At 58.5% G+C, this 49,028-nt stretch carries 54 protein-coding genes and 1 tRNA gene (1 of these 55 running past the window's edge); 48 read left to right on the top strand and 7 right to left on the bottom strand.

All coding sequences use genetic code 11. The annotated features are described in order from the left end of the window. Window positions 1-126 precede the first annotated feature (126 nt). The 4 genes from ACFVHU_RS04860 to ACFVHU_RS04845 all read right to left on the bottom strand — a co-directional run bounded on the left by ACFVHU_RS04860 (window position 127) and on the right by ACFVHU_RS04845 (window position 3,272). Window positions 127-1,155 (bottom strand): 6-phosphofructokinase, encoded by a 1,029-nt coding sequence (locus ACFVHU_RS04860; protein WP_105656872.1) that lies wholly within the window; start codon window positions 1,153-1,155, stop codon window positions 127-129. Between the two features lie 254 nt (window positions 1,156-1,409). Next, the gene (locus ACFVHU_RS04855) at window positions 1,410-1,652 is read right to left on the bottom strand and encodes a PspC domain-containing protein (protein WP_105656871.1); all 243 of its coding nucleotides are present in this window, start codon (window positions 1,650-1,652) and stop codon (window positions 1,410-1,412) included. 36 nt (window positions 1,653-1,688) lie between these two features. Next, the gene (locus tag ACFVHU_RS04850; RefSeq protein ID WP_133833616.1) at window positions 1,689-1,937 is read right to left on the bottom strand and encodes a hypothetical protein; all 249 of its coding nucleotides are present in this window, start codon (window positions 1,935-1,937) and stop codon (window positions 1,689-1,691) included. A gap of 12 nt (window positions 1,938-1,949) precedes the next feature. Beyond that, window positions 1,950-3,272: a PspC domain-containing protein gene (locus tag ACFVHU_RS04845; protein ID WP_388022755.1), complete on the bottom strand. Its 1,323-nt coding sequence runs from the start codon at window positions 3,270-3,272 to the stop codon at window positions 1,950-1,952. 126 nt (window positions 3,273-3,398) lie between these two features. On the opposite strand from ACFVHU_RS04845, the gene ACFVHU_RS04840 reads away from it, so the two are divergent. After that, complete coding sequence (locus tag ACFVHU_RS04840; protein WP_332487095.1) at window positions 3,399-4,652, top strand: PspC domain-containing protein; 1,254 nt, start codon at window positions 3,399-3,401, stop codon at window positions 4,650-4,652. 4 nt (window positions 4,653-4,656) lie between these two features. Further along, window positions 4,657-5,325 carry a response regulator transcription factor gene (locus ACFVHU_RS04835; protein WP_105656867.1) on the top strand — a complete coding sequence of 223 codons (669 nt, stop codon included), beginning with the start codon at window positions 4,657-4,659 and terminating at the stop codon, window positions 5,323-5,325. Between the two features lie 75 nt (window positions 5,326-5,400). Here the strand turns inward: ACFVHU_RS04835 and ACFVHU_RS04830 are convergent, their stop codons facing one another. After that, the gene (locus ACFVHU_RS04830; RefSeq protein WP_332728387.1) at window positions 5,401-6,600 is read right to left on the bottom strand and encodes a pyridoxal phosphate-dependent aminotransferase; all 1,200 of its coding nucleotides are present in this window, start codon (window positions 6,598-6,600) and stop codon (window positions 5,401-5,403) included. 268 nt (window positions 6,601-6,868) lie between these two features. Between ACFVHU_RS04830 and ACFVHU_RS04825 the strand changes: the two genes are divergently transcribed. The 8 genes from ACFVHU_RS04825 (at window position 6,869) to ACFVHU_RS04790 (ending at window position 12,450) form a co-directional block, all read left to right on the top strand. Further along, window positions 6,869-6,941 (top strand) — tRNA-Trp (locus ACFVHU_RS04825). Window positions 6,942-7,055: 114 nt separating this feature from the next. Next, entirely contained in the window at window positions 7,056-7,304 is a 249-nt protein-coding gene (secE, locus tag ACFVHU_RS04820; protein WP_038992215.1) for a preprotein translocase subunit SecE, read from the top strand. Window positions 7,305-7,376: 72 nt separating this feature from the next. After that, window positions 7,377-8,204, top strand: coding sequence for a transcription termination/antitermination protein NusG (nusG, locus tag ACFVHU_RS04815; RefSeq protein ID WP_181148851.1), 828 nt, complete (start codon window positions 7,377-7,379; stop codon window positions 8,202-8,204). A 130-nt stretch (window positions 8,205-8,334) separates the two neighbouring features. After that, a complete protein-coding gene (rplK, locus tag ACFVHU_RS04810; RefSeq protein WP_105657674.1) occupies window positions 8,335-8,766 on the top strand; it encodes a 50S ribosomal protein L11 in 432 nt (143 codons plus the stop codon). 135 nt (window positions 8,767-8,901) lie between these two features. Continuing rightward, window positions 8,902-9,606: a 50S ribosomal protein L1 gene (gene rplA, locus ACFVHU_RS04805; RefSeq protein WP_105661540.1), complete on the top strand. Its 705-nt coding sequence runs from the start codon at window positions 8,902-8,904 to the stop codon at window positions 9,604-9,606. Window positions 9,607-10,163: 557 nt separating this feature from the next. Continuing rightward, a complete protein-coding gene (rplJ, locus tag ACFVHU_RS04800; RefSeq protein WP_105657672.1) occupies window positions 10,164-10,685 on the top strand; it encodes a 50S ribosomal protein L10 in 522 nt (173 codons plus the stop codon). A gap of 73 nt (window positions 10,686-10,758) precedes the next feature. Further along, window positions 10,759-11,133 (top strand): 50S ribosomal protein L7/L12, encoded by a 375-nt coding sequence (gene rplL, locus ACFVHU_RS04795; RefSeq protein WP_105657671.1) that lies wholly within the window; start codon window positions 10,759-10,761, stop codon window positions 11,131-11,133. 147 nt (window positions 11,134-11,280) lie between these two features. Beyond that, window positions 11,281-12,450: an acyltransferase gene (locus tag ACFVHU_RS04790; protein ID WP_105657670.1), complete on the top strand. Its 1,170-nt coding sequence runs from the start codon at window positions 11,281-11,283 to the stop codon at window positions 12,448-12,450. Here ACFVHU_RS04790 and ACFVHU_RS04785 read toward each other — a convergent pair. Continuing rightward, window positions 12,404-12,901, bottom strand: coding sequence for an aminoacyl-tRNA deacylase (locus ACFVHU_RS04785; protein WP_105657669.1), 498 nt, complete (start codon window positions 12,899-12,901; stop codon window positions 12,404-12,406). The genes ACFVHU_RS04790 and ACFVHU_RS04785 overlap by 47 nt on opposite strands. A gap of 614 nt (window positions 12,902-13,515) precedes the next feature. Between ACFVHU_RS04785 and ACFVHU_RS04780 the strand changes: the two genes are divergently transcribed. The 19 genes from ACFVHU_RS04780 (at window position 13,516) to ACFVHU_RS04690 (ending at window position 36,111) form a co-directional block, all read left to right on the top strand. Continuing rightward, entirely contained in the window at window positions 13,516-17,022 is a 3,507-nt protein-coding gene (locus ACFVHU_RS04780) for a DNA-directed RNA polymerase subunit beta (protein ID WP_388022745.1), read from the top strand. 97 nt (window positions 17,023-17,119) lie between these two features. Continuing rightward, window positions 17,120-21,010 carry a DNA-directed RNA polymerase subunit beta' gene (locus ACFVHU_RS04775; protein WP_388022742.1) on the top strand — a complete coding sequence of 1,297 codons (3,891 nt, stop codon included), beginning with the start codon at window positions 17,120-17,122 and terminating at the stop codon, window positions 21,008-21,010. A 592-nt stretch (window positions 21,011-21,602) separates the two neighbouring features. After that, a complete protein-coding gene (gene rpsL / locus ACFVHU_RS04770; protein ID WP_013349694.1) occupies window positions 21,603-21,977 on the top strand; it encodes a 30S ribosomal protein S12 in 375 nt (124 codons plus the stop codon). Next, complete coding sequence (rpsG, locus tag ACFVHU_RS04765) at window positions 21,977-22,447, top strand: 30S ribosomal protein S7 (RefSeq protein ID WP_096256908.1); 471 nt, start codon at window positions 21,977-21,979, stop codon at window positions 22,445-22,447. The genes rpsL and rpsG overlap by 1 nt, the downstream gene beginning before the upstream one ends. Before the next feature lie 69 nt (window positions 22,448-22,516). Continuing rightward, window positions 22,517-24,631 carry an elongation factor G gene (gene fusA / locus ACFVHU_RS04760; RefSeq protein ID WP_105657667.1) on the top strand — a complete coding sequence of 705 codons (2,115 nt, stop codon included), beginning with the start codon at window positions 22,517-22,519 and terminating at the stop codon, window positions 24,629-24,631. A 242-nt stretch (window positions 24,632-24,873) separates the two neighbouring features. Continuing rightward, a complete protein-coding gene (gene tuf / locus ACFVHU_RS04755; RefSeq protein ID WP_105657666.1) occupies window positions 24,874-26,064 on the top strand; it encodes an elongation factor Tu in 1,191 nt (396 codons plus the stop codon). Between the two features lie 154 nt (window positions 26,065-26,218). Further along, on the top strand, window positions 26,219-29,965 hold the full coding sequence (locus tag ACFVHU_RS04750; RefSeq protein WP_388022738.1) for a hypothetical protein: 3,747 nt from the start codon (window positions 26,219-26,221) through the stop codon (window positions 29,963-29,965). Window positions 29,966-30,363: 398 nt separating this feature from the next. Beyond that, window positions 30,364-30,672: a 30S ribosomal protein S10 gene (gene rpsJ / locus ACFVHU_RS04745; RefSeq protein WP_013349689.1), complete on the top strand. Its 309-nt coding sequence runs from the start codon at window positions 30,364-30,366 to the stop codon at window positions 30,670-30,672. Between the two features lie 20 nt (window positions 30,673-30,692). Continuing rightward, window positions 30,693-31,343, top strand: a complete 651-nt coding sequence (gene rplC / locus ACFVHU_RS04740) for a 50S ribosomal protein L3 (RefSeq protein ID WP_013349688.1) — start codon at window positions 30,693-30,695, stop codon at window positions 31,341-31,343. 4 nt (window positions 31,344-31,347) lie between these two features. Then, complete coding sequence (gene rplD / locus ACFVHU_RS04735; protein WP_105657664.1) at window positions 31,348-31,950, top strand: 50S ribosomal protein L4; 603 nt, start codon at window positions 31,348-31,350, stop codon at window positions 31,948-31,950. Then, complete coding sequence (gene rplW, locus ACFVHU_RS04730; protein WP_013349686.1) at window positions 31,947-32,249, top strand: 50S ribosomal protein L23; 303 nt, start codon at window positions 31,947-31,949, stop codon at window positions 32,247-32,249. The genes rplD and rplW overlap by 4 nt, the downstream gene beginning before the upstream one ends. 31 nt (window positions 32,250-32,280) lie before the next feature. Beyond that, window positions 32,281-33,120: a 50S ribosomal protein L2 gene (gene rplB, locus ACFVHU_RS04725; RefSeq protein ID WP_105657663.1), complete on the top strand. Its 840-nt coding sequence runs from the start codon at window positions 32,281-32,283 to the stop codon at window positions 33,118-33,120. A gap of 12 nt (window positions 33,121-33,132) precedes the next feature. Continuing rightward, complete coding sequence (gene rpsS / locus ACFVHU_RS04720; protein WP_013349684.1) at window positions 33,133-33,414, top strand: 30S ribosomal protein S19; 282 nt, start codon at window positions 33,133-33,135, stop codon at window positions 33,412-33,414. A gap of 59 nt (window positions 33,415-33,473) precedes the next feature. Further along, a complete protein-coding gene (gene rplV, locus ACFVHU_RS04715; RefSeq protein ID WP_013349683.1) occupies window positions 33,474-33,839 on the top strand; it encodes a 50S ribosomal protein L22 in 366 nt (121 codons plus the stop codon). After that, window positions 33,840-34,622 (top strand): 30S ribosomal protein S3, encoded by a 783-nt coding sequence (gene rpsC / locus ACFVHU_RS04710; RefSeq protein ID WP_013349682.1) that lies wholly within the window; start codon window positions 33,840-33,842, stop codon window positions 34,620-34,622. Beyond that, window positions 34,623-35,039 carry a 50S ribosomal protein L16 gene (rplP, locus tag ACFVHU_RS04705; RefSeq protein WP_105657662.1) on the top strand — a complete coding sequence of 139 codons (417 nt, stop codon included), beginning with the start codon at window positions 34,623-34,625 and terminating at the stop codon, window positions 35,037-35,039. 2 nt (window positions 35,040-35,041) lie between these two features. Then, the gene (rpmC, locus tag ACFVHU_RS04700) at window positions 35,042-35,305 is read left to right on the top strand and encodes a 50S ribosomal protein L29 (protein ID WP_105657661.1); all 264 of its coding nucleotides are present in this window, start codon (window positions 35,042-35,044) and stop codon (window positions 35,303-35,305) included. Then, window positions 35,305-35,592 carry a 30S ribosomal protein S17 gene (rpsQ, locus tag ACFVHU_RS04695; RefSeq protein ID WP_105657660.1) on the top strand — a complete coding sequence of 96 codons (288 nt, stop codon included), beginning with the start codon at window positions 35,305-35,307 and terminating at the stop codon, window positions 35,590-35,592. The genes rpmC and rpsQ overlap by 1 nt, the downstream gene beginning before the upstream one ends. A 99-nt stretch (window positions 35,593-35,691) precedes the next feature. Next, window positions 35,692-36,111 (top strand): RidA family protein, encoded by a 420-nt coding sequence (locus ACFVHU_RS04690; RefSeq protein WP_388022731.1) that lies wholly within the window; start codon window positions 35,692-35,694, stop codon window positions 36,109-36,111. Here ACFVHU_RS04690 and ACFVHU_RS04685 read toward each other — a convergent pair. Then, window positions 36,108-36,896, bottom strand: coding sequence for a helix-turn-helix domain-containing protein (locus ACFVHU_RS04685; RefSeq protein ID WP_388022729.1), 789 nt, complete (start codon window positions 36,894-36,896; stop codon window positions 36,108-36,110). The two genes, ACFVHU_RS04690 and ACFVHU_RS04685, sit on opposite strands and share 4 nt — an antisense overlap. Before the next feature lie 72 nt (window positions 36,897-36,968). Between ACFVHU_RS04685 and ACFVHU_RS04680 the strand changes: the two genes are divergently transcribed. From ACFVHU_RS04680 to ACFVHU_RS04590, 19 genes are all read left to right on the top strand, one after another. After that, on the top strand, window positions 36,969-37,475 hold the full coding sequence (locus ACFVHU_RS04680; protein ID WP_332594961.1) for a VOC family protein: 507 nt from the start codon (window positions 36,969-36,971) through the stop codon (window positions 37,473-37,475). Window positions 37,476-37,617: 142 nt separating this feature from the next. Then, the gene (locus tag ACFVHU_RS04675; RefSeq protein WP_388022725.1) at window positions 37,618-38,535 is read left to right on the top strand and encodes an endonuclease/exonuclease/phosphatase family protein; all 918 of its coding nucleotides are present in this window, start codon (window positions 37,618-37,620) and stop codon (window positions 38,533-38,535) included. A gap of 512 nt (window positions 38,536-39,047) precedes the next feature. Then, the gene (rplN, locus tag ACFVHU_RS04670) at window positions 39,048-39,419 is read left to right on the top strand and encodes a 50S ribosomal protein L14 (protein ID WP_013349674.1); all 372 of its coding nucleotides are present in this window, start codon (window positions 39,048-39,050) and stop codon (window positions 39,417-39,419) included. 2 nt (window positions 39,420-39,421) lie between these two features. After that, the gene (gene rplX / locus ACFVHU_RS04665) at window positions 39,422-39,766 is read left to right on the top strand and encodes a 50S ribosomal protein L24 (RefSeq protein ID WP_013349673.1); all 345 of its coding nucleotides are present in this window, start codon (window positions 39,422-39,424) and stop codon (window positions 39,764-39,766) included. Continuing rightward, entirely contained in the window at window positions 39,766-40,335 is a 570-nt protein-coding gene (gene rplE / locus ACFVHU_RS04660) for a 50S ribosomal protein L5 (RefSeq protein WP_038992189.1), read from the top strand. Before rplX ends, rplE begins: the two co-directional genes overlap by 1 nt. Window positions 40,336-40,392: 57 nt before the next feature. Beyond that, window positions 40,393-40,791 carry a 30S ribosomal protein S8 gene (rpsH, locus tag ACFVHU_RS04655; protein ID WP_013349671.1) on the top strand — a complete coding sequence of 133 codons (399 nt, stop codon included), beginning with the start codon at window positions 40,393-40,395 and terminating at the stop codon, window positions 40,789-40,791. A 20-nt stretch (window positions 40,792-40,811) separates the two neighbouring features. Beyond that, entirely contained in the window at window positions 40,812-41,348 is a 537-nt protein-coding gene (rplF, locus tag ACFVHU_RS04650; RefSeq protein ID WP_105657655.1) for a 50S ribosomal protein L6, read from the top strand. A 2-nt stretch (window positions 41,349-41,350) separates the two neighbouring features. Then, window positions 41,351-41,722, top strand: a complete 372-nt coding sequence (rplR, locus tag ACFVHU_RS04645) for a 50S ribosomal protein L18 (protein WP_105657654.1) — start codon at window positions 41,351-41,353, stop codon at window positions 41,720-41,722. A gap of 29 nt (window positions 41,723-41,751) precedes the next feature. Beyond that, entirely contained in the window at window positions 41,752-42,429 is a 678-nt protein-coding gene (rpsE, locus tag ACFVHU_RS04640) for a 30S ribosomal protein S5 (protein ID WP_181148849.1), read from the top strand. 3 nt (window positions 42,430-42,432) lie between these two features. Next, a complete protein-coding gene (rpmD, locus tag ACFVHU_RS04635) occupies window positions 42,433-42,639 on the top strand; it encodes a 50S ribosomal protein L30 (RefSeq protein ID WP_073705901.1) in 207 nt (68 codons plus the stop codon). A gap of 2 nt (window positions 42,640-42,641) precedes the next feature. Continuing rightward, the gene (rplO, locus tag ACFVHU_RS04630) at window positions 42,642-43,094 is read left to right on the top strand and encodes a 50S ribosomal protein L15 (RefSeq protein ID WP_105657652.1); all 453 of its coding nucleotides are present in this window, start codon (window positions 42,642-42,644) and stop codon (window positions 43,092-43,094) included. Window positions 43,095-43,350: 256 nt separating this feature from the next. Then, window positions 43,351-44,655 (top strand): preprotein translocase subunit SecY, encoded by a 1,305-nt coding sequence (gene secY, locus ACFVHU_RS04625; RefSeq protein WP_105657651.1) that lies wholly within the window; start codon window positions 43,351-43,353, stop codon window positions 44,653-44,655. Beyond that, window positions 44,652-45,224 (top strand): adenylate kinase, encoded by a 573-nt coding sequence (locus tag ACFVHU_RS04620; RefSeq protein ID WP_105657650.1) that lies wholly within the window; start codon window positions 44,652-44,654, stop codon window positions 45,222-45,224. Before secY ends, ACFVHU_RS04620 begins: the two co-directional genes overlap by 4 nt. A gap of 145 nt (window positions 45,225-45,369) precedes the next feature. Beyond that, entirely contained in the window at window positions 45,370-46,203 is an 834-nt protein-coding gene (gene map / locus ACFVHU_RS04615) for a type I methionyl aminopeptidase (protein WP_133833629.1), read from the top strand. A gap of 230 nt (window positions 46,204-46,433) precedes the next feature. Further along, window positions 46,434-46,655 (top strand): translation initiation factor IF-1, encoded by a 222-nt coding sequence (gene infA / locus ACFVHU_RS04610; RefSeq protein WP_013349662.1) that lies wholly within the window; start codon window positions 46,434-46,436, stop codon window positions 46,653-46,655. A gap of 125 nt (window positions 46,656-46,780) precedes the next feature. Then, window positions 46,781-46,894 (top strand): 50S ribosomal protein L36, encoded by a 114-nt coding sequence (gene rpmJ / locus ACFVHU_RS04605; protein WP_013349661.1) that lies wholly within the window; start codon window positions 46,781-46,783, stop codon window positions 46,892-46,894. Between the two features lie 148 nt (window positions 46,895-47,042). Then, window positions 47,043-47,417: a 30S ribosomal protein S13 gene (gene rpsM, locus ACFVHU_RS04600; RefSeq protein WP_105657648.1), complete on the top strand. Its 375-nt coding sequence runs from the start codon at window positions 47,043-47,045 to the stop codon at window positions 47,415-47,417. A 43-nt stretch (window positions 47,418-47,460) separates the two neighbouring features. Next, window positions 47,461-47,862: a 30S ribosomal protein S11 gene (rpsK, locus tag ACFVHU_RS04595; RefSeq protein WP_388022717.1), complete on the top strand. Its 402-nt coding sequence runs from the start codon at window positions 47,461-47,463 to the stop codon at window positions 47,860-47,862. A 170-nt stretch (window positions 47,863-48,032) separates the two neighbouring features. Further along, window positions 48,033-49,028: the 5' portion of a DNA-directed RNA polymerase subunit alpha gene (locus ACFVHU_RS04590; protein ID WP_105657647.1), read on the top strand. The gene runs 6 nt beyond the window's last position; only the first 996 of its 1,002 coding nucleotides appear in the window; it begins with the start codon at window positions 48,033-48,035; its stop codon lies off the right edge, out of view.

Raw genomic sequence — 49,028 nt, 5'->3', positions numbered from 1 at the left:
CCGGGTGGGTCGCCGTTGTGCGTGTACCACCCCCACCCCCCTCCCTACAACAACCAATCGCCTGGGGGTGGGGGTTCTTGCACCTTAACACAAAACCCCCCCCACGCCCTTGGTGTATCTCCAGGCCTAGCCGAAGAGCACGGCGGCCTCTTCGTAGCGTTCCATGGGGACACGCTTGAGGTTGTTCAGTGCGGCACGCAGCGGTACGCGCAGCACCTTGGTGCCGTGCAACGCCACCATGGTGCCCCACGCCTCGGCATGGATGGAATCCACCGCAGCCATTCCCAAACGGGTGGCCAGGACACGGTCAAAAGCGGTGGGGACGCCGCCGCGCTGAATATGTCCCAGCACGGTTGCACGCGTTTCGATGCCGGTACGTTCCTCAATGACCGGGGCGAGCATCTCCCCGATGCCGCCAAGGCGGGCGCGTCCGAAGGAATCGAGACCACGTACCGAGAACGCTTCTTCCATGCCTTCTGGCACAAAGCCTTCGGCCACAACCACCAACGGGGCGCGTCCGCGCTCATGGGCTTCGTTCACCCACTGGCAGATCTGCTCCATGGTGGTGGAAACCTCCGGGATGAGCACCGCGTGCGCACCGGATGCCATCCCCGCGTGCAGTGCAATCCAGCCTACGTGGCGGCCCATTACCTCGGCCACCATGCAGCGGTGGTGGGAATCGCCGGTGGTGCGCAGGCGGTCAATGGCTTCGACCGCAATCTGGTTAGCGGTATCGAAACCGAAGGTGTAATCCGTGGCGTCCAAGTCATTATCGATGGTCTTGGGAACGCCAACGATAGGAAGGCCGGCTTCGCATAGGCGCTGGGCGCCAGCTAAGGTGCCTTCCCCGCCGATGGCAATCAGCGCATCGATGCTATTGGATTTGAGAACCTTGGAAATGTTCTCCGCGCCACCAAGTTCCCCTTCAAACGCATTGGTGCGTGAGGTGCCCAAAATGGTGCCGCCTTGCTTGGCGATGCCACGCACAGCGGTTCGCGGAAGGTCGAAGAAGTCGCCTTCCTTGACGCCGCGCCAGCCGTCGCGGAAACCGACGAATTCGTCGTCGTAGCTTTTGATGCCATTCAGTACCGCACCGCGGATGACGGCGTTCAGACCGGGGCAGTCGCCGCCTGAGGTCATGATTCCAATGCGCATTGGCCCTCGCTTAGTAATGGGAAAGCCTTGTGCGACAGCTGGAGCGTGCAGGCCCCGTGATAACGCTGTAACAGCAAAGAGTTCCATTCGGATTTCAGTCAATATCCGCGCGCCATTGAGCATCTACTCTGCGTGCCATTGTACGTGCTTAAAGCCACTAGGGCGAGTCTCATGTCACGGAAGTGCACGAGCCTCGCCCTAGCCGGATAGCGATGCCAAGCATCGTTCCCGAGCAGGCCAGCCGGGAACGGTATTTAGAATTTGCGAAGCCAGTTCTGCAAGATGATGGTGTTGTCCTGCGCTGGGATCAGGATCCACGCCAGGATATATGCGGCAACACCCATTACCGGAAGCAAGAACGAAAGCAGTAGGGCGATACGCACCAAGGTGACATCCCACCCGAACTTGTCGGCGATGCCCCCGGCGACGCCACCGGCCAATCGGCCTGGCCCGCGACGAAGCGGCATGGAACGAAGCGAGTTGAAGAATGCGTCCATCAGAGAACTCCTAATTGTTGGAAAAGCTTGGAGGGCTTAGAGATTGGGGTCGGTGGGAACCGGTGGTTCGGCTTCGGATTTGCGGGCCTTGCCGGCCGATGCCAATCCGGAGAAGATCATGGCTACGCCGGCCAAGGCGACGATAGCGATGAAGAACAGCGGCATGTCAAAGCTCCACTGCAAGACCAGACGGCTGAGCGATGCCAGGGCGACAACGATCAGAATCAGGCCGAAGACCAAGGTTCCGGTAGGGAATTTCCTAGCGGGAGTAGAAGAAGTATTCATGGGGCTCAGTCCTTAGAAATCCGTGTTGCTGGGGTTCAGGATGCTGGGATCATCCACGGTCGTGGAGAACGAGGAAAAAACTCCGTCTACTTCAATGGTCAGCATTGGTGCATTTCCCGGCAAGGACCGCCGGTCCTGCGGCAGTTCCATATCCATTCCGGAAAGGAATGCGCCGTCGGTCTCGATCTTCACCGGAACATTCTCCGGCAGCAGCAGATCCATTCTGGAGAAGACCGAATCGATCTCCACCGTGGTGGGTTTGGTGATACTGCCCAGATGGGTCAGGTCAACCGTTGAGCTGCTGAAAACAGCGCTGTATTGGCTGTCGCTGCCGGTAGCCGATCGAACGAACCCGCGGGCAGATTCCTCGAAAGACGTAGCAGAGAAGATCACCGTCAGGACCAGCAATGGAATGGCCAAACCCAACAGGCCTCCACTGGTTCGCCCGGAGAGGGCCGCTAAGACAATGGTGATGCCAACAAGCAACAGGCCGCAAGCCAAAGCCACGGTCCAGCCCGAACCAGGCAAGGCCACGATATCCAGGTAGTCGGCCAGCATGACCACGGCGACCACCAGCACGGTAACGCCGAAGACGGTGGTGCCAAGCCAACCCGGAATCGGGCGGCTGATCGGCTTGCGATTAGCCTTGGCACTGTAGGCCTTCGTATATGCGGGATCCGGCGAATAGCTATTTTCGTATTGGCCCGCTGGGCCAGAATCACCTGAATTCATGGGGTGCTCCTTCATCGGCGCATCCGGGTAGTTCGTCCCGAACCCGCTAGCTACGCTCGCATTGAAACTCTGGGTGCCGTCCTCACGCCAAGGATGCTCCAACGCGGTGCTCTTCTCGGCAGCCCTTGGCGAGGCAGCAGAGCTGTCACCGGTCGCTGCCGGATTGCGAGCTTGGTCCGGACGCGCAAACCGGGTGTTCTTCCTGCTTAAGATAATGAATGCGATAGCCGCAACAATAGCCAGGGGCCACAGGACCGGTGCCAGCGAATCCAAGAACCAGGGAGCAGGGAAGATGCCCAGCGCAAAGATGATCACCGCGCCAGTCATGCCGCTGGTCCAGTTCCGGTTCACGGCACTTTCCAGATGCATTTTGCCTCCCGCATCAGGAAGCAACGCCCAAGCCAGTCCATAGAGCACCATGCCCAAGCCGCCTAGGACACCGAGCACCACGAAGATGCCGCGGATCAGCACTACATCGACCTTGAAATAATCGGCGACACCAGTTGCAACGCCACCGAGCCACTGCGAGTCCTGGCGAGTGATCGGTGATTTGCGCAGCTGGTCGTAAAAGCCGCGACGACGTTGAGAGCCTTCGTTGTTCATAGTCCAATGTTCTCGTGTGGCAGGGGTCCCGCGCTATGAGGGGATACCCTGAACTTCCCCTAGGGGTGCCCCTAGATCCGGTGATCAACCGGGAAGAAACGACAAGAACGTGCTTGACTTAGAACTATGGAAAGTCCTGAACGGCGTTTGATGGTGCGCAGCGAGAACCGGCTAATCGCCGGCGTCTGCGGCGGCCTCGCGGAGCACCTCGGCATCCCGCTGGGGTACGTGCGTATTGGGTTCCTGGGATTGTCCGCACTGGGCGGCATCGGCATTCTGCTCTACGCGTGGCTTTGGGTATTCGTCCCGAGCGCCGAAGAGGCGCACGCTGACGAGCTTCGCTCCTGGGGCACCAGATCACGCAGCCTTGCTGAAGAAATGAACCGGGTGCAGCAAGGCATCTTCCGTCCACGCGAAGGTTGGGAAAGGAACTCCACCTGGCGTGACACGCTGATCGGTGCGGGCCTGCTGGCGCTCGCCGTCTTGGCTTATGGACAGTGGACCGGCTGGAATATCCGCTGGGATCTGATCTGGCCTACCTTGGGCGTGATTGCCGGTATTGTGCTGGCTTGGATCCAGTTCGATGAAGGTATCACCGAGCACAAGAAGCGCCCGTCATTGCCTTTCCTGCTGCGCCTGGCTTTTGGCCTGGTCCTGGTCATCGGCGGACTGCTGGCCCTGCTGGGCAATACTGTCGGAGCCGCAGACCTGCTCGGCGGCTTGTGGGCGGCCTTGGCGATCATTGTCGGCGCAGTCGTGGTGTTGCTTCCCTGGGGCACTCGGCTGTGGCGCGATTTCATCGCTGAACGGAGCTCGCGCCAGGCGGCGGCCCAACGTGCAGAGTTCGCGGCCCACCTGCACGACTCGGTCTTGCAGACCTTGGCAGTGATTCAAAAACGCAGTGAAGACCCAGCGGCGGTGAGAACCTTGGCACGTGTCCAAGAGCGTGAACTGCGCCAATGGCTGTACGGCAACCATGACCTTGATGATGAAGATGTAATCGTTGAGATCCAGCACGAGGCAAGCCACATCGAACAGCTGCTACTGCGTGATGTAGAAGTCATATCCGTAGGCAATGCTCAGGGCTTTGCCGGGCAGCAGGCACTGGTGGCCGCTAGCCGCGAGGCGATGATGAACGCAGCGAAGCATGCCGAGGGCAAGATTTCGGTATTCATCGAATGCTCGGCCGAACAAGTAGAAGTGTATGTGCGTGACCGCGGCACCGGTTTCGAAGTAGATGGAATACCGGCGGACCGGCACGGCGTCAGGGAATCAATCATTGGCCGCATGGAACGCGCAGGCGGCATGGCGCATATCCGGAGCGGTGAATCCGGAACTGAGGTGCAGCTGAGCATGCCACTGAACATGGAGGAAGAATAGAAACATGAACGCTGAGAACACCACCGAGAACTACCGTGTAGTGCTGGTGGATGACCACGCCATCTTCCGTTCCGGTTTACGTGCCGATTTGGCCCAGGACATCCAGATTGTCGGGGAAGCTGGCACCGTGGAGGGAGCCATCGAGGTGATCACCGAACAGCAACCGGATGTGGTGCTCCTGGATGTGCACCTGCCCGGTGGCCGCGGCGGGGGCGGGGCCGAAGTGCTTAAGGGGTGCACCGGGCTGCTGGGATCCACGCGTTTCCTGGCATTGAGCGTTTCCGACGCAGCACAGGACGTAGTGACGGTCATCCGTTCCGGTGCTCGCGGGTATGTCACCAAGAGCATTTCCGGGGCCGAAATTTCCGATGCAGTACGTCGCGTGGCCGGGGGAGATGCCGTGTTCTCGCCACGCTTGGCCGGGTTCGTCCTGGACGCCTTTGGCAGCAGCGGTCCGGTGGCAGAAATCGATGAGGAGCTGGATTTGCTCTCTGACCGCGAATTGCAAGTCATGCGTTTGATTGCCCGGGGATATAGCTATAAGGAAGTAGCCAAGGAACTGTTCATCTCGGTAAAGACCGTGGAATCGCATGTGTCCAATGTGCTGCGCAAGCTCCAGCTATCCAACCGCCACGAACTTACCCGTTGGGCTGTGGACCGCAAGATCCTCTAAACGGCACTGCGGCAAAAGCACAGAAGCCGGGCAGTCCATCATGGACTGCCCGGCTTCTTTGGCGGCGCTGTTTTTCTACTTGGCTTCGCCCAGCAGCTTGGCCATCCGTGCGACGCCTTCTTCGAGGTCAGCATCACCCAGTGCATATGACATGCGGATATAGCCGGAAGGGCCGAATGCTTCACCTGGAACGACGGCAACTTCTGCCTGTTCCAGGATGAAAGCAGCAAGTTCTGCACTGGTGTTGTTCACTACGCCGCGGATTTCGCGACCCAGCAGGCCTCGAACATCCGAATACGCGTAGAACGCGCCTTCCGGAGTAGGGCAGTGCAGGCCGTCAATCGCGTTCAGTGATTCGACGATGGCCAAGCGGCGACGGTTGAAGGCAACCTTCATGTCGTTCACGGCATCCAGCGGCCCGGCAACAGCAGCCAGGGCGGCTCGCTGCGATACGTTGGAAACGTTCGAGGTGGCGTGGGACTGCAGGTTGGTGGCGGCCTTGATGACATCCAGCGGACCTGCCATCCAACCCACGCGCCAGCCGGTCATTGCGTAGGTCTTTGCCACGCCGTTGAGGACGACAACTCGGTCTTCGAGCTCTGGGACCAAGGTCGCGATGGAGCTGAAAGTTGCATCGCCGTAGGTCAAGTGCTCGTAGATCTCATCGGTAACAACCCACAGCCCCTTGGAAGCAGCCCACTGGCCGATCTCGCGGACCTGCTCCGGGGTGTATACGGCACCGGTGGGGTTCGAAGGAGAAACGAACAGCAGCACCTTGGTGCGTTCGGTCAGTACGGATTCGAGCTGTTCGACGGTAACCTTGTAGCCCTGCTCCGGGCCGGCAAAGACCGATACGGCCTTGCCTCCGGCGAGCTGGATGGCTTCGGGATAGGTGGTCCAGTACGGAGCCGGAACGATGACCTCGTCACCTGGATCAAGCAGGGTTGCGAAGGTGTTGTACACCGCCTGCTTGCCGCCATTGGTGACCAGAACCTGATTGGCCTTGAGCTCGTAGCCCGAATCGCGCATGGTTTTGGCGGCGATTGCTTCGCGCAGCTCGGGAAGGCCGGCTGCAGGGGAGTAGCGGTGGTTCTTTGGATCCTGGGCCGCCTTGACTGCTGCTTCGACAATGTAGCCAGGGGTTGGGAAGTCGGGTTCACCGGCACCGAAACCGATTACTGGTCGACCTGCTGCTTTAAGAGCCTTCGCCTTGGCATCTACTGCGAGAGTCGCGGATTCGGAAATTGCGCCGATGCGGCGAGAAATGCGAGACATTGGGGATTCGTCCTGAAGTCTATGGGGACAGCTGTTACACCTCAGTTTAGTTCGCAACCTTGCACTTCAGCATCACAATTTTGAAAATGACACAATAAGGTGCGCAACGGGGCGCGGGAATGCGTTCTGCGCCACACTGGAGGTTGTCAGTTCGACATTTCCGATTTCGTTGCGTAAAGTTATTTCTCGTTGCCGAGACATCGCAACGGACGAAGCTGAATGTTTTATCCGCTAAGATGTTCTAGGTTGGAGCGGTAAAAAGCTCCGAAGGGTAGTGGCGCAATTGGTAGCGCAGCGGTCTCCAAAACCGCAGGTTGCAGGTTCGAGTCCTGTCTGCCCTGCGCAATAGCGATTTATCGCTTAGCGAATTATCTCATCACGGTGTGTTGCAGTCGAATAGACTATGGCACACCGTGATTGTTTCAACTGGCCAAATTTTTGAAACGAGGAAGAACATGACCGAATCTGCTCTCAGCTCCGGTAAGGGTGGACAGAAGTTGGGTTTCTTTGCCCGGATCTTCTTGTTTTTCCGCCAGGTAATCGCAGAACTTAAGAAGGTCGTCACCCCGACCCGCAGTGAACTAGTGAATTATTTCCTGGTTGTTGTCGGTTTCGTGGTCGTGGTGATGCTGATCGTGACGGCCCTGGACTTCGTCTTTGGGCAGGGTTCGATCCTCCTGTTCACCAACAAGGTCGAACAGTAATTTTGTTGCCTCGGAGGTATGATTACCCCGAGGCAATTTAGTGTCATTCAGTCAAAGAAAGCAGGAGCTGCAGTGTCCGACAAGGAACTCGAACCGCAGATTAATGACGAGGTCGAAAACGAGTTCGTTGAAGCCGCCGGCGATCAGGTTGAGCCAGCTGTAGAAGCTGACGTCGACCCAACCGAAGCACCAGCACAGGACGCTGAAGACGCTCAGGTAATCGAAGGCGCAGCTGAAGAAGCTGAAGGCGAAGACAACGAAGCTGAAGAAGCCGAGGGCGAAGACAACGTAGCCAAGCTCAAGGAAGAATTCCGCGCTAAGCTCCGTCGTCTTCCAGGTGACTGGTTTGTCATTCACACCTACGCTGGTTACGAAAACCGCGTGAAGGTCAATCTTGAGACCCGTATCCAGACCCAGGACATGGATGAGTTCATCTTCGATATCCAGGTTCCAATGGAAGAGGTCGTCGAGGTCAAGAACACTCAGCGCAAGATCGTTCGCCGCGTGCGCATCCCGGGCTATGTCCTGGTCCGCATGGAGCTGACTGACGCGTCGTGGGGTGTTGTTCGACACACTCCAGGTGTCACTGGATTCGTTGGCAACGCCCACGATCCAAACCCACTGAGCCTTGACGAAGTGTTCTCCATGCTTGAGCACACCATCGTTGATCCAGTAGAGCAGCCATCGGCGTCCAAGCCAGGCCGTGCTCCAATTACTGAGGTCACCGTGGACTTCGAAGTCGGCGAATCGGTTATCGTCAATGACGGACCGTTCGAAACGATGCCCGCAACCATCTCGGAGATCAAGCTGGATGCCGCACAGCTGGTCGTACTGGTTTCGATCTTCGAACGTGAAACCCCAGTGACCCTGAACTTCAACCAGGTCACCAAGATCCAGTAGTATTAAGTCTTCGTGCCCCGCATCGGTCGCTTATCGATGCGAGGGTACGCTTGGCTGTCGCGCCACGATAGCCAGATCCCCGTGCCACGCTCCTGTGCCACGGGAAACGCAAGAGTAAGAAGGACCCGACATGGCCCCAAAGAAAAAGGTCACCGGACTCATCAAGCTGCAGATCCAGGCAGGTGCTGCTAACCCAGCTCCTCCAATCGGTCCAGCCCTTGGTCAGCACGGCGTCAACATCATGGAATTCTGCAAGGCTTACAACGCAGCGACCGAGTCGCAGCGCGGTAACGTTGTTCCAGTTGAGATCACCGTATACGAAGACCGTTCGTTCACTTTCATCACCAAGACTCCTCCTGCAGCTGAGCTGATCAAGAAGGCAGCTGGCATTGCAAAGGGTTCGGGTGTTCCGCACACCGACAAGGTTGCTAACCTGACCCAGGCTCAGGTTGAGGAAATCGCCACCACCAAGATGGCTGACCTGAACGCAAATGACCTGGCTGCTGCAGCCAAGATCATCGCCGGCACCGCCCGCTCCATGGGCGTGACCGTAGAAGGCTAATCCCGCCTTCCGCTGTTCACACGCTGGATAGCACTCAAGAATTCAATCTAAGGCGAAACGGTCATCCGATCGATTCGCCCGTGGCAGGACCCCGCGCGGTCCATATGACCACGACTGCATAAGGAGAAAACGCAGATGGCAAAGCGCAGCAAAGCATACGTAGCCGCCGCGGCTAAGATCGATGCCGACAACAACGTCTACGCTCCAGCCGAGGCAATTGCCCTGGCTAAGGAGACCGCAGGCGATAAGACCAACTCGACCGTTGAGGTTGCTTTCCGCCTGGGTGTTGACCCACGTAAGGCTGACCAGATGGTTCGCGGTACCGTAAACCTTCCACACGGCACCGGCAAGACCGCCCGCGTGGTTGTTTTCGCTAACGGTGACAAGGCAGAAGCAGCTCGCGAAGCTGGCGCCGACTTCGTTGGCTCGGACGACCTGATCGAAAAGATCCAGGGCGGCTGGACCGACTTCGACGCAGCAGTTGCAACCCCTGACCTGATGGGCAAGGTTGGCCGCTTGGGTAAGGTACTGGGTCCTCGTAACCTGATGCCAAACCCTAAGACCGGCACCGTGACCATGGATGTGGCCAAGGCTGTAACCGACATCAAGGGCGGCAAGATCGACTTCCGCGTCGACAAGCACTCGAACCTGCACTTCATCATTGGCAAGGTTTCGTTCGACGCAAAGCAGCTGACCGAGAACTACGCAGCAGCTCTGGAAGAGGTTATGCGCCTGAAGCCTTCGGCTTCGAAGGGTCGCTACATCTCGAAGGCAACCATCGCTACCACCTTCGGTCCAGGTATTCCTGTTGACGCGAACGTAACCCGCGTTGAGGCCTAAGTCTAGTAGCTAACTAGCTTGAGGGAGCATGCCGATAATCGGCATGCTCCCTTCCTTTTTAAGCGAGGAATCTGCGCGATGGCCACGGCTGCTGGAAAGCGTATTCATGTTTCGTACCAGCCTGTAGCCGATGATAAGCTTTGACTACCGAGTATCTCGGTCATCCGCGTATGGATCCCCCAAGGCCCTACGCGGATGAGATACGAAAGTTTCCCCAAAACTTTTGTATCGGCGGGACTTACTACTAGCGTTCCCCAAGCGTTGGTAAATGAGTCCCGCCATTCTAATTTAATTCCCCTAGTGACCAGGATCATGAGATTGGCTCCGGCTTCGATTTGCTGTGGGCTGGAGTGCTCCTATAAACTAGAAATACCGAAGACCGTCGGTCGAGCATTTGGTTTCCAACTGCTCCTAAAGATCCGCAAGGATGACCAACGCAGGTTACATAGATTTTTTGACTTTGAATAAGTTGAAACGCCCTGTGCTCCTGCGCGGGGCTATTTTTATGGCCTCGCCGGTTTTGAAACGGTACCGAACAAATCCCCGGAAGGAGTGTTATGGCAACCCCAAGCAAGACTGCAGCGATTGAAGAAATCACCGCGGAATTCAATGATTCGTCGGCGGCTGTCTTGACCGAATACCGTGGGCTTACCGTTGCACAGCTCAAGGATCTGCGCCGCTCGCTTGGTCAGGAGACCAAGTACGCAGTCGTAAAGAACACCTTGACCGCAATCGCAGCGAAGAACGCTGGCATCGATGCTTTCGATGAACAGCTTTCTGGTCCAACCGCAATCGCCTTCATTAAGGGCGATGCAGTTGCTGCCGCTAAGAGCCTCACGGAATTCGCCAAGACTAACGAAAAGCTGGTCATCAAGACCGGTTGGTTCGAAGGTAAGGCACTGGACCAGAGCGGCATCGCTGCTTTGGCTGCGCTGGAATCCCGCGAAACTCAGCTCGCCCGCGTTGCAGCAGTGCTGCTGGCTCCAGCTTCCGCTGCTGCCCGCGCTGTCGAAGCTCTGCGTGCAAAGCTCGACGAGAACGGTGGCGAAGCTGCCGAGGAAGCTCCGGCAGAAGCCTAAGCTTTCGAGTTCTCTCGCAACGTAAACCCAAATTCATCGGCCCTCAAGGCCAAAAACCGAAAGGACGCCCACCATGGCGAAGCTCAGCAACGAAGAGCTGCTTTCCGCATTCAAGGAAATGACCATCATCGAACTGTCCGAGTTCGTTAAGGAATTCGAAGAGACCTTCGACGTAACCGCTGCTGCTGTTGCAGTTGCTGGTCCAGCTGCAGGCGGCGAAGCTGCTGCTGAAGAGCAGACCGAATTCGACGTAGTCCTCGAGTCGGCCGGCGACAAGAAGATCGCAGTTATCAAGGAAGTTCGCGCACTGACTTCCCTGGGCCTGAAGGAAGCTAAGGAGCTCGTTGACGCTGCTCCAAAGGCTCTGCTTGAGGGTGTTGCAAAGGACGCTGCCGAGAAGGCTAAGGAAGCTCTGGAAGCTGCCGGCGCTACCGTCACCGTTAAGTAAGTACAGCGGTCACTCGCAACTTATTGCCAAAGGTCCACAGACGAAAGTCTGTGGGCCTTTGGTCGTTAAGCTGGGAAGTCCATAGCAATTGTTTTATAACGTTTCTATTAACAGCGTTTATTCAAGTTCATTGTTTACAGTGAAAATGTGTCAAAAACCGTAGCTACCCAGAACCAGAAACCAGCACCGCGGCTAGGGCTCCTAGACGCATTGAGGATTACAGCTGCGCTAATTGTCGTCCTGTACCACTACACCGCATGGGGACATGATCACTGGGGGAGGCAGGCCGCAGAGTTCTGGCCAGTACTCTCCGAATTCACCCGTTACGGACAGCTGGGTGTACAGCTATTCTTCCTCATCTCGGGCTTCGTTATCCTGATGTCCCTCCAGGGAAAGAACGTCATTGGTTTCATCGGCTCGCGTGTGGGCCGCCTCTACCCGGCCTACTGGCTCGCGGTACTCGCAGCAACAGTACTCTCGCTTGGGATCTGGCCTTCCGGCAACGAGGGACGCTCGGCCAGTGATATTCTGCCCAACCTGAGCATGATGCAGGCTGGATTCGGCGTCACCGATATGGACGGTGTCTATTGGACACTTTGGGTCGAGTTGCGTTTCTACGTGTTGCTCGCAGCGCTCTTGTCCATGGGCTTCGTGAAGAACAAGCACATCCTCTTGCTCTCTGCCATTTGGCCCGCTCTGGGCCTGTATCTGCATTTCACAAGCTTGGACAAGCTGCAGGAATGGATTGCCGGGCAGTATGCGGCCCTGTTCGCAGCCGGCATGGTGCTCTTCTTGATCTATCAAAGCGGCCACAGCATTCTGCGGTGGTCCATGGTCGCAGGCAATACTGCCATCGCCGCATTTTTCACCGGCATCAAGGGGCGCAGTGACGCGGACTTGCTCTCCGGGATGGATATCCCGGCCTGGCATTTCCAGCTGCTGACCGTCCTGTGCGTAGCTCTGCTGGCGGTGTGCACCCTGACTCCGCTCAAGAACGTCCAGGGCAAATGGCTGGCTGTGGCCGGTTCATTGACTTACCCGCTGTACCTCGTGCACCAGTTGTGGGGTTGGTGGCTAATCAACCAGCTGCACGGTTTCGTGAACAAGTACGTGCTGCTGGCCGGTTTGCTGGTGCTGATGCTAGGAATTGCCTACCTGGTGGCACGCTTCGTCGAGCAGCCGCTTGGTCTGCCGCTGCGCAACGCGACGATCAAGGGATTGACCGAGTCGCAGGCCTGGGCCAAGAAGGCATTGGCTAAGCCAGGGCTGGTTATTCCGGAGTCGAAATATCAGCAATCGTGGCATCAAATCCGCTAACCAAATCCTTGGCGCGAACCAGCAGTCCATGGGCTCGGTCCCCGCTGCCCAGTCCTATCTGTTCCGATACGGGCTCTTCGAAGACGCTGGCATCGATGTAGACAGGCAGTACCGTGTGCGAGCCAAAAGGCGTAATGGTTCCGCTCTCGTAGTGCGTGACATCCCAAGCGATATCTGAAGATGGCAGGGAGAGCTTATTGACGCCCATGACTCCGCGCAGCTTCGCCCAGTCCAGTTTCCGCCCGCCGGGGATCAGCGCGAAGACAAAGGTGCCGTCTGTGCGTTTGATAACCAGCGTCTTGAGCAAGGCCGAGGCCGAGATTCCCAAGGCGTCCGCAGCCTCTTCCAGCGAGCGGACCTTGTCGCGCGGCACAATCTCGATTGGGATGTTCCGGCGCGAGGCGTCCAGGGTAACTCGGGTCAGTGCTTCATCTGACTGCAGCTTATTCACTTCGTCTCCTAACCGTGGATGTTTGCTCGATCATAGCTAGTGGCGAAAGAAGAAGCCACCGGACACACGAGGTCGCAAAGGCTTATATCTGCTGGGGGAGCGTGTAGCTTCAAGCCTCCCGGATACCCGGAAAAAAATCTCCAAGAACGTTCGCCATGCGGCTGAAGCGGAGAAAAATTGGGGTTTCTGATGCCTGCTGAGGAGAATGTGACAGAAAGCATAACGTTGCCTGATGCCCGGAATCCGGAGACTGCGTTCAGCGGGCCAAGACCTTTGGCAATTCGCAAGAATCCGCGAAAACAAGGGTATCAGTTGGGAAAATGCATGCACTTTTCGGTGCGCGGTACGACCGGGTTGCGCGCTGGCGCGGTGCTTGGAAACCTGAGTGGCAGCCCGCGCGAAAGTGGGGGCGAAAACTATAGCACGAATTTCTGCACCGAGTATCGACAACCGGATTTTCCTCCGGTAGAGTAGAAATTTGCGCCTTGCTGTTTGCGCGCGCGGCCTTCATATAGCGGTGGGTTCGTGCGGACGAAAAAAGAGGAACTGTCCTATGGCAGGAACCTTAGCACGGTAAGCGTTCGGAAACCTGACGGTCTTTGGAAGGATCCATCTTGGTCGCCTCGAGCAACCCTAACAACCAAACCGCTAGTTCGGCTCGCGATGCTGCATACGCTGGCCGACTTTCTTTTGCAAAGATTCACGAACCCCTTGAAGTGCCTAACCTGCTGGCATTGCAGACCGAGAGCTTTGACCGCCTCGTCGGCAACCAGAACTGGGTAGAGCGCCTGGCCAAGGCAGAAGCCGCTGGTGACTTCAGCGTGCCCAACACCTCGGGCCTGGCAGAAATCTTCGAGGAAATCTCCCCAATCGAGGACTTCCAGGACACCATGTCCTTGAGCTTCTCGGATCCGGAGTTCGCTGATCCTAAGTACTCGATCGCAGAGTGCAAGGACCGCGACGCCACCTACGCGGCACCGCTGTATGTCAAGGCCGAATTCATGAATAATGAAACCGGCGAAATCAAGCAGCAGACCGTGTTCATGGGCGATTTCCCGCTGATGAGCGAAAAGGGCACCTTCATCATCAACGGCACCGAGCGTGTCGTTGTGTCCCAGCTGGTTCGCTCCCCAGGTGCGTACTTCGAGTCCACGCCGGACAAGACCAGTGACAAGACGATCTTCTCGGCACGTATCATCCCATCGCGTGGTGCATGGTTCGAGCTGGAAATCGACAAGCGCGACCAGATCGGCGTACGCCTTGATCGCAAGCGCAAGCAGTCGGTCACCGTCTTGCTCAAGGCCCTTGGCTGGAGCGAAGAGCAGATCCTGTCCGAGTTCGGCCAGTACGATTCGATGCGCGCAACCTTGGAAAAGGACAGCATCAAGGATCAGAACGAAGCCTTGCTGGACATCTACCGCAAGCTGCGTCCAGGCGAGCCTCCTACGGTTGAGGCCGCCCAGGCACTGCTGAAGAACATGTACTTCGAGCCTAAGCGCTACGACCTGGCCAAGGTTGGCCGCTACAAGATCAACCGCAAGCTGGGCGTGGAGACTCCGGTCAACGCCGAGAACGCTTCGGTGCTCTCGCTGGACGACCTGGTAGCGATGATCCGCTACCTCGTTGCGCTGCACGCAGGCGAGAAGACTGTTCAGGGCACCCGCAAGGGCGAGATCGTTGACGTTCCTGTCAACGTCGACGACATCGACCACTTCGGCAACCGCCGCATCCGCGCCGTGGGCGAACTGATCGAGAACCAGGTCCGCACCGGCCTGTCCCGCATGGAGCGTGTTGTGCGCGAGCGCATGACCACCCAGGACGTCGAGGCGATCACCCCGCAGACCCTGATCAACATCCGCCCTGTTGTGGCTGCCATCAAGGAGTTCTTCGGAACCTCGCAGCTTTCGCAGTTCATGGACCAGAACAACCCGCTGGCCGGCCTGACCCACAAGCGCCGCTTGTCGGCTCTGGGCCCAGGCGGCCTGTCCCGTGACCGCGCAGGCATGGAAGTACGAGACGTCCACCCGTCCCACTACGGACGCATGTGCCCAATTGAAACCCCTGAAGGCCCGAACATCGGCCTGATCGGTTCGTTGGCTACCTACGGACGCATCAACTCCTTCGGCTTCATCGAAACCCCGTACCGCCGCGTCGCCAATGGCGTCGTGTCCAACGAGGTCGACTACCTGACCGCCGATGACGAGCTGCAGCACTACATCGCACAGGCCAACGCGCCACTGGATGAGAACGGCCGCTTCGTTGAAGAGACCGTTCTGGTTCGCGAAAAGGGCGGTGGCGGCGAGCCTGTTATCGTCGACTCCGATGAAGTGACCTTCATGGACGTTTCGCCGCGCCAGATGGTTTCGGTGGCAACCGCGCTGATTCCATTCCTCGAGCACGACGATGCCAACCGCGCACTGATGGGCGCCAACATGCAGCGCCAGGCTGTGCCGCTGCTGAAGTCCGAGCGTCCGCTGGTGGGTACCGGCATGGAGAAGTTCGCCGCGGTTGACGCCGGCGACTCCGTTGTCGCCGCCAAGCCAGGCGTGGTCACCGAGGTATCTGCTGACCTGGTTGTCGTCATGAACGATGACGGCACCGAGTCGATGTACCCGATCATGAAGTTCGCCCGCTCGAACCAGGGCAACGCCTACAACCAGCGCGTTCGCGTGTCCGAAGGCGACCGCCTGGAATACCAGTCGATCATCGCTGACGGTCCTTCGACCGACTCCGGCGAGCTCTCGCTGGGCAAGAACCTGCTCGTGGCATTCATGTCCTGGGAAGGCTACAACTACGAGGATGCGATCATCCTCTCCCAGCGCATGATCTTCGACGACGTGCTCACCTCGATTCACATCGAAGAGCACGAAGTCGATGCCCGCGACACCAAGCTCGGTGCCGAGGAAATCACCCGCGACATCCCGAATGTCTCGGAAGACATCCTCTCCCAGCTCGATGACCGCGGCATCGTCTACATCGGTGCCGAGGTCGAGGCCGGCGACGTGCTGGTAGGCCGTGTCACCCCTAAGGGCGAGACCGAACTGACCCCGGAAGAGCGCCTGCTGCGTGCCATCTTCGGTGAGAAGTCGCGCGAAGTGCGCGACACCTCGCTGAAGGTTCCGCACGGCGAGTCCGGCACCGTCATTGGTGTTCGCATCTTCGACCGCGACAACGACGATGACCTTTCCCCTGGTGTCAACCAGCTGGTCCGCGTCTACGTTGCCCAGAAGCGCAAGATCTCGATCGGCGACAAGCTCGCAGGTCGCCACGGTAACAAGGGTGTCATCTCGCGCATCATGCCGCTGGAAGACATGCCATTCCTGGAAGACGGCACCCCGCTGGATGTCATCCTGAACCCGCTAGGTGTGCCAGGTCGTATGAACGTCGGCCAGGTTATGGAAATCCACCTGGGTTGGGCTGCCAAGCAGGGCTGGAAGATCGAAGGCGAGCCTGAATGGGTCCGCGATCTGCCGAACCTGCCACGCGAGTCCGGTTCCACCACCGTGGCAACCCCGGTCTTCGATGGCGCTTCCGAAGAGGAAATCCGCGGCATCCTGGATTCGACCAGCAAGACCCGTGACGGTGTGCGCCTGATTGGCAACTCCGGCAAGGCGAAGCTGTTCGACGGCCGCTCCGGCGACCCGCTGCCGGATCCGGTTTCCGTGGGCTACATGTACATCTTGAAGCTCCACCACCTGGTGGACGACAAGATCCACGCCCGTTCCACCGGTCCATACTCCATGATCACCCAGCAGCCACTGGGCGGTAAGGCCCAGTTCGGTGGCCAGCGCTTCGGCGAGATGGAAGTTTGGGCACTGGAAGCATACGGTGCCGCTTACACGCTGCAGGAAATCCTGACCATCAAGTCGGATGATATCCACGGCCGCGTGAAGGTCTACGAAGCTATCGTCAAGGGCGAGAACGTTCCAGAGCCTGGTGTTCCAGAATCGTTCAAGGTGCTCATCAAGGAAATGCAGTCGCTGTGCTTGAACGTCGAGGTACTCGGTACCGACGGCAACACTATCGAAATGCGTGAGTCGGACGAGGAATCGTTCCGCGCCGCTGAAGAGCTGGGCATCGACCTTTCACGGTCGGAGCCGAACTCCGTAGAGGAAGTGTAATCTGGCGCCCTGCCTGCAGGACCTGCAGGCAGCGGCGGCAAATTCCCACCCTCATTCGTATCGACTTCAGACACCACAGAAGAGAGAAAAGGACCATATGTCCAGCGATTCCTCATTCGGCCTCATGCGAATCAACCTTGCCACCGCGGATGAAATCCGTGGATGGAGCTACGGCGAGGTCAAGAAGCCGGAAACCATTAACTACCGCACCCTGAAGCCGGAGAAGGACGGTCTTTTCTGCGAAAAGATCTTCGGCCCTTCCCGCGACTGGGAATGCTACTGCGGCAAGTACAAGCGCGTGCGCTTCAAGGGCATCATCTGCGAGCGTTGCGGCGTCGAGGTGACCCGCGCGAACGTACGCCGTGAGCGCATGGGCCACATCGAGCTGGCAGCTCCTGTGACCCACATCTGGTACTTCAAGGGCGTTCCATCGCGCTTGGGCTACCTGCTCGATCTGGCTCCGAAGGACCTCGAAAAGGTCATCTACTTCGCTGCCTACATGATCACCGGTGTCGACGAAGCACGCCGCCACGCCGAAATGCCTAACCTGCAGGCCCAGCACGACCTGGAACTGCGCAACCTTGCGAACAACTCGGAAGCTGACAAGAAGGCTGTTGCAGCCGACCTGGAAGCCGAGCTGGAGCGCATGGAAGCTGACGGCGCCAAGAATGCCGAGCTGAACAAGGCCCGCACCTTGGCCGAGAAGACTGTTCTGCAGATCGACAAGCGCGCCAAGGCCGAAGCCGAGCGCCTGCGTGCGGTCTGGGAGCGCTTCAAGAACCTGAAGGTCGCCGACCTCGAAGGCGACGAAGGCCTGTACCGCACCATGCGTGAGAAGTACGGACTGTTCTTCGAAGGCTCCATGGGTGCAGAAGCTATCCAGAAGCGCCTTGAGAACTTCGATCTGGCGGCTGAAGCTGAAGAGCTGAAGACCATCATCGAAAACGGCAAGGGCCAGAAGAAGGCTCGTGCGCTCAAGCGTCTGAAGGTCGTCAACGCGTTCCTTGTCAACGGCAACTCGCCTAAGGGCATGGTCCTTGACGCCGTTCCGGTGATCCCGCCAGAACTGCGCCCGATGGTCCAGCTCGACGGTGGCCGTTTCGCTACCTCGGATCTGAACGACCTGTACCGCCGCGTGATCAACCGCAACAACCGCCTCAAGCGCCTGCTTGATCTCGGTGCGCCAGAGATCATCGTGAACAACGAAAAGCGCATGATGCAGGAAGCTGTTGACTCGCTGTTCGATAACGGCCGTCGTGGCCGTCCGGTGACCGGGCCAGGCAACCGCCCGCTGAAGTCCCTGAGCGACATGCTCAAGGGCAAGCAGGGTCGTTTCCGCCAGAACCTGCTGGGCAAGCGCGTTGACTACTCGGGCCGTTCGGTCATCGTTGTCGGCCCGCAGCTGAAGCTGCACCAGTGCGGTCTGCCAAAGCAGATGGCCCTGGAGCTGTTCAAGCCTTTCGTGATGAAGCGCCTGGTTGACCTCAACCACGCACAGAACATCAAGTCGGCTAAGCGCATGGTCGAGCGTTACCGCCCGCAGGTTTGGGATGTTCTCGAAGAGATCATCACCGAGCACCCGGTACTGCTCAACCGTGCACCTACCCTGCACCGCTTGGGTATCCAGGCCTTCGAACCACAGCTGATCGAAGGCAAGGCCCTGCAGCTGCACCCATTGGTTTGCGGCGCGTTCAACGCTGACTTCGACGGTGACCAGATGGCAGTCCACCTGCCGCTGAGCCCAGAAGCACAGGCTGAAGCCCGTATCTTGATGCTGTCCTCGCACAACATCTTGAAGCCTTCCGATGGCCGCCCAGTGGCACAGCCTTCGCAGGATATGATCATCGGCTTGCACCACTTGACCACCAAGCGTGCAACCGAAAAGGGCGCCGGCCGCGTGTTCGCTACCGTATCCGAGGCCATCATGGCCAAGGATCTGGGCGAACTGCACCTGAACGCACCGATCAAGGTCCGCGTGGAGAACTTCGTTCCTTCCGCAGACCAGCCAGCCCCTGAGGGCTGGGAGCCAGGTACCCCGGCATTGCTGGATACCTCGCTTGGCCAGGTGCTGTTCAACGACACCCTGCCTGCGGACTACCCATGGGTAGCCACCGTAGCGGGCAAGGATGCGCTCTCGGAGATCGTCAACGATCTGGCAGAGCGCTACCCGAAGATCATTGCCGCAGCTACCCTGGATAACCTGAAGGACGCCGGTTTCTACTGGTCGACCCGCTCGGGTGTCACCGTGGCGATCTCGGACATTACCTCGAACATGGATAAGGCAGCCATCTTGGCTCCTTACGAGGTAAAGGCCGCCAAGGTCCAGGCTTCCTACGACAAGGGCCTGATTGCAGATACCGAGCGCCGCCAGGACCTGATCGACATCTGGACCAAGGCTACCGACGAGGTTGCCGAGGCAATGAAGAACGGCATGGAAGAGCTGAACACCATTAACCGAATGGTGACTTCCAAGGCTCGTGGTAACTACCTGCAATTGCGTCAGATCGCGGGTATCCGTGGTCTGGTGTCCAACCCTAAGGGTGAAATTATTCCTCGCCCGATCAAGTCTTCCTACCGTGAAGGCCTGTCGGTTCTGGAGTACTTCATCGCGACCCACGGTGCCCGTAAGGGCCTGGCGGATACCGCGCTGAAGACCGCTAACTCGGGTTACCTGACCCGTCGTCTGGTGGACGTTTCGCAGGATGTTATCGTTCGCGAAGAGGACTGCGGCACCAAGCGCGGCTTGACCGTTGCCATTGCAGATAACTCTGCCGGCATCCGCGTCAAGCACGAGACCGTGGAGAACTCGGCGTACACCCGTACGCTGGCTACCGACGTCAAGAACACTGAAGGCACCGTGCTGGCTACCGCCGGTTCGGATGTCGGCGACGTGCTGATCGACGAGCTGTACGCTGCAGGCGTGGATGAAATCCGCGTTCGCTCCGTGCTGACCTGCGACTCGGCTGTTGGAACCTGTGCTCTGTGCTACGGCCGTTCGCTGGCCAGCGGCAAGACCGTGGACATCGGCGAGGCTGTTGGCATTATCGCCGCGCAGTCCATCGGCGAGCCTGGTACCCAGCTGACCATGCGTACCTTCCACACCGGTGGTGTAGCGTCGGCTGACGATATCACCCAGGGTCTGCCTCGTATCCAGGAACTGTTCGAAGCCCGTACCCCTAAGGGTGTGGCTCCGATGTCCGAGGTTGCCGGTCGCGTGTCGATCGAAGACGACGAGAAGCAGCTGCGTGTTGTAGTTACTCCAGACAACGGCGACGAGAAGCAGGCCTACCCGGTTCTGCGTCGTGCTCGCCTGTTGGTTGAAGAGGGCGAAAGCATCGTTGCCGGTACCCAGCTCACCAGCGGTACCTTGGATCCGAAGCAGGTTCTTCGAGTCCTCGGCCCACGTGAGGCACAGAAGTTCCTGGTCCGCGAGGTCCAGGATGTGTACCAGTCCCAGGGTGTGGGCATCCACGATAAGCACGTGGAAGTCATCGTCCGCCAGATGCTGCGCCGCGTCACTGTCATCGAGTCGGGCGAGACCGACTTGCTGCCAGGCGAGTTGGCCGATCGTTCGCGCTTCACCGCGGCGAACCGCAAGGCTGTCTCGGAAGGCAAGCGTCCAGCTGCCGGCCGTGACGAGCTGATGGGCATCACCAAGGCATCGCTGGCCACCGATTCGTGGCTGTCGGCTGCTTCCTTCCAGGAAACCACTCGCGTCCTGACCCAGGCTGCGATGGAAGGCAAGGAAGATCCACTGCGCGGTCTGAAGGAAAACGTGATCATCGGTAAGCTGATCCCGGCCGGTACCGGTCTGGATCGCTACACCCAGGTCAACGTCGAGCCAACCGATGAAGCAAAGGCAACTTTGTTCACCGGCACCTCGGCCTTCTCCTCGGGCCTGTACGACGATGCGCTGGAAGGCGGGCTGTCGCCTGAATTCCGTGCCATCTCGATGGACGACTACGACCACGGCTCGGACTTCCGCTAAACCGGGAGCACTGTCACCGTAAGGTAGTTTGACCCAATGCCTGCCCGCACACTGTGCGGGCAGGCATTGGGCGTTTAACCGCCACAGTTCCCAGTGGTCTGCGTTCCGGGGCCTGCGCGCAACACGGGGTGAAAATAGTAGTCGATAAATCCACTGGGAGATTTAGGAACTAGTATTCGCCTTGATGCGGATCCGCTGGCAAGCCGGCAGCGGACATCCGCGGATTCAGGTGGTTTTCATCTGGCGGTCCCGTGGCGTTCAGCTGGGGTCGATATCGTGGTCACTACCCAAACCGTCTCGATGGCGGCGGGGGCCAAGAGTGGCCTGGTCGGTGAGATAGCTTACTGTACATGGTGGCTCGGTGGATTAATGCTAGACTGAGATCAATTGTTTTATGTGTGGCAAAATGGACTCCGTCCGGGTTGCGGGTAGGTTGCGCAACGAATGCCACACTTTCGCACGCCTAGGGACTTTTGATTCTGAGTGCGCGGTAAAGCAAGCAGCTAGCTACATTGCGAAGCGCTAAAACTTTTCTAGGCTTAGGCGTTTTCGTCGTGTTGCCGAAGAACTTAGACAATGGAAGGACACGAAAGTGCCTACTATTCAGCAGCTGGTCCGCAAGGGCCGCTCGCCTAAGGTCGTCAAGACCAAGGCCCCTGCCCTTAAGGGCAACCCAATGCGCCGTGGCGTGTGCACCCGTGTGTACACCACCACCCCGAAGAAGCCAAACTCGGCTCTGCGTAAGGTCGCACGTGTGCGCCTTGCCGGTGGCGTCGAAGTGACCGCTTACATTCCAGGTGTCGGACACAACCTGCAGGAACACTCCATCGTGCTCGTTCGCGGTGGTCGTGTAAAGGACCTTCCAGGTGTTCGCTACAAGATTGTTCGTGGTGCTCTGGATACCCAGGGTGTGAAGGATCGTAAGCAGGCTCGTTCCCGCTACGGTGCAAAGAAGGATGGTAAGTAATGCCTCGTAAGGGTCCGGCGCCAAAGCGCCCACTAGTTTCTGATCCAGTCTTCGAATCCCCATTGGTCACCCAGCTGATCAACAAGGTTCTCGTAGACGGCAAGAAGTCCACTGCAGAGCGCATTGTTTACGGTGCACTCGAAGGTGCCGCAGCAAAGTCCGGCGCCGACGCTGTTTCGACCCTCAAGAAGGCTATGGACAACATCCGTCCAGCCCTCGAGGTTCGTTCCCGCCGCGTCGGTGGCGCTACCTACCAGGTTCCTGTTGAGGTCAAGCCAGGCCGTGCAACCGCACTGGCTCTGCGCTGGCTGGTTGGCTACTCGAAGGCTCGCCGCGAGAAGACCATGATCGAGCGTTTGATGAACGAGATCCTGGACGCATCGAACGGTCTGGGTGCCGCTGTGAAGCGTCGCGAAGACACTCACAAGATGGCCGAGTCCAACAAGGCCTTCGCACACTACCGCTGGTAAGAACCGCTCGGAAAAGCTGGGCATCAACCGATGCCCAGCAATTCCGGCCTCACCTTATAGGGAGACAACGTGGCACAGGACGTGCTTACTGACCTTAACAAGGTCCGCAATATCGGCATCATGGCTCACATCGATGCCGGTAAGACCACTACTACTGAGCGCATCCTTTTCTACACGGGTGTGAACCACAAGCTCGGTGAAACCCACGACGGTGCTTCGACCACCGACTGGATGGAACAGGAAAAAGAGCGCGGTATCACCATTACCTCCGCTGCTGTTACCTGCTTCTGGAACAAGAACCAGATCAACATCATCGACACCCCGGGCCACGTTGACTTCACCGTTGAGGTGGAGCGCTCGCTGCGCGTGCTCGATGGCGCCGTTGCCGTCTTCGATGGCAAGGAAGGCGTTGAGCCTCAGTCCGAGACCGTTTGGCGCCAGGCTGACAAGTACGACGTTCCACGTATCTGCTTCGTCAACAAGATGGACAAGCTGGGCGCTGACTTCTACTTCACCGTAGATACCATCATCCAGCGCCTTGGTGCCAAGCCGCTGGTTATGCAGCTGCCAATCGGCTCCGAGTCCGAGTTCACCGGTGTCGTTGACCTGCTGTCCATGAAGGCATTCGTTTGGGAAGGCGACTCCAAGGGTGACGTCACCATGGGCGCTGCTTACGAAACCCGCGAAATCCCTGCCGACTTGGTTGAGCGTGCTGAAGAGTACCGCGCCAAGCTGGTTGAAGATGTCGCTGAGGCATCCGAAGAGCTCATGGAGAAGTACCTCGAAGGTGAAGAAATCTCCGTTGAGGAACTCAAGGCTGGCATCCGCAAGCTGACCGTGAACTCGGAAGCTTACCCAGTATTCTGTGGTTCGGCCTTCAAGAACCGCGGCGTTCAGCCAATGCTGGATGCAGTCATCGACTTCCTGCCGAACCCACTGGACGTTGGCGCCACCATCGGTCACGATCCGAAGGACGAAGAAGTTGAGCTGACCCGCGAGCCTTCGGAGGACGCACCGTTCTCGGCACTTGCGTTCAAGATCGCCGCTCACCCGTTCTTCGGCCAGTTGAACTTCATCCGCGTTTACTCCGGCAAGGCAGAGTCCGGCGCACAGCTGCTGAACTCCACCAAGGGCAAGAAGGAACGCGTAGGCAAGCTCTTCCAGATGCACTCCAACAAGGAGAATCCGGTAGACGAGATCCACGCAGGTCACATCTACGCTGTGATCGGCCTGAAGGCCACCACCACCGGTGACACCCTATGTGATCCAGCCCACCCAATCGTTCTCGAATCGATGAGCTTCCCGGATCCAGTGATCTCTGTGGCCATCGAACCAAAGACCAAGGGTGACCAGGAAAAGCTGTCGACCGCTATCCAGAAGCTGTCGGCGGAAGATCCAACCTTCACCGTGTCCCTGAACGAAGACACCGGCCAGACCGTCATTGGCGGTATGGGTGAGCTTCACCTGGACATTCTGGTTGACCGCATGAAGCGCGAATTCCGTGTGGAAGCAAACGTTGGCAAGCCACAGGTTGCATACCGCGAAACCATCAAGAAGGCTGTGGAGAAGGTTGACTTCACCCACAAGAAGCAGACCGGTGGTTCGGGTCAGTTCGCCAAGGTCCAGGTCTCGTTCGAGCCTCTGGAAGTTGTTGACGGCGTCACCTACGAGTTCAAGAACGCCGTGACCGGTGGTCGTGTTCCTCGTGAGTACATCCCATCCGTTGACGCTGGTATCCAGGACGCAATGCAGTACGGTATCCTCGCAGGCTACCCACTGGTCGGTGTCAAGGCTACCCTCATCGATGGTGCTTACCACGATGTCGACTCCTCGGAAATGGCCTTCAAGATCGCTGGTTCGCAGGTATTCAAGGAAGGCGCACGCCGCGCTAACCCTGTTTTGCTTGAACCGCTGATGGCTGTTGAAGTCCGTACCCCGGAAGAGTACATGGGCGACGTTATCGGCGACCTGAACTCCCGTCGTGGTTCGATCAGCGAGATGTCCGACGCTGCTGGCGTCAAGGTCATCCGCGCTGGTGTGCCACTGTCGGAAATGTTCGGTTACATTGGTGACCTGCGTTCGAAGACCCAGGGTCGCGCAGTTTACTCGATGACCTTCGACAGCTACTCTGAGGTCCCGAAGGCAGTTGCCGACGAGATCATCCAGAAGTCCCGCGGCGAGTAATCGTCTCGGTATAAAAACCTGGCCGTGACCCCCTTAGCGGGGAAGTGGCCGATCGCGGGCCGGTTCCGTTGAAAAACGGAGCCGGCACCGCAAACGGCCAACGAGGGATTTGCATCACAATGCAGGCCCCGCAGAGGACCGGAATTTCCTAAATTATCCAAGCCCCCAGTAGACTATTTCTAGTTCGTTTGCGAACCGCGCAGACGAAGAATGTCTTCTGTAAATGTTTCTAGGAGGAACTTGTGGCAAAGGCAAAGTTCGAGCGCAACAAGCCGCACGTCAACATTGGTACCATCGGTCACGTTGACCACGGTAAGACCACTCTGACCGCGGCAATCTCCAAGGTTCTGGCTGACAAGTACCCAGACCTGAACGAACAGCGCGACTTCGCTAACATCGACTCGGCACCGGAAGAGCGCCAGCGCGGTATTACCATCAACATCTCGCACATCGAGTACCAGACCGAGAAGCGCCACTACGCACACGTAGACGCTCCAGGTCACGCTGACTATGTCAAGAACATGATCACCGGTGCTGCTCAGATGGACGGCGCAATCCTCGTTGTTGCCGCTACCGATGGCCCGATGGCTCAGACCCGCGAGCACGTTCTGCTGGCCCGCCAGGTTGGTGTTCCAACCCTGATGGTTGCACTGAACAAGTCGGACATGGTTGATGACGAAGAGCTGCTCGAGCTCGTGGAGATGGAAGTTCGCGAACTTCTGTCCTCGCAGGGCTTCGATGGCGATGACGCTCCAGTGATCCGCGTTTCGGGCCTGAAGGCTCTGGAAGGCGACGCAAAGTGGGTTGCAGCTATCGAGGAACTGATGGATGCAGCTGACAGCTTCATTCCAGACCCAGTTCGCGACCGCGACAAGCCATTCCTGATGCCAATTGAAGACGTCTTCACCATCACCGGCCGCGGTACCGTTGTTACCGGTCGCGCCGAGCGTGGCACCCTGGCTATCAACTCGGAAGTTGAGATTGTTGGCATCCGCCCAATCCAGAAGACTACCGTTACCGGTATCGAGATGTTCCACAAGCAGCTCGACGAAGCATGGGCTGGCGAGAACTGTGGTCTGCTGCTTCGCGGTCTGAAGCGCGACGATGTTGAGCGTGGCCAGGTTATCGTAGCCCCAGGCTCGATCACCCCACACACCAACTTCGAAGCTAACGTCTACATCCTGTCGAAGGACGAAGGCGGACGTCACAACCCGTTCTACTCGAACTACCGTCCGCAGTTCTACTTCCGCACCACCGACGTAACCGGCGTTATCACCCTCCCAGAGGGCACCGAAATGGTTATGCCTGGCGACAACACCGAAATGTCGGTTGAGCTGATCCAGCCAATCGCCATGGAAGAGGGCCTCGGCTTCGCAATTCGCGAAGGCGGCCGCACCGTTGGTTCGGGCAAGGTAACCACCATCACCAAGTAGTCTCTACTTGATGAGGTAGTTCCCTAGTGAACTGAAAAGAATCCCCCAGCACTTTTGTGCTGGGGGATTTTTTTCGTTAAATACGAGCCCCTGCTAGTGAATATATCTAGAAGGTGGTCTAATTGGAGGGCGCGACAATTCGCTAAGTGGGGGAGTGGCATCAATGATGGGCTGGATCATCGTTTCTATCATCTTGGTTCTGTTGGCTTTCGGCCTCGGCCGGCGCCAGGGGAGTCGGGATAAATCGCAAAGCCAGCAGCAGCTTGATGCGCTGGGCGAAGCGTGGCAGCAAGGCTACGACGAGGCAGTGAAGTACCTGGGGCAACCCGGGCCGCCGGGTGCCTCGGCACCGGCTGCTGCCCAAGCGCCGGGGGTCCCCGCACAGCCGCTCGAAGCGCAGCCTGCAAGCCGCAAAGATGCAGCGCCGGCCGCATCGATGGCACCTTCCAGCCAGCCATACCTCCAGCCAGCGGCGGCCGGTGCTGCCCCCGCGTACCGCGCGCCGCTCCCCACGGCCACCCTCCAGCCTGCTGCACCGGTTAAGCCAATCAAAGTGCTCACCAAACGCGAGCGCGAACTGCGCAACATCAACATCACGCTGTACGTCGCGGCCCTGATGATCGTTGCCGCCGGCGCACTCTTCCTGAGCTTCGCGCTTCCGCCACTGTCAAAGCTCATCGCCTTGTTCCTGCTGTCTGCCGCTTTCTACGGCGGAGGCCTGGTCACCTTCGCAGTGAAACCGTCCTTGCGTCCGGCAGGAGCCGCCTTTGCCGGCACCGGGCTGGCTTTGTTGCCGCTGTGCGCCATCGCTACCTACAGCACGGTGAACATATCCGGCCCGGCGACCTGGCTGGTTTTCTCAGCCATCGGCACATTAGCCGTGGGCTACGCAACACTGACGTTCAAGTCCCGTGTTCTGGCGTGGGTTGCCGTGCTGATTCTGGTCAGCACCGCCATGGCCGGCGCGGCCGCGATGCAGCGTGGCGTCCTGTACTACATGCTGATCCTGCTGGTGCTCTCTATTGCGCTGATGCTCTTGGCGGTACGCAGCGAAAGGATCCGCCACTCAATCTTCTTCCGGGCCCTGCACGGCACCGCGCAGCTGCTGCCTGCGTTTGTCTTTGCGCTCTCGGTGATCCTCTTGGAGATGCTCGCCAGCCGGGATTTGTTCTGGATCTTCGCGTTGCTCACCGCCCAGTTGCTGCTCAGCGTCAGGCTGTTGCCCAACCTGCGGCTGCTGCGCACCTACGCTGCCCGCGCTGCTTTCATGGCGATGCTCGTGGCCGGCTGCAACTACCTCGGTTTCTCCGCAACGAGCAGCTGGCTGGTGCTCGCCTTCGCCTTCGGGCTCCAAGCCGTAGCGGTATTGCTCTGCTCCACCGGCTACCAGCAGAGGCTGGGATTGGCGCGCAGGCACCTGCAAAGTGAACGTGCGGTGCTGTGGTGCTTAGCGGTGACTTCGGTGATCGGCGCGTTTCTCTACGCGCAGGGCTTCGAGGCCTTCGTGCTCTGCTACATCGCGGTTCCCATCTTCATGGCGCTGGGCATTCCCGGCTTGCTGCGCAGCGCCAAGCTGGAAGTTGGAGTCATCGCGGTTCTTCCCCTGGTGGCGCTGGTCGATATGCAGAACCACAGTTGGCGCCCGCTGGTGGTATTCGCCCTGGCTCTGCTCGGGCTTTCGCTGGCTCAGCGCAACGCCCGGAACCTGCGCAGGGAAATGACGCTCCATGCGCGCTGGGTCCTTACCCTGGTTGGCGCAGGCGTGCTCGGTGCTGCGCTTGATGAGCTCACGGCTGGGGACTACGGAAATCCTGACGGCTCAGCCCCGTTGATTGCGGTGCTCTTCGTGCTGTTCATCTTGTGGGCGGCGAATCTGGCGAGCCGTGCCGTGCTGGATTCCGGCATGGTGCAGGGGCACCGGCTGGGACGTGTGGGCGCTTCGGGTTTACTTGGCGTGGTGCTGCTCTTCAGCCTGCGCCTGCTGTCAACCGCTGGCGACTATTCCTACGCCAGCGAAAGCACCGTGGTGTTCCTGGGCATCGGCGGGCTGGCGTGGTTCATCACTGGCCTTGTGCTCGCAGTTGGCCTGGTCATTGCCTCGGGTCGACGGCTTCGCGATATTCCTGCACAGCGCCCCGCGCTGGAACAGCCGATCAACGTCGCTGCGGCCTGCCTGCTGATGGGGCTTTATGCGCTCAGCTTCGGCAAGGAGATCTGGCCGCTGGCAATCCTCATCGGGGCGGCAACCTTGGGCTATTTCATCTGGAGCTTGCGCCGCAGCACCAATACGCGGTGGAAGATCCTCTATGCAGCGTTGGCCCAAGTGCTCTTCAGTTCCATGGTGTGGTGGATTGCCTACAGCATGGAATTCGACATCCACGGCCGGTTCTGCCTGCTGCTGGTTTCGATAGCCGTCCCGCAGCTGCTCCGCTTGCTGGCTAGCATCCGCGACGGCAAAGCACTGCGCCGGGAATTGCGCTGGATGGCAGTGGGACTGCTGGCTGGCATTCCACTGGCGGCGCTGGCCTACGGGCAGTTCGCGGGCGGCATGGATCGGGGAACGATCCTCTTGGCCTGCTTATTCTTCGGGCTGCACGGGCTGGCCGCGTTCAAGGCCGAGACCAGCTTGACGGTGGCCAAGCGACAGCTCTATCTATTTGCCCCGATCCTGGCACTGATCCTGCTGATCAGCATTCCGGCACTGGCCATGGAAGATGCGACCGGATGGGTCCGCTCTACGTGGTGGAGTTCCCAGGTTGCTTGCGCCATGCTGCTGGCCCTGAGCCTGGCGGCACTCGTGCTTGAATGGCGGTTGCGCGCCAACAAGTCGTACTCGATAGCCCTGGGCCTGGCCATCTTCCTTCCGGCGGCGTGGGCCGCCGCGTGGCAGGCGGGGTCGTGGTGGGCAGTGGGTGCGCACCTGCTGCTGGCCCTCGGCTTCATCCTGCTGGTGCACACGCGCAAGAGCGCCTGGTACGCGGCCGGAGCCGCCATCATGCTGTGCGTCGCTATCCTGCGTGCAGTCTTCGAGGTGCGGCAAGCCGGTGGGGCAGTGGTGCTAGCACCGATGGATGCCGCATGGGCGCTGGTTGGCGCGGGCCTCGCGCTGTACCTGCTGGCAATCTTCCATGGGCTAATGAAGGACCCAATTCCCGGCTATCCGGAATTCGGCTACCTCCATGCCGATCCGCCCGGCAGCGCCTCGCGCTTGTATTTCGCGGCAATGCTCCTGGCCCTGTTGCTGGCCGGTGGCATCGCCCATCTGGATGGCGGTGCGATTTGGCAGGTGGCCGGCGGAGCGCTGCTGGTCTTCGGCGTTGCGGTGCTGGTGCGGCTCTTTGAACTTCCGCGGCGGATGGTGACCTACGCAGTGGACGGCTTCATCCTCCTGGGCGCGCTGCTGGCGCTGGGCAGCTATGCCCAGATCCTTGGCACACCGCGGGCCAGCAACTTGGCGGCCTACGCCTGCATTGTTGCAGTAGTGCTGGTCGCGTGGCGCAATATCAGGGCCAACGCGCGATTGGAGAGGGCATACCTGCTGGCCGCCTCGGTGGCCGGCAGCCTGGCCTTGCTCGCCGCACTGGTCCAATCCAATGGTGTTGCGCAGGCGATCGGCCTGGTCTTCTTCGGTGGATTGGTGGCCTGGGGCTTGAAGCTGGGGGAGCGGTTGTTCATTTGGTGGGGTGCGGCGGCTATCACCTTGTCCGTCTTGTGGTTCCTGCGCGATTTGGCATTCCTCTGGCTGGTGGTCATTGGCTTGGGGCTGATTGCGGCCGCGGTCTTCAAGCTGGTGAAGGTCGACAAGCAGAATTCGCTGCCGGTGAGGCCGCAAAACCCTGTTGATCCACCGATCCCCGCGGGGCAGGAGCCGTCCGGGCAGGACGGGCCACGCGAGGTGTGAGGTCAAGATCACGGGCGCGGATAGGCATAAAAGATTTGCGCGATCGTTGCCGACCTGTCAGACTAGATAAGTTGCTTCAATGCAACCCGGTCCCCATTTATGGGGTAACCGGTCTGGTTTGAACGACCGGGATCGACTCTCACGCAGGATAATGCCTGGGGTTCGGGATCGATACGACTGCTTCAAACTATAAGGCCCTTCGATAAAGTGAAAACTTTGTGGGAGTGTTGTGACTGAAAATTTCACGACACGCCCGAGCGCGGGGGTCGGAGCCTCCTGCGGGTGAGGAACCCGGATCTGATCCGGATTCAGCCGCAGAGCAAGGCGTGCCGGTCTGCAAGGACCCGTATATAGGCACAGAAACTTTAGATAGTGCTAACAGAAAGAGGCATGACGCCATGGCGGGACAGAAAATCCGCATCCGGCTGAAGTCGTATGACCACGAGGTCATTGACGTTTCGGCCCGGAAGATCGTTGAGACGGTCACGCGCGCAGGCGCAACCGTAGTCGGCCCAGTGCCGCTGCCAACGGAGAAGAACGTGTACTGCGTTATCCGTTCGCCACACAAGTACAAGGACAGCCGTGAGCACTTCGAAATGCGCACGCACAAGCGTCTGATCGACATCGTCGATCCGACCCCGAAGGCTGTTGATTCGCTGATGCGTCTCGACCTGCCAGCGGATGTCAACATCGAAATCAAGCTTTAAGGGGAGGTGGCGAGAAAACTATGACCGCAACCCGTAATTTCAAGGGCCTGCTGGGCACGAAGCTCGGCATGACCCAGGTTTGGGATTCGAACAACAACCTGATCCCTGTCACCGTCGTGCAGGCTGATAGCAACGTTGTCACCAAGCTCATCAACGAAGAGCGCGATGGCTACACCGCAGTTCAGATCGGCTACGGCCAGATCGATCCTCGCAAGGTCACCAAGCCACTGGCTGGTCACTTCGAGGCTGCTGGCGTCACCCCACGTCGCCACTTGGTAGAACTGCGCACTGCAGACGCTGCCGAGTACACCGCAGGCCAGGAACTTTCCGTAGAGGTCTTCGAAGCCGGCCAGAAGGTCGACGTCGTAGGCACCTCGAAGGGTAAGGGCTTCGCCGGCGTTATGAAGCGTCACAACTTCCACGGTGTTGGCGCATCGCACGGTGCTCACAAGAACCACCGTAAGCCAGGTTCCATCGGCGGCGCATCGACCCCAGGTCGCGTTTTCCGTGGACAGAAGATGGCTGGTCGCATGGGTGCTGAGCGTGTTACCACTCAGAACCTGACCATTCACGCTATCGACGCTGAGAAGAACCTCCTGCTGATCAAGGGTGCCGTTCCAGGCGCCCGCGGCCGCGTCGTTCTCGTACGCAACGCCGTGAAGGGAGCATAAGTAAATGACTAAGGCACTTAACGTCGAACTGCCTGCAGAGATCTTCGACGTACAGACCAACGTCCCGCTGCTGCACCAGGTTGTCGTTGCACAGCTTGCTGCTGCCCGCCAGGGTACCCACAAGACCAAGGACCGCTCCGAGGTTTCGGGTGCAGGTCGCAAGCCGTTCAAGCAGAAGGGTACCGGCCGCGCCCGTCAGGGTTCGATCCGTGCTCCGCACATGACCGGCGGTGGCATTGTCCACGGTCCAACCCCACGTGATTACTCGCAGCGTACCCCGAAGAAGATGAAGGCTGCTGCACTGCGCGGCGCCCTGTCTGATCGCGCACGCTTCGATCGCGTTCACGTGATTGAGAACTTGGTTGCTGGCGAAACGCCTTCGACCAAGGATGCTCTGGCTACCTTGCGTTCGCTCACCGAGCGCAAGAACCTGCTTGTCGTCATCGATCGCGCCAACGATGTTGCAGCCCTTTCGGTTCGCAACCTCGTCAATGTGCACGTTCTGTACGTCGACCAGCTGAACACCTACGATGTTCTGGTTTCGGATGACGTAGTCTTCACCAAGGCTGCCTTCGATGCCCTGGTCCAGAAGGAGGAAGCCAAGTGAGCGCGTTCTCAAAGGCTCCACACGACGTGGTCATCGCACCTGTCGTATCGGAAAAGAGCTACGGTCTGATCGATCAAGGTCAGTACACCTTCGAGGTGGCACCAAGCTCCAACAAGTCGGAAATCAAGTACGCCGTTGAAGCGATCTTCAACGTCAAGGTTGACTCCGTAAACACCATCAACCGAGCTGGTAAGCGCAAGCGCACCCGCTTCGGGTGGGGATCGCGCAAGAGCACCAAGCGCGCCATCATCACCTTGAAGGACGGCTCGATTGACATCTTCGGCGGTCCGCTTTCCTAAGCGGAGACCACTTTAACGAGGAATATTAATAATGGGAATTCGTAAGTACAAGCCGACTACCCCGGGCCTTCGCGGCTCGTCGGTAGCCGACTTCGCAGAAATCACCCGATCGACTCCGGAAAAGTCGTTGGTTCGTCCCCTGACCAAGTCAGGCGGCCGTAACAACACCGGTAAGATCACCACCCGTCACAAGGGTGGCGGACACAAGCGCGCCTACCGTGTTATCGACTTCCGTCGTCACGACAAGGACGGCGTTCCGGCAAAGGTCGCTCACATCGAGTACGACCCGAACCGTACCGCTCGTATCGCACTGCTCCACTACGTGGACGGCACCAAGCGCTACATCATCGCACCGAACAACCTCAAGCAGGGTGACCCAATTGAGGCCGGCGCAAGCGCCGACATCAAGCCAGGCAACAACCTGCCACTGCGTAACATCCCGGTTGGTACCGTGATTCACGCTGTTGAGCTTCGCCCAGGCGGCGGCGCTAAGATGGCTCGTTCCGCTGGTGCATCGATCCAGCTGGTAGCCCGTGAGGGCCGCTACGCCCAGCTGCGTTTGCCTTCGGGTGAAATCCGCAACGTTGATGTGCGCTGCCGCGCAACCATCGGCGAAGTTGGCAACGCTGAGCAGATCAACATCAACTGGGGCAAGGCCGGCCGTATGCGCTGGAAGGGCGTACGCCCAACCGTTCGCGGTGTTGTCATGAACCCAGTTGACCACCCACATGGTGGCGGTGAGGGCAAGACCTCCGGTGGTCGTCACCCGGTCAACCCTAACGGTAAGCGTGAGGGACGCACCCGTCGTCCAAACAAGGAAAGCGACAAGCTCATTGTGCGTCGCCGCAAGACCGGCAAGAACAAGCGATAGGAGCCTGGAAACATGCCACGCAGCCTGAAGAAAGGCCCCTTCGTCGATCAGCACCTGTTCCTAAAGGTCGTTGCTGAAAACGATAAGGGCACCAAGAACGTCATCAAGACGTGGTCCCGCCGTTCGATGATCATCCCGGACATGCTGGGACACACCATCGCCGTACACGACGGTCGCAAGCACATTCCTGTGTTCGTAACCGAATCGATGGTTGGACACAAGCTCGGAGAGTTTGCCCCAACCCGTACGTTCCGTGGCCACGTGAAGGACGACAAGAAGGGCAAGCGCCGCTAGGCCCCGCAAGGGTACTAGTATCGCTTAGCACTTCTTCGATAGACGAGAGAAGGATAGCAATGGAAGCCAAGGCAATTGCGCGTCACATCCGCGTAACGCCTATGAAGGCCCGGCGCGTCGTCAACCTTGTTCGTGGTCTGCAGACCAACGAAGCACTGGCCATCTTGAAGTTTGCCCCACAGGCAGCTTCGGAGCCGGTATACAAGGTTGTCGCATCGGCAGTGGCTAACGCCCGTGCCGCCGCGGACCGCGCAGGTGAAGCATTCAATGAGGACGAGCTGTTTATCAGCGAAGCGTTTGTTGACGAAGGTCCGACCATGAAGCGGTTCCAGCCGCGTGCACAGGGTCGCGCATTCCAGATCAAGAAGCGCACCAGCCACGTGACTGTGGTTGTTTCAACCACGCAGAAGGGTGGGGAGAACTAAATGGGACAGAAGATTAACCCGAACGGTTTCCGTCTCGGCATCACCACCGATCACGTTTCCCACTGGTTCGCTGATTCCAGCAAGCCAGGCCAGCGTTACGCTGACTACGTGAAGGAAGATGTCCAGATCCGCGCCCTGCTGTCTAACGGCATGGATCGCGCTGGCATCGCCCGCGTCGAGATCGAGCGTACCCGTGACCGCGTACGTGTGGATATCCACACTGCACGTCCAGGTATCGTCATTGGTCGTCGCGGCGCAGAAGCTGACCGTATTCGTGGCGAGCTGGAAAAGCTCACCAAGAAGCAGGTTCAGCTGAACATCCTCGAGGTCAAGAACCCTGACATGGAGGCCATGCTGGTCGCCCAGGGCATCGCCGAGCAGCTTGCTTCCCGCGTGGCTTTCCGCCGTGCGATGAAGAAGGCAATGCAGTCGGCAATGCGCGCTGGTGCCAAGGGCATCCGCGTTCAGTGCTCCGGTCGACTTGGCGGCGCAGAAATGTCCCGCAAGGAGTTCTACCGCGAAGGCCGTGTGCCACTGCACACCCTGCGCGCGAACATCGACTTCGGCAAGTTCGAAGCCAAGACCACCTTCGGCCGTATCGGCGTGAAGGTCTGGATCTACAAGGGTGACGTAACCGCCAAGGAACTGGCTGCACAGCAGGCTGCTGCTCCAGCTCGTGGCGGCCGCGGTGGCGGCAACGACCGTCCACGTGGCGGCGAACGCCGTCGTCGTAACGATCGCAAGGGCGCTGCAGCTCCGGCTGCGGAAGGAGGACAGGCTTAAATGCTTATCCCACGTCGTGTGAAGTTCCGCAAGCAGCACCACCCAAAGCGTTCGGGTGCTGCCAAGGGCGGTACCACCGTTGCTTTCGGTGAGTACGGCATTCAGGCGTTGACCCCGGCTTACGTGACTAACCGTCAGATCGAAGCCGCTCGTATCGCCATGACCCGTTACATCAAGCGTGGCGGTAAGGTCTGGATCAACATCTACCCAGACCGTCCGCTTACCAAGAAGCCTGCCGAAACCCGCATGGGTTCCGGTAAGGGTTCGCCGGAGTGGTGGGTCGCCAACGTAAAGCCAGGACGAGTCATGTTTGAACTCGGTGGCGTCAGTGAAGAGGTAGCTAAAGAGGCATTGCGTCTTGCAATCCACAAGCTGCCAATGAAGGCACGCATCGTGCGTCGTGAAGGTGGTGAATAGGGATGTCTATCGGCTCGAAAGACCTTAGCATTGAGTCCCTGGACGGCTTCGATACCGCTCGTTTGAACGAGGAATTGAAGAAGGCCAAGGCAGAACTGTTCAACCTGCGTTTCCAGTCGGCTACCGGCCAGCTGGATTCCCACGGGAACCTGAAGACCATCAAGCGCGATATTGCACGCATTTACACTGTGCTGCGCGAGCGCGAGCTGGGCATTCGTCAGGATGTCGTTGTTCCGGTTGAAGAAACCAAGAAGGATTCCAAGTAATGAGCGAGAAGGAGAACGGTGTGGATAACGCTACCGAGCGTAACGACCGCAAGACCCTCCGTGGTTACGTGGTATCTGACAAGATGCAGAAGACCATCGTCGTAGACGTTGAGGACCGTGTTAAGCACGCCCTTTACGGCAAGGTCATGCGTCGCAACAAGAACGTGAAGGCTCACGACGAGAACAACGACGCCGGCATCGGCGACTTGGTTGTCATCGCTGAGACCCGCCCGCTGTCTGCTGACAAGCGCTGGCGTCTCGTTGAGATCGTGGAGAAGGCTAAGTAAGCTTTCGCTTCGATTTCACGGATCTCGTGATTGAAGAATGCCCCGAACACTTCGCAAGAAGAGTTCGGGGCATTTCTGTCGTAAAAAGCAGTGAATAAAATGCCACACTGGACTATGGAACAGATCAGGAAACTGCGTCCCGCTGGCCTTGTCAACTCCCCAGCTTTCAGCCACGTAGCCATCGTCCCGCCGGGTGCCACGACTATCTATGTTGGCGGGCAGAACGCTGTAGACGGCACAGGGCAGCTGATCGGAGCCGGGGATGCCGCAACGCAGGCGACCAGGGCACTGGGAAACGCCAAGCTCGCACTGGCGGCGGCCAGCGCGGGATTCCAGGATGTTGTGCAGTGGAACGTGCTGCTGGTGGAAGGAACCGACGTCATCAGCGTCTATGGAGCCATAGGCGAACAGTTGGCAGCCACTGAACCACCCCTGGTGTCTGCAGCCTTCGTCGCGAAGCTCGGTGTGCCAGGTGCGCTGGTTGAAATCAGTGCCGTGGCGGCAGTACCGCCAGACTAGGTCCGGCCCTTTCGATAGGTAACAGGGGAGTAGCCCAAGACTTTGCGGAAGTCTGCCGCTAGATGGGCTTGATCCGCATACCCCATTTCCGCTGCGATGCCAGCGATAGAAACTGCAGTGTCCTCGCGCAGCCGATGAGCAGCCTCTTGCAAACGGTACCGCCGAATCACCGCCAGCGGAGCCAGTCCCAAATACCTTTCCGAAATCCGTTGCAGACTACGTGTACTGAGCGACAAGCGATGGGCCAGTTGGGAGACCCTTACGATTCCGCGCTCCGCCGCGACGGTGTCGAGCAGCTTATTAGCTTGGAGGCCAGAACTTGTGGCTGCTGGAAGGTGAGCGGTGAGCCACGAACCGAAGAGCTCAGCACAGGTCGAACCGGAGTCCCCGTGGCCGGGTTGAGCCTTCACCCTTGTTATCGAGGCCAGCAGCCCAGGTGCGCTGAACTGGATTTCCTGGTCCAGCAACTCTGCGGGGGACACGTTGAGAGCCTGCGCAGCCGCTGGGCGCAACAAGGCGGAGACTGCCCAACTGCTCCCGGACAGGTCGCGGTGCGAAGCGCCGCTGGCCGGGCCGGAAAGCGTAACGCCTCCTGGCTCAATAACCAGATTCATTTGCGGAAAGGGCAGGAGTTCTTGCCGTGAGGTACGTCCGGGCGCGATGTTCCAATCCACCAGCCAAAACCAGGAGACCAATTCCTGCAGTCCTGGACCGGGGGAGAATCGCTCGATTGCCGATAGCCGGGCAGGATAGAGAACGCCTCGCGGATCCGGTGCTGATTCCATGGCCTCTACCACCCGTGCAGGTTGTCGCATATCTACAAGAACCAGCGTGCCACACAGACTTAGCCTAGGGACATGGAAAATCAAGATGAAGTCACGCAAGGTGTGACGGGAATGCATACAACTGCCGGTGTCCCTCATGGATTCACCAGTCTGACGCCATTCTTGACTGTGCCCAACGCAAGGGCAGCGCTGGGATTCTATGAAGAAGTATTCGGTGCGACAATGGTAGATTCCACCGAAATGGGAGGCGTTGTCGTGCATGCAGAAATTGCATTCGGCAATGGCCGTTTGCAGATCGGGGAACCTTCGCCGGCCTACGGACTAGTCAGCCCGCCAGCTTCGCCGAATGCCTGCTATTCCTTGGGTTTCTACTGCGAAAACGCAGATGAGGTGGTGGCCAGGGCCGAGGCTGCCGGTTCCAGTATCCGAGAACCACTGGGCAACTTCGTCTCGGGTGACCGCTTCGCTTCGATTCTGGATCCCTTCGGTGTGCGCTGGTCCATCATGTCCAGGGTGGAAGACCTGTCGCTGGAAGAGAGCGCCCAGCGCGTCGCGCAGTGGGCCTCGCAGCAGTCATGAAGAAGCCAAGGGCAGTCGCAATCGCATCGAGCCGCTATCGTACCTAGGCGGAAGTGTCCTTGCCGGAATTATCATCCGCTTCGAATAGGCTCGGATGATGATGACGATGACGCGTGCCCGAAAACCTTCCCTGGGATGGCCTATGGGTACGCTTCTTGTTGCTTCCCTAGCTATTGGCATACTCCCGTATCTGGGTTTCCCCGGTGCAGGATTGATTCCCAAGCTTCAGGCATTCCAGCCATATCTGTTGCTCTTCCCGGCAGTGGTTCTGGTTATCGGGCTACTGCGCAAGCAATGGCTCATCAGCGGGTTCGTGCTGGTGTTCCTGCTTTGCGGTACACTGCCCAGCGTGCAATGGAGCTCTCCCGCTGGCCAGACCGGAAACGGCAGCTCCGAGCTGGTTCTCCTATCGTTCAATGCCCTGAAGGCAGGAGCGAATCCGGCGCAGCTCGCTGAACTGATCAGGGACACGGATCCGCAGATTCTCGTCCTTGTTGAAACCAGCGAACCAATGCACCAGCAACTCGCAGGGCTGGACGCGCTGGATGAATTTGGCTATCGGAGCCAAGACGCACCCGCCGGGGGAGAACGGGATACCGTGATTTTCTCAAAGTACCCATTGCAGGAACGCTCCACCGATCTGGATTCAGCGGACACCGGTTGGTACTCCTTGCCGGTTGCCGATGTGCAGGCACCCGGTGGGATCGTGCGGGTGGCCGGCATCCATGTCTATCCGCCGGTTGGCGATGCGCAACGATGGAGCCAGGGCTTGGAAGCAGTCATCGACTGGTCGAATCAGCAGCGGGATCATCCCGTTATCCTTGCTGGCGACTTCAACTCAGTTCGCTCCCATCCAGGATTCCGTGCCCTGGGACACGGGTATGCGCAGGCTGATGGAGTCTGGCCCCGCGCGACCTGGCCAGCCGGCCGGAGCTTCCCGCCATTGATCGGCATTGACCATATCGTGGCGAAGGGCCTGTCCATCACGGGCTCTTCTTCTCACATCATCGACGGCTCGGATCATCTTGCGGTGAGCGCCACGGTCGAATTCCGTCGCTGAGCAATGATTCCTGCCGGTGACGGCCGGATGCTGGAGCTGCCCAGGGCTGACCGAAAAATAATTTCACTTTTGGCGATTCAGCCGCTTTTTATCCACGGCGGCGCATGGGCTACCTCGAATGGCACTCTGATGCCGCCGCAAGCGACCAGTTGCCCAACTGGATGGCAGCACCAAAACCCCGAAATTCAGCGAATCTGCGGTGTCCAAGGTGTGACGAACGACGCTCGCTTTTCTCTTACCACACCATTTCGGATTCGCGCCACTCTAGGCTAGACTTAAGAATCTGTGCGCATCATGCCCGGGGACTATCCACCTTCGACATAATGCAGTGCGGTCCAAATCCGTTTGGCCGCGCAAGTGCAGCCTCGATATTTTACGCCTCGGCCCTGCCGGCATTTGGGATCAGCATTCGGTGCGCCCGCGCCAGTGGGGGTAAGCGATACGTATCGTGGAGACCATATCCGTTCCGCAAGGCTCATTCATGAGAACCAGCGAGACGACAGGAGTAAGAAGTGATTCAGCAGGAGTCGCGACTTAAGGTTGCCGATAACACTGGTGCTAAGGAAATCCTTACCATTCGTGTTCTTGGTGGCTCGAAGCGTCGCTACGCAAGCATTGGCGACACCATTGTCGCTACCGTCAAGGATGCAATTCCTGGCGGCAACGTAAAGAAGGGCGACGTCGTAAAGGCAGTCGTCGTTCGCACCAAGAAGGAAATCCGTCGTGCAGACGGTTCCTACATCAAGTTCGACGAGAACGCTGCAGTTATCCTCAAGGGTGACGCTGCCGATCCTCGTGGTACTCGTATTTTCGGCCCAGTGGGCCGCGAGCTTCGTGACAAGAAGTTCATGAAGATCGTTTCGCTGGCTCCGGAGGTGCTGTAACCATGGGCGCAAAGATCAAGAAGGGTGACCTGGTTCAGGTCATCGCTGGCAAGGAACGTGGCTTGCAGGGCAAGGTCCTGAAGGTCATTACCGAGTCCAACCGCGTGCTGGTCGAAGGCGTTAACCGCGTCACCAAGCACACCAAGGCAGGTCAGACCGAATCCGGTTCGACCACCGGCGGCATCGAGGTTGTCGAGGCTCCAGTGCACGTTTCCAACGTTGCAGTGGTTGACCCAGAGACCAAGAAGCCAACCCGCGTCGGCTTCCGCGAGGAAACCGTAGAAAAGAACGGCGTGTCCAAGACTGTACGCGTTCGTTACGCCAAGGCTTCCGGAAAGGATCTGTAATGACTGAAGCAGCCACCAAGATCCAGCCACGTCTGAAGGCTAAGTACGCAGCTGACATCCGCCCTGCCCTGCAGGAGCAGTTCAACTACGCCAACCCAATGCAGGTACCATCCCTGACCAAGGTTGTCGTGAACATGGGTGTTGGCGAAGCAGCCAAGGACTCGAAGCTCATTGAAGGCGCCGTACGCGACCTGACCGCAATTACCGGTCAGAAGCCAGTGGTTACCAAGGCCCGCAAGTCGATCGCACAGTTCAAGCTGCGCGAAGGCATGCCAATCGGTACCCACACCACCCTGCGTAACGATCGCATGTGGGAATTCGTCGACCGCCTGATCACCCTGGCACTGCCTCGTATCCGCGACTTCCGCGGCTTGAGCGACCGCCAGTTCGATGGCAATGGCAACTACACTTTCGGTCTGACCGAACAGTCGATGTTCCATGAAATCGATGTGGACAAGGTTGACCGCGTACGTGGTATGGACATCACTGTCGTTACCACCGCCAAGACTGATGACGAAGGCCGTGCCTTGCTTAAGGCTCTGGGCTTCCCATTCAAGACCAACAACTAATCTCACTACGTTACAGGTCCGCTAAGGAAACCGTAACGAGGAAGGGCTGAAGCCCACATGTCTATGACAGATCCAGTCGCAGATATGCTGACTCGTCTGCGCAACGCCAACTCGGCTTACCACGACACTGTGTCGATGCCGTCGAGCAAGCTGAAAGTGCGCATTGCTAACATCCTCAAGGAACAGGGCTACATCGCCTCGTTCGAGGAAGTAGCAGCAGAAGTCGGCAAGACTCTGACTATCACTTTGAAGTACGGCCCATCGCGCGAGCGTTCGATCGCTGGCGTACGCCGTATCTCCAAGCCAGGTCTTCGCGTTTACGCAAAGTCCACCAACCTGCCTCACGTGCTCGGTGGTCTTGGTATCGCTATCCTGTCCACCTCCTCCGGTCTGCTTACTGACCGTCAGGCTGCAAAGAAGGGCGTGGGTGGGGAAGTCCTCGCCTACGTCTGGTAACGGGAAAGGGGAAACATACAATGTCACGTATTGGACGTCTTCCGATTTCCGTACCTGCCAACGTTGAGTTGAACGTCGACGGCCAGCTGGTCGCCGTCAAGGGTCCTAAGGGTGAACTTTCGATCACCGTTAAGGCTCCAATCACCGTTGCCAAGGACGAGAACACTGTTACCGTCAGCCGCCCGAACGACTCCCGCGAGGCTCGTTCGCTGCACGGTCTGACCCGTACCTTGATCAGCAACATGATCACTGGTGTAACCGATGGTTACGAGAAGAAGCTCGAAATCCACGGTACCGGTTACCGCGTACAGGCTAAGGGTGCCGAGCTGGAGCTTGCTCTGGGCTACTCGCACCCAGTGAAGGTTGCTGCCGTTGAGGGCATCACCTTCTCGGTCGAGGGCAACAACAAGATCACCGTTGCCGGTATCGACAAGCAGCACGTCGGTGAAGTTGCCGCTAACATCCGCAAGCTGCGCAAGACCGAGCCTTACAAGGGCAAGGGCATTCGCTACGCTGGCGAGATCATCCGCCGCAAGGTCGGAAAGGCTGGTAAGTAATCATGGCTATCGGAATCAAGGGCAAGAGCAAGTCCGCTCAGCGCGGTCGTCGTCATCAGCGTTTGCGCAAGCACATCGTTGGTACCTCCGTTCGTCCACGCCTGGTTGTCAACCGCTCGGCTCGTCACATCTTCGTACAGATCGTAGACGACTCGCAGGGTATCACCCTGGCCAGCGCATCGACCATGGAAGCAGATCTTCGCGCAAGCGATGCCGACAAGACCGCAAAGTCCAAGCGCATTGGTGAGCTCGTTGCAGAGCGCGCCAAGGCTGCTGGCATCGAAGCAGTTGTCTTCGACCGCGGTGGCAACAAGTACCACGGTCGCGTGGCTGCTGTTGCTGACGGCGCACGTGAAGGTGGGCTGGCACTGTGAGCGAAGCAACTAACAAGAAGGAAACTCAGGTGTCTGAAGCTACTGAAGCAGTCGAGACTGCATCGGCTCCCGCTACCGAGAACGCAGGATCCCGTCGCGGCGAAGGCCGCGGTCGTGGTGAAGGCCGTGGACGTGGCGAAGGCCGCGGTCGTGGTCGTGACCAGAAGGATAGCCGCAACGAAGACAAGGACAAGTTCCTTGAGCGCGTTGTAGCTATCAACCGCGTCTCCAAGGTCGTCAAGGGTGGTCGTCGCTTCAGCTTCACCGCACTTGTGGTCGTTGGCGACGGCAACGGTATGGTCGGCGTTGGCTACGGTAAGGCCAAGGAAGTTCCTGCTGCTATCGCAAAGGGCGTAGAAGAGGCCAAGAAGTCCTTCTTCCGCGTTCCACGCGTTGGCACCACCATTCCACACCTGGTCAAGGGTGAGGCCGCCGCTGGCGTTGTCTTGCTCCGTCCAGCAGCTCCTGGTACCGGTGTTATCGCCGGTGGCCCAGTGCGCGCCGTGTTGGAGTGCGCAGGCATCCACGACATCCTGTCGAAGTCGATGGGTTCGCAGAACCAGATCAACATCGTTCAGGGCACCATTGCTGCACTGAAGGCTCTGGAAGAGCCTGAAGCTGTTGCAGCTCGCCGCGGTCTTCCGCTGGACGAGGTTGCACCAGCAGCAATGCTGCGTCACATCCAGGCCCAGAAGGCAGGTGCTTAATCAATGGCTAAGAACATTGTTCCAAGCGATGCCAAGCTGGCAATCACCCAGGTCAAGTCCATCATTGGTGGAAACCAGAGCCAGCGCGACGTTGTTCGCTCGCTGGGTCTGAAGCGCATCGGTCACACCGTTGTTCGCACCGCCGATCCTGTGACTGTTGGCATGGTCAACAAGGTCCCACACCTGCTGAAGGTCGAGGAGGCGAAGTAGAGATGGCTGAAGAAAAAGCACTTAAGGTTCACCACCTGCGCCCAGCTGAGGGTGCCAAGACCGCTAAGACCCGCGTGGGTCGCGGTGAGGGCTCCAAGGGTAAGACCGCAGGTCGCGGTACCAAGGGTACCAAGGCTCGTTACCAGGTGAAGGCAGGCTTCGCAGGTGGTCAGCTTCCGCTGCACATGCGTCTGCCAAAGCTGCGCGGCTTCAAGAACCCATTCCGCGTCGAGTTCCAGGTTGTAAACCTGGACAAGATCTCGGAACTGTTCCCAGAAGGTGGCGAAGTCACCGTCGAGGCACTGGTTGCCAAGGGCGCCGTTCGCAAGAACCAGCCTGTCAAGGTGCTGGGCACCGGCGACATCACGGTTAAGGTTGACGTGAAGGTTAACGCCTTCTCGACTTCCGCTTCCGAGAAGATCGCTGCTGCTGGCGGCTCGGCAAACACCCTCTAATACAGGGTCAAGCCTTTGAATGGTCCCGGTTCGCGTTGAGCAATCAACGTGAACCGGGACTTTCTTTTTCTCTCGGCGAAACATTCTAAGATTTCTTATAATTGCTTGGCTGATTAGTCGGTTTAGGATCATTCCTGCAAACATTTGTGTGCATTTCGTGTGGCGCATTTGGCAGGATTGCCTAACAGACCGCTAGAATCGTTAGGTCTGGGAAGAATCTCTTCCTCAGGCTCAAGCACTTACTTCAGGAGGACGCTTGTTCAGCGCCATAGCCCGAGTTTTTCGGACGCCTGATCTGCGCAACAAGTTGCTGTTCACGCTTGGGATCATTGCGATCTATCGTGTCGGTGTATTCATTCCCGCTCCGGGCATTGATTACAGCAACGTTCAGCAGTGTCTGGCAATGGGTGAAACCACCGGTGGACTTTATTCATTCGTGAACCTGTTCAGCGGCGGCGCCCTGTTGCAGGTCTCGGTTTTCGCAATGGGAATCATGCCGTACATTACTGCGGCAATTATCGTCCAGTTGCTGCGTGTGGTGATCCCGCACTTCGAGGCCCTGCACAAGGAAGGCCAGGCCGGCCAGGCCAAGATGACGCAATACACGCGTTACCTGACCATCGCCTTGGCACTGCTTCAGGGAACCACCTTGGTCACCCTGGCCCGTACCGGCAGCCTGTTCCCAAGCTGCACCCTTCCGCTGGTCCCGGATGACTCGTTGATTGTCATCCTGCTGATGATCATCACCCTTACCGCAGGCACCGGCCTGATCATGTGGATGGGCGAGTTGATCACCGAGCGCGGCATCGGCAACGGCATGTCCATCCTGATCTTCATCTCCATCGCTTCGGGCTTCCCATCCTCGATGGGCGCCATCTTCCAGGCGCAGGGCATCATGACCTTCATTGGCGTGCTGCTGGTGGGCTTGTTGATTGTAGCCCTGGTGGTCTTCGTCGAGCAGTCCCAGCGACGTGTTCCGGTGCAGTACGCCAAGCGCACCGTGGGACGCCGCACCGTGGGCGGCACCTCCACCTATATTCCATTGAAGCTGAATATGGCGAACGTGATCCCAGTGATCTTCGCCAGCTCCATCCTGGCTTTGCCGCAGATGATCGTTCAGTTCAACCAGAACGATGACGGCACCTTGCCCCAGTGGGCGATGTGGCTGCAGGAGCACTCGGCAACTTCATCGCCGTGGTACATGCTGGTGTACACCTTGATGATCATCGGCTTCACCTACTTCTATGTTGCGATTACCTTCAACCCTGAAGAGGTCGCCGACAACATGAAGAAGTACGGCGGATTCATTCCGGGCATTCGTGCTGGTCGTCCGACCGCCGATTACCTGCAGTACGTGATTTCCCGTATTACCTTCCCGGGCGCGTTGTACCTTGCGTTCGTTGCGTTGATCCCGCTGATTGCCTTCGTGCTGTTCAACGCTGACCAAAGCTTCCCATTTGGCGGTACATCGATCCTGATTATGGTTGGTGTGGGTTTGGAAACCGTCAAGCAAATCAATGCTCAAATGCAGCAACGGAACTATGAAGGGCTTCTGCGATGAGTCGACTGCTTATTATTGGACCACCCGGTGCCGGCAAAGGCACCCAGGCCGTAAAGATCTCCGAGCGCTTGGACATTGTCGCCATCTCGACCGGCGACATCTTCCGTGCCAACGTCAAGGGCGGAACCCCGCTGGGTCTCGAAGCCAGCAAGTACATTGACAACGGAGACTTTGTCCCTGATTCGGTCACCAACAACATGGTTGAAGACCGCCTGAACCAGGACGACGTCGCCAAGGGCTTCCTGCTCGATGGCTACCCGCGCACCAGTGCGCAGGTGGACGCGCTGGATGCGATGCTGGCCAACAAGGGCATCGCCCTGGACGCAGTGCTGCAGCTGACCGCTGATGACGACGAGCTGGTAGCCCGTCTGCTGAAGCGTGCGCAGATCGAAGGCCGCGCCGATGACACCGAAGAGGTCATCCGCCACCGCCTGGGCCTGTACAACGACGAGACCCGCGTCGTTGTGGAGCGCTACGAGGAACGCGGCATCGTGCGCAAGGTCGACGGCCTGGGCGCTATCGACGAAGTCACCGAGCGTGTTCTTGCAGCGTTGAACGTCAACGCCTAGACACAAGCGTTACAACGCGCAGGGACCGTGCAGCAACAATGGATGTTGCAGCCCGGTCCCTGCGCACTTTTTGCATTGATGGACCTTGCGGTTGCCGGCAGCGGCACACGGCAAGGACATCACACTTTGAGGCAGGGGAATCACATTGGCTTTAGGACAGCCGAAAATCGAGTACAAATCCAACTCCGAGATCCTGAAGATGCGCCAGGCCGGATTGGTGCTGGCTGAAGCGCTGGACGAAGCCGTTGCGATGGCTCGGCCCGGGGTGCGGACCGAAGAGATCAACCAGGCCTTTGGCAAGGTGCTCGAACGCCACAACGCGACCAGCAACTTCCTTGGCTACCATGGCTTCCCAGCGAACATCTGCGCTTCGGTCAATCACGAGGTAGTCCACGGCTTCCCATCGGACTACGAGCTGAGGGACGGCGACGTGCTGAAGATCGATGGCGGCGCCATCATCGACGGCTGGCACTCCGACTCGGCACGCACCGTGCTGGTGGGCGAGAACATCGACCCAGCTGACCAGCGCCTGAGCGACATCACCGAGCAGGCCATGTGGGCCGGCATCGCCGCGGCGGCCAACGCACGCTTCATCGGCCAGATCGGCCAGGCCATCGATGACTTCGTCACCAGCCAGCCAGGCGACGAGCTGGGCATCCTCGAGGATTACTGCGGCCATGGCATCGGTTCGCAGATGCACATGGCACCGGATGTGCTGAACTACAACTCGGGGCACCGCGGCCCACGCATCAAGCCGGGCATGTGCTTGGCCATCGAGCCAATGCTGGTTCGCGGTGGCATCGAAACCTCCGTGCTGGAAGACGACTGGACTGTTGTCACCAACGACAAGTCCAACGCCTCGCAGTGGGAGCACACCGTGGCATTCCACATGGGCGGCATCTGGGTATTGACCGCGCACGATGGGGGAGCGGCCGGACTGGCCCCATTCGGCGTGACCCCATCGCCGATCCAGGGCTAGCACCAGCCTGGAAATCATCGGATCCAGTACGCCACATGGCTGTGGCGTGCTGGATCTAACATTTTAAATGTCAATGAACGATTGGCACTGTGTGGACTAATGCCGTATCGTTGTTTGTTGGTTCCTGATTTAATTGCGCCTAAAACCCTCGGGTTTTCGGTACAGGGATCAAGGACCAGAACCAATTACTTGTTGGTGGAAATTGCCAACAAAAAAAGTTAGCGGGGAAAATGGGCAAGAAGGAAGGCGTCATCCAGGTAGAGGGCACCGTCTCGGAAGCACTGCCGAACGCGATGTTCCGCGTGGAGCTGCCGAATGGACACGTAGTGCTCGCCACTATCTCGGGTAAGATGCGTCAGCACTACATTCGAATCCTCCCAGAGGACCGAGTGCAGGTTGAAATGAGCCCATACGACCTCAACCGAGGTCGCATCGTTTACCGCTACAAGTAAATCTGCAGAATCCAAGACTTTCCCAGCGTGCGCAGCGCAATCTTGTGCTACGGCCGCTGAATGATGTTCTTGGGCAAAGCTTTTTACTGCTCCACATTTAACTGCAACCGCAAAAGGACAAAGCCTTGAAGGTTAACCCTAGCGTGAAGCCGATCTGCGACAAGTGCAAGGTGATCCGTCGTAACGGCGTGGTCATGGTGATCTGCGAGAACCCACGCCACAAGCAGCGTCAGGGCTAATTCCGTTTTTACGGGATTCCCACGCGTAGTCAATTAGGCAGTATCAGCTAGGACGAAAGTCCTGGTGTACCCCCGGATTCGGAGGCCGGGGCCGTGAGCAATCACGGAAGGTACTGCTCCAGACCTCCGTTCGTTGAAAGGTAGCCACTTGGCTCGTTTAGCAGGCGTGGACATTCCACGCGAGAAGCGCGTAATTATCGCGCTGACTTACATCTACGGCGTGGGCAAGACCCGTGCAGAAGAGACCATCGCAGCGACCGGCATCAGCCCGGACACTCGCGTCAAGGATCTCACCGATGACCAGCTCGTGCAGCTGCGCGACTTCGTCGAAGGCACCTACAAGGTTGAAGGTGACCTGCGCCGTGAGGTTCAGGCTGACATTCGCCGCAAGGTTGAGATCGGATCCTACGAAGGTATTCGTCACCGTAAGGGCCTGCCGGTCCGCGGTCAGCGCACCAAGACCAACGCACGTACCCGTAAGGGCCCGAAGCGTACCGTCGCAGGTAAGAAGAAGACTCGCTAAATCTTAGCGATCTAGTTCAAATACTTTTTTCGTAGGAGAAGAAATGCCCCCAAAGACTCGTGGAGCGGTACGTAAGCCGCGTCGCAAGGACAAAAAGAATATTGCGCAGGGACAGGCGCATATCAAGAGCACCTTCAACAACACCATCGTATCGATCACCGATCCGACTGGCGCTGTTATCTCGTGGGCTTCGGCCGGCGAGGTAGGCATGAAGGGTTCGCGCAAGTCGACCCCATACGCTGCCCAGATGGCTGCTGAGTCCGCTGCAAAGCGCGCTCAGGAGCACGGCATGCGCAAGGTTGACGTTTTCGTCAAGGGCCCAGGCTCGGGACGCGAAACCGCGATCCGTTCGCTGCAGGCTGCTGGCCTTGAGGTTGGATCCATCCAGGATGTTTCCCCAAGCGCTCACAACGGTTGCCGCCCATCGAAGCGTCCCCGCGTCTAATTGATTCGCTAGGCTTAGCCTAAGAAGTCACCGAAGCATTCACTCGTGGGTGCTCCGGTGACTGTCTTGGACTTATTAGCCTGCAAAAAGACGAACGGCCACCTCAGGCTACCGTCGTTTCCACCCCCGTGAGGCGTCATATAGCGGACGCTCGCTGAAAGGAAATGTAAGTGCTCATTACGCAGCGCCCAACCCTGACCGAAGAAGTAGTTGCCGAAAACCGCTCCCGGTTCGTTATCGAACCACTGGAGCCAGGCTTTGGCTACACCCTTGGTAACTCGCTCCGCCGTACCCTGCTCTCTTCGATTCCTGGTGCTTCTGTCACCAGTGTTCGAATTGACGGTGTACTGCATGAGTTCACCACCGTAGCCGGTGTCAAGGAAGATGTCACCGAACTGGTCTTGAACATCAAGAACCTGTCAGTATCTTCCGAGCACGACGAGCCAGTCGTTGCCTACCTGCGCAAGCAGGGCCCGGGCATCGTTACTGCAGCGGACATCACCCCTCCAGCAGGTGTGGAGTTCCACAACCCTGATCTGCACATCGCCACCCTCAACGCCAATGGCAAGTTCGACATGGAACTGACCATTGAGCGCGGCCGTGGCTATGTGTCTGCCGCTCAGAACAAGAACATTGATGGCGAGATCGGTCGAATCCCAGTTGATTCGATCTACTCCCCAGTGTTGAAGGTGACCTTCCGCGTGGAAGCAACCCGTGTCGAGCAGCGCACCGACTTCGATCGTTTGATCGTTGACGTGGAGACCAAGGAATCGATCACCCCGCGCGATGCAGTTGCATCCGCAGGTACCACCCTGGTTGAGCTGTTCGGTTTGTTCCGCGAACTGAACACTCAGGCTGAAGGTATCGAAATCGGTCCATCGCCAACCGATGCAGCTATGGCTGCTGACATGGCGCTGCCGATCGAGGATCTGGAACTCACCGTTCGTTCGTACAACTGCTTGAAGCGTGAGGGCATCCACTCTGTGGGTGAACTCGTAACCCGCTCCGAGGCCGACTTGATGGACATCCGCAACTTCGGTGCGAAGTCCATTGACGAAGTCAAGGCCAAGCTGGTTGAACTGGGTCTGGCCCTGAAGGATTCCCCTCCAGGCTTCGATCTGGCCGCTCGTAGCGCCATCGACGATGGCGACGAATACGACGAAGGT

This window comes from Glutamicibacter sp. NPDC127525, assembly GCF_042672105.1.
Lineage (GTDB): Bacteria > Actinomycetota > Actinomycetes > Actinomycetales > Micrococcaceae > Glutamicibacter.
The sequence above is the reverse complement of the archived record's forward strand: the minus strand, read 5'-3'. Positions and strand labels throughout refer to the sequence as shown.

Bases quoted from the DNA above. Each gene is read 5' to 3' on its own strand.
- ACFVHU_RS04860 (WP_105656872.1), bottom strand. From the start codon at position 1,155: ATGCGCATTGGAATCATGACCTCAGGCGGCGACTGCCCCGGTCTGAAC.
- ACFVHU_RS04855 (WP_105656871.1), bottom strand. From the start codon at position 1,652: ATGGACGCATTCTTCAACTCGCTTCGTTCCATGCCGCTTCGTCGCGGG.
- ACFVHU_RS04850 (WP_133833616.1), bottom strand. From the start codon at position 1,937: ATGAATACTTCTTCTACTCCCGCTAGGAAATTCCCTACCGGAACCTTG.
- ACFVHU_RS04845 (WP_388022755.1), bottom strand. From the start codon at position 3,272: ATGAACAACGAAGGCTCTCAACGTCGTCGCGGCTTTTACGACCAGCTG.
- ACFVHU_RS04840 (WP_332487095.1), top strand. From the start codon at position 3,399: ATGGAAAGTCCTGAACGGCGTTTGATGGTGCGCAGCGAGAACCGGCTA.
- ACFVHU_RS04835 (WP_105656867.1), top strand. From the start codon at position 4,657: ATGAACGCTGAGAACACCACCGAGAACTACCGTGTAGTGCTGGTGGAT.
- ACFVHU_RS04830 (WP_332728387.1), bottom strand. From the start codon at position 6,600: ATGTCTCGCATTTCTCGCCGCATCGGCGCAATTTCCGAATCCGCGACT.
- secE (WP_038992215.1), top strand. From the start codon at position 7,056: ATGACCGAATCTGCTCTCAGCTCCGGTAAGGGTGGACAGAAGTTGGGT.
- rplK (WP_105657674.1), top strand. From the start codon at position 8,335: ATGGCCCCAAAGAAAAAGGTCACCGGACTCATCAAGCTGCAGATCCAG.
- rplA (WP_105661540.1), top strand. From the start codon at position 8,902: ATGGCAAAGCGCAGCAAAGCATACGTAGCCGCCGCGGCTAAGATCGAT.
- rplJ (WP_105657672.1), top strand. From the start codon at position 10,164: ATGGCAACCCCAAGCAAGACTGCAGCGATTGAAGAAATCACCGCGGAA.
- rplL (WP_105657671.1), top strand. From the start codon at position 10,759: ATGGCGAAGCTCAGCAACGAAGAGCTGCTTTCCGCATTCAAGGAAATG.
- ACFVHU_RS04775 (WP_388022742.1), top strand. From the start codon at position 17,120: ATGTCCAGCGATTCCTCATTCGGCCTCATGCGAATCAACCTTGCCACC.
- rpsG (WP_096256908.1), top strand. From the start codon at position 21,977: ATGCCTCGTAAGGGTCCGGCGCCAAAGCGCCCACTAGTTTCTGATCCA.
- rpsJ (WP_013349689.1), top strand. From the start codon at position 30,364: ATGGCGGGACAGAAAATCCGCATCCGGCTGAAGTCGTATGACCACGAG.
- rplC (WP_013349688.1), top strand. From the start codon at position 30,693: ATGACCGCAACCCGTAATTTCAAGGGCCTGCTGGGCACGAAGCTCGGC.
- rplD (WP_105657664.1), top strand. From the start codon at position 31,348: ATGACTAAGGCACTTAACGTCGAACTGCCTGCAGAGATCTTCGACGTA.
- rplB (WP_105657663.1), top strand. From the start codon at position 32,281: ATGGGAATTCGTAAGTACAAGCCGACTACCCCGGGCCTTCGCGGCTCG.
- rpsS (WP_013349684.1), top strand. From the start codon at position 33,133: ATGCCACGCAGCCTGAAGAAAGGCCCCTTCGTCGATCAGCACCTGTTC.
- rplV (WP_013349683.1), top strand. From the start codon at position 33,474: ATGGAAGCCAAGGCAATTGCGCGTCACATCCGCGTAACGCCTATGAAG.
- rpsC (WP_013349682.1), top strand. From the start codon at position 33,840: ATGGGACAGAAGATTAACCCGAACGGTTTCCGTCTCGGCATCACCACC.
- rplP (WP_105657662.1), top strand. From the start codon at position 34,623: ATGCTTATCCCACGTCGTGTGAAGTTCCGCAAGCAGCACCACCCAAAG.
- rpmC (WP_105657661.1), top strand. From the start codon at position 35,042: ATGTCTATCGGCTCGAAAGACCTTAGCATTGAGTCCCTGGACGGCTTC.
- rpsQ (WP_105657660.1), top strand. From the start codon at position 35,305: ATGAGCGAGAAGGAGAACGGTGTGGATAACGCTACCGAGCGTAACGAC.
- ACFVHU_RS04690 (WP_388022731.1), top strand. From the start codon at position 35,692: ATGCCACACTGGACTATGGAACAGATCAGGAAACTGCGTCCCGCTGGC.
- ACFVHU_RS04685 (WP_388022729.1), bottom strand. From the start codon at position 36,896: ATGGAATCAGCACCGGATCCGCGAGGCGTTCTCTATCCTGCCCGGCTA.
- ACFVHU_RS04680 (WP_332594961.1), top strand. From the start codon at position 36,969: ATGGAAAATCAAGATGAAGTCACGCAAGGTGTGACGGGAATGCATACA.
- ACFVHU_RS04675 (WP_388022725.1), top strand. From the start codon at position 37,618: ATGGGTACGCTTCTTGTTGCTTCCCTAGCTATTGGCATACTCCCGTAT.
- rplX (WP_013349673.1), top strand. From the start codon at position 39,422: ATGGGCGCAAAGATCAAGAAGGGTGACCTGGTTCAGGTCATCGCTGGC.
- rplE (WP_038992189.1), top strand. From the start codon at position 39,766: ATGACTGAAGCAGCCACCAAGATCCAGCCACGTCTGAAGGCTAAGTAC.
- rpsH (WP_013349671.1), top strand. From the start codon at position 40,393: ATGTCTATGACAGATCCAGTCGCAGATATGCTGACTCGTCTGCGCAAC.
- rplF (WP_105657655.1), top strand. From the start codon at position 40,812: ATGTCACGTATTGGACGTCTTCCGATTTCCGTACCTGCCAACGTTGAG.
- rplR (WP_105657654.1), top strand. From the start codon at position 41,351: ATGGCTATCGGAATCAAGGGCAAGAGCAAGTCCGCTCAGCGCGGTCGT.
- rpmD (WP_073705901.1), top strand. From the start codon at position 42,433: ATGGCTAAGAACATTGTTCCAAGCGATGCCAAGCTGGCAATCACCCAG.
- rplO (WP_105657652.1), top strand. From the start codon at position 42,642: ATGGCTGAAGAAAAAGCACTTAAGGTTCACCACCTGCGCCCAGCTGAG.
- ACFVHU_RS04620 (WP_105657650.1), top strand. From the start codon at position 44,652: ATGAGTCGACTGCTTATTATTGGACCACCCGGTGCCGGCAAAGGCACC.
- infA (WP_013349662.1), top strand. From the start codon at position 46,434: ATGGGCAAGAAGGAAGGCGTCATCCAGGTAGAGGGCACCGTCTCGGAA.
- rpsK (WP_388022717.1), top strand. From the start codon at position 47,461: ATGCCCCCAAAGACTCGTGGAGCGGTACGTAAGCCGCGTCGCAAGGAC.